This window comes from Aquamicrobium lusatiense (assembly GCF_014201615.1).
Classification (GTDB): Bacteria; Pseudomonadota; Alphaproteobacteria; order Rhizobiales; family Rhizobiaceae; genus Mesorhizobium; species Mesorhizobium lusatiense.
The window spans coordinates 1289342-1344039 of sequence record NZ_JACHEU010000001.1 but is presented as its reverse complement, the minus strand read 5'-3'; the positions used below and the strand labels follow the sequence as shown (position 1 = coordinate 1344039).

At 59.4% G+C, this 54698-nt stretch carries 62 protein-coding genes and 3 pseudogenes (1 of these 65 cut by a window edge); 43 read left to right on the top strand and 22 right to left on the bottom strand.

What is annotated here, in order from left to right:
* The 11 genes from HNR59_RS06455 to HNR59_RS06405 form a co-directional block, all read right to left on the bottom strand.
* On the bottom strand, positions 1 to 729 hold the 5' portion of the coding sequence (locus tag HNR59_RS06455) for an ABC transporter ATP-binding protein (RefSeq protein ID WP_183831392.1). Its footprint begins 87 nt before the window's first position; the window shows 729 of its 816 coding nt (coding positions 1–729); the start codon lies at positions 727 to 729; its stop codon lies off the left edge, out of view.
* 29 nt (positions 730 to 758) lie between these two features.
* Positions 759 to 2243: a high-affinity branched-chain amino acid ABC transporter permease LivM gene (livM, locus tag HNR59_RS06450; protein WP_246374519.1), complete on the bottom strand. Its 1485-nt coding sequence runs from the start codon at positions 2241 to 2243 to the stop codon at positions 759 to 761.
* A gap of 8 nt (positions 2244 to 2251) precedes the next feature.
* A complete protein-coding gene (locus HNR59_RS06445) occupies positions 2252 to 3169 on the bottom strand; it encodes an ABC transporter permease subunit (protein ID WP_183827531.1) in 918 nt (305 codons plus the stop codon).
* 21 nt (positions 3170 to 3190) lie between these two features.
* Positions 3191 to 3949: an enoyl-CoA hydratase/isomerase family protein gene (locus HNR59_RS06440; protein ID WP_183827528.1), complete on the bottom strand. Its 759-nt coding sequence runs from the start codon at positions 3947 to 3949 to the stop codon at positions 3191 to 3193.
* A 2-nt stretch (positions 3950 to 3951) separates the two neighbouring features.
* On the bottom strand, positions 3952 to 5271 hold the full coding sequence (locus HNR59_RS06435; protein ID WP_183827525.1) for a phenylacetate--CoA ligase family protein: 1320 nt from the start codon (positions 5269 to 5271) through the stop codon (positions 3952 to 3954).
* Between the two features lie 42 nt (positions 5272 to 5313).
* Positions 5314 to 5727, bottom strand: a complete 414-nt coding sequence (locus HNR59_RS06430; RefSeq protein ID WP_183827522.1) for a thioesterase family protein — start codon at positions 5725 to 5727, stop codon at positions 5314 to 5316.
* A 467-nt stretch (positions 5728 to 6194) separates the two neighbouring features.
* Positions 6195 to 7295, bottom strand: a complete 1101-nt coding sequence (locus HNR59_RS06425) for a branched-chain amino acid ABC transporter substrate-binding protein (RefSeq protein ID WP_183827519.1) — start codon at positions 7293 to 7295, stop codon at positions 6195 to 6197.
* A 58-nt stretch (positions 7296 to 7353) separates the two neighbouring features.
* Complete coding sequence (locus HNR59_RS06420) at positions 7354 to 8040, bottom strand: HAD family hydrolase (protein WP_183827515.1); 687 nt, start codon at positions 8038 to 8040, stop codon at positions 7354 to 7356.
* A gap of 95 nt (positions 8041 to 8135) precedes the next feature.
* Complete coding sequence (locus HNR59_RS06415; RefSeq protein ID WP_183827512.1) at positions 8136 to 9416, bottom strand: TRAP transporter large permease; 1281 nt, start codon at positions 9414 to 9416, stop codon at positions 8136 to 8138.
* A 4-nt stretch (positions 9417 to 9420) separates the two neighbouring features.
* The gene (locus tag HNR59_RS06410; RefSeq protein ID WP_183827510.1) at positions 9421 to 9891 is read right to left on the bottom strand and encodes a TRAP transporter small permease; all 471 of its coding nucleotides are present in this window, start codon (positions 9889 to 9891) and stop codon (positions 9421 to 9423) included.
* Positions 9892 to 9903: 12 nt separating this feature from the next.
* Positions 9904 to 10893 carry a TRAP transporter substrate-binding protein gene (locus HNR59_RS06405; protein WP_183827507.1) on the bottom strand — a complete coding sequence of 330 codons (990 nt, stop codon included), beginning with the start codon at positions 10891 to 10893 and terminating at the stop codon, positions 9904 to 9906.
* Positions 10894 to 11599: 706 nt separating this feature from the next.
* Here HNR59_RS06405 and HNR59_RS20715 point away from each other — a divergent pair.
* The 8 genes and pseudogenes from HNR59_RS20715 to HNR59_RS06370 form a co-directional block, all read left to right on the top strand.
* A pseudogene (locus tag HNR59_RS20715) lies at positions 11600 to 11770 on the top strand (LysR family transcriptional regulator); the annotation flags it as partial.
* 39 nt (positions 11771 to 11809) lie between these two features.
* Positions 11810 to 12544 carry a substrate-binding domain-containing protein gene (locus tag HNR59_RS06400; RefSeq protein WP_246374625.1) on the top strand — a complete coding sequence of 245 codons (735 nt, stop codon included), beginning with the start codon at positions 11810 to 11812 and terminating at the stop codon, positions 12542 to 12544.
* 128 nt (positions 12545 to 12672) lie between these two features.
* Positions 12673 to 13692: an ABC transporter substrate-binding protein gene (locus HNR59_RS06395; RefSeq protein ID WP_183827501.1), complete on the top strand. Its 1020-nt coding sequence runs from the start codon at positions 12673 to 12675 to the stop codon at positions 13690 to 13692.
* Positions 13689 to 14393, top strand: coding sequence for a cysteine hydrolase family protein (locus tag HNR59_RS06390; RefSeq protein ID WP_246374518.1), 705 nt, complete (start codon positions 13689 to 13691; stop codon positions 14391 to 14393). The genes HNR59_RS06395 and HNR59_RS06390 overlap by 4 nt, the downstream gene beginning before the upstream one ends.
* A 29-nt stretch (positions 14394 to 14422) precedes the next feature.
* Positions 14423 to 14815: a Rid family hydrolase gene (locus HNR59_RS06385; RefSeq protein WP_183827498.1), complete on the top strand. Its 393-nt coding sequence runs from the start codon at positions 14423 to 14425 to the stop codon at positions 14813 to 14815.
* Between the two features lie 22 nt (positions 14816 to 14837).
* A complete protein-coding gene (locus HNR59_RS06380; protein ID WP_183827495.1) occupies positions 14838 to 15614 on the top strand; it encodes an ABC transporter permease in 777 nt (258 codons plus the stop codon).
* Positions 15615 to 15621: 7 nt separating this feature from the next.
* Positions 15622 to 16422 (top strand): pyrimidine utilization protein D, encoded by an 801-nt coding sequence (gene rutD / locus HNR59_RS06375; RefSeq protein WP_183827492.1) that lies wholly within the window; start codon positions 15622 to 15624, stop codon positions 16420 to 16422.
* The gene (locus tag HNR59_RS06370; RefSeq protein WP_183827489.1) at positions 16419 to 17210 is read left to right on the top strand and encodes an ABC transporter ATP-binding protein; all 792 of its coding nucleotides are present in this window, start codon (positions 16419 to 16421) and stop codon (positions 17208 to 17210) included. Before rutD ends, HNR59_RS06370 begins: the two co-directional genes overlap by 4 nt.
* A gap of 33 nt (positions 17211 to 17243) precedes the next feature.
* Here HNR59_RS06370 and HNR59_RS06365 read toward each other — a convergent pair.
* The 8 genes and pseudogenes from HNR59_RS06365 to HNR59_RS06330 all read right to left on the bottom strand — a co-directional run.
* Positions 17244 to 17789 (bottom strand): annotated as a pseudogene (locus HNR59_RS06365) (transposase); the annotation flags it as partial.
* Positions 17790 to 18035: 246 nt separating this feature from the next.
* On the bottom strand, positions 18036 to 19997 hold the full coding sequence (locus HNR59_RS06360; protein ID WP_183827483.1) for a MacB family efflux pump subunit: 1962 nt from the start codon (positions 19995 to 19997) through the stop codon (positions 18036 to 18038).
* A gap of 2 nt (positions 19998 to 19999) precedes the next feature.
* Entirely contained in the window at positions 20000 to 21205 is a 1206-nt protein-coding gene (locus tag HNR59_RS06355) for an efflux RND transporter periplasmic adaptor subunit (protein WP_183827480.1), read from the bottom strand.
* Positions 21206 to 21266: 61 nt separating this feature from the next.
* Positions 21267 to 22763: an efflux transporter outer membrane subunit gene (locus HNR59_RS06350; protein WP_183827477.1), complete on the bottom strand. Its 1497-nt coding sequence runs from the start codon at positions 22761 to 22763 to the stop codon at positions 21267 to 21269.
* A 16-nt stretch (positions 22764 to 22779) separates the two neighbouring features.
* Positions 22780 to 25914, bottom strand: a complete 3135-nt coding sequence (locus HNR59_RS06345; RefSeq protein WP_183831386.1) for an efflux RND transporter permease subunit — start codon at positions 25912 to 25914, stop codon at positions 22780 to 22782.
* 23 nt (positions 25915 to 25937) lie between these two features.
* The gene (locus tag HNR59_RS06340) at positions 25938 to 27155 is read right to left on the bottom strand and encodes an efflux RND transporter periplasmic adaptor subunit (protein WP_183827474.1); all 1218 of its coding nucleotides are present in this window, start codon (positions 27153 to 27155) and stop codon (positions 25938 to 25940) included.
* Positions 27156 to 27577: 422 nt separating this feature from the next.
* The gene (locus HNR59_RS06335; RefSeq protein WP_183827470.1) at positions 27578 to 27874 is read right to left on the bottom strand and encodes an RcnB family protein; all 297 of its coding nucleotides are present in this window, start codon (positions 27872 to 27874) and stop codon (positions 27578 to 27580) included.
* 138 nt (positions 27875 to 28012) lie between these two features.
* Positions 28013 to 28636 (bottom strand): hypothetical protein, encoded by a 624-nt coding sequence (locus tag HNR59_RS06330; protein ID WP_183827467.1) that lies wholly within the window; start codon positions 28634 to 28636, stop codon positions 28013 to 28015.
* 327 nt (positions 28637 to 28963) lie between these two features.
* On the opposite strand from HNR59_RS06330, the gene HNR59_RS06325 reads away from it, so the two are divergent.
* The 4 genes and pseudogenes from HNR59_RS06325 (at position 28964) to HNR59_RS06310 (ending at position 32968) form a co-directional block, all read left to right on the top strand.
* Positions 28964 to 29689: a response regulator gene (locus tag HNR59_RS06325; protein WP_183827464.1), complete on the top strand. Its 726-nt coding sequence runs from the start codon at positions 28964 to 28966 to the stop codon at positions 29687 to 29689.
* Entirely contained in the window at positions 29686 to 30957 is a 1272-nt protein-coding gene (locus HNR59_RS06320; RefSeq protein WP_183827460.1) for an ATP-binding protein, read from the top strand. The genes HNR59_RS06325 and HNR59_RS06320 overlap by 4 nt, the downstream gene beginning before the upstream one ends.
* A gap of 145 nt (positions 30958 to 31102) precedes the next feature.
* Positions 31103 to 31460, top strand: a pseudogene (locus HNR59_RS06315) (transposase); the annotation flags it as partial.
* A gap of 278 nt (positions 31461 to 31738) precedes the next feature.
* The gene (locus tag HNR59_RS06310; protein WP_183827456.1) at positions 31739 to 32968 is read left to right on the top strand and encodes a tyrosine-type recombinase/integrase; all 1230 of its coding nucleotides are present in this window, start codon (positions 31739 to 31741) and stop codon (positions 32966 to 32968) included.
* Between the two features lie 87 nt (positions 32969 to 33055).
* On the opposite strand, the gene HNR59_RS06305 is transcribed toward HNR59_RS06310, so the two are convergent.
* Complete coding sequence (locus HNR59_RS06305; RefSeq protein WP_183827454.1) at positions 33056 to 33904, bottom strand: Arc family DNA-binding protein; 849 nt, start codon at positions 33902 to 33904, stop codon at positions 33056 to 33058.
* A 133-nt stretch (positions 33905 to 34037) separates the two neighbouring features.
* Here HNR59_RS06305 and HNR59_RS20885 point away from each other — a divergent pair, with 133 nt between their 5' ends.
* The 19 genes from HNR59_RS20885 to HNR59_RS06210 all read left to right on the top strand — a co-directional run bounded on the left by HNR59_RS20885 (position 34038) and on the right by HNR59_RS06210 (position 44231).
* Positions 34038 to 34253, top strand: a complete 216-nt coding sequence (locus HNR59_RS20885) for an Arc family DNA-binding protein (protein WP_343060694.1) — start codon at positions 34038 to 34040, stop codon at positions 34251 to 34253.
* A gap of 14 nt (positions 34254 to 34267) precedes the next feature.
* The gene (locus tag HNR59_RS20620; RefSeq protein ID WP_210307217.1) at positions 34268 to 34525 is read left to right on the top strand and encodes a hypothetical protein; all 258 of its coding nucleotides are present in this window, start codon (positions 34268 to 34270) and stop codon (positions 34523 to 34525) included.
* A 59-nt stretch (positions 34526 to 34584) separates the two neighbouring features.
* Positions 34585 to 34728 carry a hypothetical protein gene (locus HNR59_RS06290; protein ID WP_183827450.1) on the top strand — a complete coding sequence of 48 codons (144 nt, stop codon included), beginning with the start codon at positions 34585 to 34587 and terminating at the stop codon, positions 34726 to 34728.
* The gene (locus tag HNR59_RS06285) at positions 34728 to 35060 is read left to right on the top strand and encodes a hypothetical protein (protein WP_183827448.1); all 333 of its coding nucleotides are present in this window, start codon (positions 34728 to 34730) and stop codon (positions 35058 to 35060) included. Before HNR59_RS06290 ends, HNR59_RS06285 begins: the two co-directional genes overlap by 1 nt.
* Positions 35061 to 35314: 254 nt before the next feature.
* On the top strand, positions 35315 to 35611 hold the full coding sequence (locus HNR59_RS06280; protein WP_343060692.1) for a hypothetical protein: 297 nt from the start codon (positions 35315 to 35317) through the stop codon (positions 35609 to 35611).
* On the top strand, positions 35608 to 35757 hold the full coding sequence (locus HNR59_RS06275) for a hypothetical protein (protein ID WP_183827446.1): 150 nt from the start codon (positions 35608 to 35610) through the stop codon (positions 35755 to 35757). The genes HNR59_RS06280 and HNR59_RS06275 overlap by 4 nt, the downstream gene beginning before the upstream one ends.
* The gene (locus tag HNR59_RS06270) at positions 35754 to 36635 is read left to right on the top strand and encodes a hypothetical protein (protein WP_183827444.1); all 882 of its coding nucleotides are present in this window, start codon (positions 35754 to 35756) and stop codon (positions 36633 to 36635) included. The genes HNR59_RS06275 and HNR59_RS06270 overlap by 4 nt, the downstream gene beginning before the upstream one ends.
* Positions 36628 to 36972 (top strand): hypothetical protein, encoded by a 345-nt coding sequence (locus tag HNR59_RS06265; protein WP_183827441.1) that lies wholly within the window; start codon positions 36628 to 36630, stop codon positions 36970 to 36972. The genes HNR59_RS06270 and HNR59_RS06265 overlap by 8 nt, the downstream gene beginning before the upstream one ends.
* Positions 36897 to 38543, top strand: coding sequence for a DEAD/DEAH box helicase (locus HNR59_RS06260; RefSeq protein WP_210307216.1), 1647 nt, complete (start codon positions 36897 to 36899; stop codon positions 38541 to 38543). The genes HNR59_RS06265 and HNR59_RS06260 overlap by 76 nt, the downstream gene beginning before the upstream one ends.
* On the top strand, positions 38540 to 39454 hold the full coding sequence (locus tag HNR59_RS20960) for a toprim domain-containing protein (protein ID WP_183827435.1): 915 nt from the start codon (positions 38540 to 38542) through the stop codon (positions 39452 to 39454). Before HNR59_RS06260 ends, HNR59_RS20960 begins: the two co-directional genes overlap by 4 nt.
* Positions 39451 to 40110: a hypothetical protein gene (locus HNR59_RS06250; protein ID WP_183827432.1), complete on the top strand. Its 660-nt coding sequence runs from the start codon at positions 39451 to 39453 to the stop codon at positions 40108 to 40110. Before HNR59_RS20960 ends, HNR59_RS06250 begins: the two co-directional genes overlap by 4 nt.
* Positions 40110 to 40370: a DUF6074 family protein gene (locus HNR59_RS06245; protein ID WP_246374621.1), complete on the top strand. Its 261-nt coding sequence runs from the start codon at positions 40110 to 40112 to the stop codon at positions 40368 to 40370. The genes HNR59_RS06250 and HNR59_RS06245 overlap by 1 nt, the downstream gene beginning before the upstream one ends.
* Positions 40367 to 41209: a DUF6551 family protein gene (locus HNR59_RS06240; RefSeq protein WP_183827425.1), complete on the top strand. Its 843-nt coding sequence runs from the start codon at positions 40367 to 40369 to the stop codon at positions 41207 to 41209. The genes HNR59_RS06245 and HNR59_RS06240 overlap by 4 nt, the downstream gene beginning before the upstream one ends.
* Complete coding sequence (locus tag HNR59_RS06235; protein ID WP_183827422.1) at positions 41206 to 41445, top strand: hypothetical protein; 240 nt, start codon at positions 41206 to 41208, stop codon at positions 41443 to 41445. Before HNR59_RS06240 ends, HNR59_RS06235 begins: the two co-directional genes overlap by 4 nt.
* Positions 41442 to 41705 (top strand): sigma factor-like helix-turn-helix DNA-binding protein, encoded by a 264-nt coding sequence (locus HNR59_RS21030; RefSeq protein ID WP_183827420.1) that lies wholly within the window; start codon positions 41442 to 41444, stop codon positions 41703 to 41705. Before HNR59_RS06235 ends, HNR59_RS21030 begins: the two co-directional genes overlap by 4 nt.
* Complete coding sequence (locus HNR59_RS06225; RefSeq protein ID WP_183827417.1) at positions 41702 to 42064, top strand: hypothetical protein; 363 nt, start codon at positions 41702 to 41704, stop codon at positions 42062 to 42064. The genes HNR59_RS21030 and HNR59_RS06225 overlap by 4 nt, the downstream gene beginning before the upstream one ends.
* Positions 42061 to 42603 (top strand): transcription termination/antitermination protein NusG, encoded by a 543-nt coding sequence (nusG, locus tag HNR59_RS06220; protein ID WP_183827415.1) that lies wholly within the window; start codon positions 42061 to 42063, stop codon positions 42601 to 42603. Before HNR59_RS06225 ends, nusG begins: the two co-directional genes overlap by 4 nt.
* 420 nt (positions 42604 to 43023) lie before the next feature.
* Positions 43024 to 43758: a hypothetical protein gene (locus tag HNR59_RS06215; RefSeq protein ID WP_183827412.1), complete on the top strand. Its 735-nt coding sequence runs from the start codon at positions 43024 to 43026 to the stop codon at positions 43756 to 43758.
* Positions 43755 to 44231, top strand: a complete 477-nt coding sequence (locus HNR59_RS06210; protein ID WP_183827409.1) for a hypothetical protein — start codon at positions 43755 to 43757, stop codon at positions 44229 to 44231. The genes HNR59_RS06215 and HNR59_RS06210 overlap by 4 nt, the downstream gene beginning before the upstream one ends.
* 168 nt (positions 44232 to 44399) lie before the next feature.
* Here the strand turns inward: HNR59_RS06210 and HNR59_RS06205 are convergent, their stop codons facing one another.
* Positions 44400 to 44921, bottom strand: a complete 522-nt coding sequence (locus HNR59_RS06205) for a hypothetical protein (protein ID WP_183827406.1) — start codon at positions 44919 to 44921, stop codon at positions 44400 to 44402.
* Positions 44922 to 45000: 79 nt separating this feature from the next.
* Between HNR59_RS06205 and HNR59_RS06200 the strand changes: the two genes are divergently transcribed.
* On the top strand, positions 45001 to 45336 hold the full coding sequence (locus HNR59_RS06200) for an HNH endonuclease (protein ID WP_210307215.1): 336 nt from the start codon (positions 45001 to 45003) through the stop codon (positions 45334 to 45336).
* Here HNR59_RS06200 and HNR59_RS21025 read toward each other — a convergent pair.
* Positions 45314 to 45499 carry a DUF7662 domain-containing protein gene (locus HNR59_RS21025; RefSeq protein WP_425488657.1) on the bottom strand — a complete coding sequence of 62 codons (186 nt, stop codon included), beginning with the start codon at positions 45497 to 45499 and terminating at the stop codon, positions 45314 to 45316. The genes HNR59_RS06200 and HNR59_RS21025 overlap by 23 nt on opposite strands.
* A 181-nt stretch (positions 45500 to 45680) precedes the next feature.
* Between HNR59_RS21025 and HNR59_RS06195 the strand changes: the two genes are divergently transcribed.
* From HNR59_RS06195 to HNR59_RS06145, 11 genes are all read left to right on the top strand, one after another.
* Positions 45681 to 46160, top strand: coding sequence for a phage terminase small subunit P27 family (locus tag HNR59_RS06195; RefSeq protein ID WP_183827403.1), 480 nt, complete (start codon positions 45681 to 45683; stop codon positions 46158 to 46160).
* Positions 46129 to 47856, top strand: coding sequence for a terminase large subunit (locus HNR59_RS06190; protein WP_183827400.1), 1728 nt, complete (start codon positions 46129 to 46131; stop codon positions 47854 to 47856). Before HNR59_RS06195 ends, HNR59_RS06190 begins: the two co-directional genes overlap by 32 nt.
* A 160-nt stretch (positions 47857 to 48016) precedes the next feature.
* Positions 48017 to 49387 (top strand): phage portal protein, encoded by a 1371-nt coding sequence (locus tag HNR59_RS06185; RefSeq protein ID WP_183827398.1) that lies wholly within the window; start codon positions 48017 to 48019, stop codon positions 49385 to 49387.
* On the top strand, positions 49384 to 50274 hold the full coding sequence (locus HNR59_RS06180; protein WP_183827395.1) for a S49 family peptidase: 891 nt from the start codon (positions 49384 to 49386) through the stop codon (positions 50272 to 50274). Before HNR59_RS06185 ends, HNR59_RS06180 begins: the two co-directional genes overlap by 4 nt.
* Positions 50275 to 50369: 95 nt before the next feature.
* Positions 50370 to 51662, top strand: coding sequence for a phage major capsid protein (locus tag HNR59_RS06175; protein WP_183827391.1), 1293 nt, complete (start codon positions 50370 to 50372; stop codon positions 51660 to 51662).
* Between the two features lie 74 nt (positions 51663 to 51736).
* Entirely contained in the window at positions 51737 to 52168 is a 432-nt protein-coding gene (locus HNR59_RS06170) for a hypothetical protein (protein ID WP_183827388.1), read from the top strand.
* A 71-nt stretch (positions 52169 to 52239) separates the two neighbouring features.
* The gene (locus HNR59_RS06165; RefSeq protein WP_183827385.1) at positions 52240 to 52536 is read left to right on the top strand and encodes a hypothetical protein; all 297 of its coding nucleotides are present in this window, start codon (positions 52240 to 52242) and stop codon (positions 52534 to 52536) included.
* 3 nt (positions 52537 to 52539) lie between these two features.
* On the top strand, positions 52540 to 53151 hold the full coding sequence (locus HNR59_RS06160; RefSeq protein ID WP_183827382.1) for a hypothetical protein: 612 nt from the start codon (positions 52540 to 52542) through the stop codon (positions 53149 to 53151).
* Entirely contained in the window at positions 53148 to 53525 is a 378-nt protein-coding gene (locus tag HNR59_RS06155) for a hypothetical protein (RefSeq protein WP_183827379.1), read from the top strand. Before HNR59_RS06160 ends, HNR59_RS06155 begins: the two co-directional genes overlap by 4 nt.
* On the top strand, positions 53525 to 54226 hold the full coding sequence (locus HNR59_RS06150) for a hypothetical protein (protein WP_183827376.1): 702 nt from the start codon (positions 53525 to 53527) through the stop codon (positions 54224 to 54226). The genes HNR59_RS06155 and HNR59_RS06150 overlap by 1 nt, the downstream gene beginning before the upstream one ends.
* Positions 54226 to 54657: a phage tail terminator-like protein gene (locus HNR59_RS06145; protein WP_183827373.1), complete on the top strand. Its 432-nt coding sequence runs from the start codon at positions 54226 to 54228 to the stop codon at positions 54655 to 54657. The genes HNR59_RS06150 and HNR59_RS06145 overlap by 1 nt, the downstream gene beginning before the upstream one ends.
* Positions 54658 to 54698 lie beyond the last annotated feature (41 nt).

The following is a 54698-nucleotide window of genomic DNA, read 5'->3' as shown; positions in this document are numbered from 1 at the left end:
AACGGCCGGATCGTTTCGGACTTCCTGAGGACTGCCCTGTGCAATCTTGCGGCCGTAATCGAGGACGATCACGTGGTGCGAGATGTCCATGACCATTTTCATGTCATGCTCGATCAGCAGGATTCCGACGCCGAATTCGGTGCGCATTTCCTCCAGAAGTTTCGCAAGCTGGACCGATTCCGCGCCATTGAGGCCGGCAGCAGGTTCGTCGAGACAAAGCAATCTGGGGCCGGTACACATCGCGCGGGCTATCTCCAGGCGGCGCTGGTGGCCGTAGGGCAGCGATCCGGCTTCCTGATCGGCCCAGTCCTCAAGGTCGAGGCGCTCGATCCATGATGCCGCAACGTCGATCGCCTTTTCCTGTGCCTGCCTGTAGGCGGCTGAATTCCACAATCCGCCCACTGCCGGAAACCACGACCGGTGAAGCGACACATGCTGGGCGACAAGAAGGTTCTCCAGAACCGTCATGCGCGCAAAGAGCCGGATGTTCTGGAAGGTTCTTGCCACCCGGCCACGGGCATTGATCCTGTGGCCGGTCATGCGGGTGAGTTCAAGCGTGCCTGTGTCATCCGACAGGCTGATGCTGCCGCCGCCCGGCCGGTAGAAGCCGGTCAGGCAGTTGAAGACGGTCGTTTTGCCGGCCCCGTTCGGGCCGATCAGCGAGGTGATCTTTCTCTGCTCGGCCTCGAAACTCAAAGCATCGATGGCCGTCAGCCCGCCGAAGCGCATGGTAAGATCGGAAACTTTCAGAAGCGGGCTCACGGTGTTTCCTCCAGCGCTGACAATTTCCTGCGCATACGGTTCTTCACCTGCGCATAGCGCACGGATGGCTCCCGGCCAGCCAGCAGCCCGCCCGGTTTCCAGATCATCACCAGCACCATGGCTGCGCCAAAAACGAGCATCCGGTATTGCTCGACCTCGCGGAAAGCTTCCGGCAGGCCAATGATCAGCAGGGTGGCCAGAAACACGCCCAGCTGGCTGCCCATGCCGCCCAGCACCACGATTGCCAGAACAATGGCGGATTCGATGAAGGTGAAGCTTTCCGGGCTGACATAGCCCTGCCGCGTTGCGAAGAAGGCTCCCGCCATGCCGCCGAAGGCCGCGGAGATCATGAACGCCCAGAGCTTGATGCTGGCCCGGCTGATGCCAACCGCCTGGCAGGCGATCTCATCCTCACGCAAGGCTTCCCATGCCCGGCCGATCGGCATCCGTCGCAGCGTCTTTGCGACGTAGCTGGCCAGAACGGCCAGAGCCAGAACTATGAAATACAAAAACACGATGCGGTGCATGGTTGAGAATTCGAGGCCGAAGAGTTGGTGAAACGCCGTTTCGCCCTCGGATGGATTGCGCTCAAATCCCGCGATGCCGAAGAAGGACGGACGCGGAACGCCGGTCAGCCCATCCGGCCCGCCCGACATTTCCGACCAGTTCAGCAGCACGATGCGGATGATTTCGCCGAAGCCCAGCGTGACGATGGCGAAGTAATCGCCGCGTAGCCGCAACACCGGAAATCCAAGCAGGAAGCCGGCGAAAGCAGCAAGCAGTGCCGCCAGCGGCAGCGCCAGCCAGAAGCTCACATCCAGATGGATGGCAAGCAGCGCATAGGCATAGGCGCCCACCGCGTAAAATGCGACGAAACCCAGATCGAGGAGGCCGGCGAGCCCGACAACGATGTTCAGCCCCCATCCCAAAACCAGATAGGTCAGGATGAGGATCGCCAGATCGAGCCAGTAGCGGTCGGCGAACGGGAAGAAGGGAAAGAGCACGGCGGCGGCAAGGCCAAGCAGCACCAGACCGCGGTTCCGGGACGCGCGTCTGGCAAGGGCTCCCGCCGTCACCGGCTGGCTCGCCGGGGTGAGCAGGGTTCGCATTCTTTCGTTTGCGGCCGCAACCGAGGCGAAGCCGGCTACACTGAGCACAAGTCCGGCCACCAGAAAGGTGGCGAACTGGATTTCCCCGAAGTGCCGCGCATAGCCGATGATCGCGAACACCGACACCAGCGCGGCCAGCCCGACAAGCAGGCTGTGCGCGCCGCGCGCTGAGGGCAGCAGAAGCCGCACCACGAACACGGTGGCAACGATGGTGACGACATCCCACGGCTTGTAGTCGATCCACAGGACGCCGGTTTCATCAGACGTTGTCCGCATCCCAACTATGGCTACGGAGAGAATGAAAGCCCGGATGCTTCCGAAGAAGGCGTCACGCCACGGCAGGCCGCCTTGCTGGTTCCTGATCTCGGTCATGGCCGGCCTCACACTTTCTCGGTTTCGGGGCGGCCGATCAGCCCTGTCGGCCGGACCAGCAGGATGAGGATCAGAAGCGAGAAGGCTGCCACGTCCTTGTAGGCGAAGGACAGATAGGACGACCACAGAGCCTCCACGAGACCGAGTATGATCCCGCCCAGAAACGCGCCTTTGATCGACCCGATTCCTCCCAGAACCGCAGCGGTAAACGCCTTGATGCCGGCAACGAAGCCGACAAAGAAATCGACCACGCCGTAATAGAGGCTGACGAGAACGCCGGCGACGGCTGCGAGGGCCGCGCCCAGAACGAATGTGGTGGCAATGGTGCGATCCACCTGCACGCCGAGATAGGCTGCCATCACCTTGTCCTGAGCGCAGGCTCTCTGCGACCGGCCAAGAGGCGTCTTTGCGACCAGGAAGCCGAATGCGAGCATCACCACGGCGGCCACCCCCATGATCAGGAGCTGGCTGTTGGTAACGGTGACCATGGCGCCGGGACCCCCGTCATAGAGGACATGGCGCTCAGTGATCAGCTGCGGCACGGATTTGACCCGTGCGCCCTGCACCAGAAGAACGAAGTTCTGCAGGAAGATCGACATGCCGATCGCCGAAATCAGCGCGGCGAGGCGGGTGGAGCCGCGCAGCGGCCTATAGGCAACCTTTTCAAGCGTATAACCGTAGACCGAGGTGATCACGATCGAGGCGATCAGCGCCACTGCAATCAGCAGCGGCACGAAGGTTATGCCAAGAGAGCCCAGAACCGTCAGCACGATCACGCCGACGAATGCTCCGATCATATAAATTTCGCCATGCGCGAAATTGATCATGCCCACGATGCCGTAGACCATCGTGTAACCCACTGCGATCAGCCCATAAACGCTGCCGATCGTCAGTCCGTTCAGCACTTGCTGCGCGAAATACTCCATGGTTCCTCCTCCCTTGGCCGGCTAGTTCTTGGTGGGGAAGTTGGAGGACCGCGCTCGCGCTTCCGGCGTTTTGAAGGCCTTGATGGTGATCGTCTCCTCCAGATCCAAGGCGCGTCCGAGCCCGCCCGAAATATCCCGGGTGAGCAGGCGCTTCAGGCGCGAGACCGAAAACGGCGATTTGGCCGCCGCGACGCCGGCGACTTCGAGGGCTTTGGCCATCATGTCCTCGCGCCGGACCACCCAGTTCACCAGCCCGCGATGCAGAAGGGCCTGCGCGGTCTGCCGCTCGCCCAGAACCAGAAGCTCCATTGCCTGCTGGTAGCCGATGGCCTGCGGCAGCAGATGCGTCACCCCGCCCGTGGGGAACTGTCCCCATTCCGTTTCGGGGAAAAACGCCACCAGATCTTCAGAGGCCACGATCAGATCGCAGTTGAGCATCCACTCGAAGCCGCCGCCGACCGCGAAACCATGAACTGCTCCAACGACGAGCTTGTCGCAGAACATAAGGTCACGGGTGATGCGCTGGATCGCCTCGATATGGCGAACCGTTGCCGCATCGCTGGCCGTTTGCAGATCGAACTCCTTGAGATCGTCGCCTGCGCAGAAGGCGCGGCCTTCGCCGCTGAGCACGATGACGCGGATATCCGGATCGGCGGAGACGGCGAACAGCGCATCATGCAGATCCGACGCCAGCGTGGTGGAAATGGCATTGAGCCGATCCGGGCGGTTCAGCGTCACCGTCCCGATATGGCCCTGTTTCCTGAAATCGACGAACGACATGGTCAGATCCTTTCCACCAGCGAAGTCTTGCCGTCTGTGCGGGGCAGGCTTTCAAACGGCACCATCTCGATTGTGGCGCTGGCCCCTACGGTGTCGCGTACCCGCTTTTCCAGTTCGGCGGTGACGCTTGCCCAGTCCTCGCTCGCAAGGCCGGCGGCGGCCTCAGCTTTGATCGCAATGCGGTCATAGGGGCCGGGTCCGGCCAGCATGATCCTGAAATGACCCGAGGCCATGTCACCCGCGGCGGCGATCACCTTGTGTATGGCGGACGGAAAGACGTTCACGCCCCGCACGTTGAACATGTCATCGGTGCGGCCGCTGACGCGAAAGCGGAACGAGGTCCGTCCGCAACTGCAGGGCCCGGTGCCGGTGACGGTGATCACATCGCGGGTGCGATAGCGGATCAGCGGTTGGCATTCCTTTTCCAGATGCGTGCAGACAAGCTCGCCGCTGACGCCTTCCGCTATTTTCAGACGCTGGCCGGAGGCCGGGTCGAGCAGCTCCGCAAACACCACGTCGCTGCTGAGGAAGTGAAGGTCGGTGGTGTGCTCGCACTGGCTGCCCATGGTGCTCATCACCTCGCTCAGCCCAAAATTGGCATTGCGGACCCCGAAACCCCAGACATCCTCCATGGCCTTGCGGAAACCGAGATTATCAAGGCCCGCCTCACCGCCGAACAGCGCCAGCCTGAGGCCGAGATCGCGCGGGGTCAGGCCGTACTCGTCGCGCACGATCCGTTCCAGAAGTGCCGGATAGGACGGGGTGCAGGAAATTGCGGTGATGCCCAGATCACGGATCACCTCGATCAGCTTGCTGGCACCGCCTACGCCATAGGGAAGAACCGTGGCGCCGGTGGCCTCAAGGGTCAGGTGATCCGTGACGCCGCCTGTCCACATCTGATAGTTCAGGCAATGAACCACCCTGTCGGACGGCCGCAGCCCCGATGCCCACATGCCGCGCGCGCCCTGCTGGGCGATGATGTGCGCATCATTGGCGCTGTTGGCCAGAATGAGGGCGCGCCCCGTTGTTCCGGAGGTGCGATGAATACGCACCACGCCCTCGGGCCGGCAGGCAATGTAGTCGCCAAACGGATAGTCGTCCTCCTGAGAGGCGCGCAGCTCCTCCTTGTCGGTCAGTGGCAGGTCCTGAAGACCGTCCAGCGTCAGGCTCTCATTGAGTGCGCTGCCAAGCTTCCTGCCGTAGAAGGCTGAAGCAGAAGCCATATAGGCACGTTGCCGCTCCCATTTGCGCGCCTGCAGGGCCGCCATGTCAGTTTCGGAAAGCGTCTCGACATCGGGGTGGAAATGCGAATTGTCTGTCATGATCCCGCCGTTGATTGATTGGAAATTGTTTGCGCGTGAGGGCTAGCTGCCGGAGACAGACTGATCGGCGCGCGCAAGAATCGCCGCCTCCGAGACGATGGCGCGGGCAATGCGGCCCTTGCCGATAATGCCGGCGGAGTCTTCGGCGACCACCTCGAACCAGAACAGCGGAGAGCGGTTCTCGATAAAGGTTGCGGTTGCCGTGTAACGACCTCCCACGGCGGTCGGCGCCAGATGGCGTACGTCGATATGCGCGCCGACCGAAAGCTGCCCCTCTTCAAGAAGCGGCGTCAGCAGAAGCGCGCAGGCACGTTCGAGATCGGCGATCAGAAAGGGCGTCGCCAGAACGGCAGGGAATTTTTCGGCGGGACCATCGGCAAAACGGTCAGCGGTCATTTCCGCCGTGACAATGTTCTCAAGGCTGGCCTTCTGGCCCAGGGTTAGCTGCTCGGACATTTTGAACTCCTTTTCCTGCCCCTGCTCTGCAAACAGCGGGCCAGTTTTGAAAAGGCGGTTCACTTGAATTCAACATACTGATTTAAAATGGTATTCTCTGAATCATCTTATTGCCGCGCGGTTTTGCCATCATTTCATTACGAGTGAATTCATCCCATACGGAACATTTCGTTCCGTTCATGCGATAGTCACCCGGATGAAAAGCTGAAGAAGACGGCTGCACGGAACGAAAGCGCCCGCTTGCTGCCGGCAATGATACGCAAGATTCTGGATGAAACATTTCCGCTTAAGGTCCGCCTGGCCTCGCCGGGCATCTTGTCGTGGGCAGAGCTGGAAACAGCAATGCCCGGACCAGTCGGGGCCATATCTCAGGCTCACGCTGGTCCGGGCATCCTGCAAAGGGGATATGCGCCTTATACTGTCCGGCACACGTCTTTCAGAAGCCCGGCATTACCGGACGATGCGGTTCAGTCGACGACGGTGATGCTGCCGCCCTGCCATTTATAAAGCCGGTAGAGATTGCGATCGACATCGCCTTTTTCGTTGAACCTGAGATCTCCCACGACTGTCGGCACGGTCACGGCGCGCAATTGTTTCGCCACGGCTTCGGTATCGGTGCTTCCGGCGGCATTTGCCGCATTCGCATAGGCCTGAATTGCCGCATAGATGTAGAGCGTGAAACCGTCGCCGCTCGACCCCATCGCGGTGAGCCGTTCGAGCGCGGGAGCTGCTTCCCTGTTCTCGCGCGCATCGGGGAAGAAGGTCAGAAGCACGCCATCTGCCGCGGCTCCTGCAATCGTTGCGAATTCCTGCGCCTTGATGCCATCGCCGCTGATGAAGGTTCCGGTAAATCCGGCTTCTCTGGCCTGTCGGATCAGCAGCCCGCCTTCGCGATGATAACCGCCGAAATAGATCACGTCCGCCCCATGCGTGACGATGCGGGTGACGAGCGCCGAGTAGTCGTTTTCTCCGGCAGTGATGGAATCCTCGAAGGAGGGGGCGAGGCCGCCCTGCGCGAGATAGGTTTTCGTCTGGTCGACAAGACCTTTGCCGAAGGCTGACTTGTCATGCACCAGAGCAACCTTCCTGTCCTTCCCTTCCGCCAGAATTGCGGCGGCCGCAACCTCTCCCTGCTGGTCGTCACGCCCGACCGTGCGGAAGACGTGGGCCATGCCACGGTCGGTCAGGGCGGAGTTGACGGAAGCTCCTGAAATCATCAGCACCCCTTCCTCGTCATAGACGTCCGAGGCGGCCAGCGAGCTGCCGGAACAGAAGTGCCCGATCACGGCAGTGTAGCCTTGCTGCACATTGCGGTTTGCCACCGAAACGGCCTGTCTCGGGTCACAGGCGTCGTCGGCGAAGTCAACGACGAGCCGCTCTCCCATGATCCCGCCATTCTCGTTGACCTCCGCCGCTGCTGCCTTGCCGGCGCTCTCGACCTGAGGCCAGTAATTGGCAAACTGACCGGACATAGGGCCGACAACGACCAGCCTGGTGTCGGCCTGTGCAACAGGCGCGCAAAGACCCAGCCCCGCAGCGAGTGCTGCGGCTCTCAATAACCACGACATGTTTTCCTCCCGTTTTTTGCCGGCCGCAGCCGGCACCTTGCGTCAGGCGATGGCCGCCTCAGACTGCAAACAGTTCACCCAGCCCCTTAAGATCGCTGAACTCGAAAAGCGGACGTGGCGTGAAGGGCCCGAGCGCCTCGCCGCCGCGATTGATCCACGCGACCTTCATGCCCATCGGCATGGCCCCCTCCAGATCGGCAAACTGAGCCAGGGAGACGTGCAGAATGGACTGCGCCGGCGCCCCAAGCCGCTCGATGGCTTTGCCGAAAATGATAGCCGAAGGCTTGAAGGCTCCCGCATCCTCAGCCGTCAGATACTGGTCGAATTCGGCCCGGAACGGGTTCATCGCGAACAGGCGGTCATCCATGTTGGTGATGGGCATCAGCGGATAGCGTCGTTTCAGAGCGGCAATGACCGCCGGAACCTCAGGATGCGGCTTTGCCTGTGAAGTCATCGTCGAAATCAGCAGTTCCGCGTTTTCGGCGAATTCCGCATCGCTCAGCGAGACGCCGAGCGGCTCCAGAACATCGCGGAGCGCAAGTGCTCCCCATTGCACATAGGGTCGCCAGACGTCGGATCTGTATCTGCGGACCGTCGCGAAATCCCACTTCAGATAAAGCTCCCGCGACGACATGCCGGAAAGGCCTGTCCGTTCCATGACCCTCGCCATTCCGGTCTCGCCGCTGCTGTCGACATCCACCAGCGTCCCCCAGAAATCGAACGTTATCGCTTTGACCCAATCCATTTTTTTGCTCCCGTCCTGGCCAAGTTCAGTGTCAGACAATTCCAGTTCCCCGTTCGCTGTGGATGCGGCGCGCTGGCCTGCATCCGTGGTGTCGGTCAGTCGATAAGTGAAGCCACTCCCGACGATATCGCGGGCGTGAAGGTAACTATAAGCTGCACGATGAGGGACACGCCGATGAAAGGCAGCGTTTCCTTCACCGTTGCCAAGACATTGGCGCGCGCGATGCGGGTGCTGATGAACAGCAGAATGCCCACCGGCGGCGTCACGGCACCGATCATCAGGTTCAGGGAAATGATGATGCCGAAATGGATGGGATCGACGCCCACCGATTGCGCCAGCGGCAGCAGCACGGAAGTGAGGATGATGAGGGCGGGAAACGTGTCCAGGAACATGCCCACGATCAGAAGTATCAGGTTGATGAGCAACAGCACGAACACGGGATCGGTGGTAATGCCGAGTACGGCATCCGCCAGTATGACCGGCACCCGTTCCACGGCCAGTATCCACGCAAGCAGATTGGAAACGCCGATGATGAGCATCGTGTCGGCCATTTCCGATCCAACTCTGAAAGCGCTGGAGGAGAGTTTGGACCATGTCAGGGTCTTGTAAACCAGCGAGCCCAGCACGATCGCCAGCAGCACCGCAAGCGCACTGGCCTCGGTCGGGGTGGTGATGCCGAAGACGATCGCCCCCATGATGATGGCCGGCACGGTAAGCGCAGGCAGGGCGGAAATGCCCGTTTCGGCGATGCGCCGGATGCTCGTGGCTTCTCCCGCCGGATAGCCGCGACGGTAGGAAAGCGTAACCGCCATTGCGAAATGGGCGCAGCTCATCAGAAGTCCCGGCACGATGCCTGCCATGAACAGGCTCGCCACCGAAGTGCCCGACAGAGAGCCATACATGATGAGAACGATGCTTGGCGGAATGATCGGCCCGATGATTGCGGAGATCGCGGTCAGCGCCGCGCTGAATTCCGCAGAATATCCCGCCCTTTTCATCATCGGAATGAGCAGCGAGCCCGTTGCCGAGACATCGGCCGCGCCACTGCCCGTAATGCCTGAAAAGAACATGCTGGACAGTACGTTCACCGCGGCCAGCCCGCCCCGCAGGCGGCCGACAAGAGATTGCGCGAAGGCCACCAGCCTGTCCGTCAGGGTGGCCTGGTTCATGATCTCGCCGGCAAAGGCGAAGAGCGGGATTGCCAGCAACAGGAAGATATCGATGCCCGTGAACAGACGCTGGGCAAACAGCGAGATGGGCAGGCCCTCCATCAGAATGTAGACAACACAGGGAAGACCTATCGCAACGATCAGAGGAACGTTGCGAAACAGCAGGAGCACGAACAGTGCCCCCAGTACGATCAGGCTGAGGGACATGATTTTATCTCGGGGTGTTCGGCAGGAGGATCTTGAGGAGCACGATCAGTGCTCCTCCCACTCCGCAGGCCAGCATCGGTGAGTAGACCAGCCACATGGGCAGGCCGAGGGCGATCGATTTCTGACTGGCTGTGCGGGAAATCAGCGAGAAAGCCGACCACCCGAGCAGGCCGAAGAACAGCAGCGTTGGCGCAAAAGCAATCGCCCGCCCCAGGACACTGCGCGCACGGGAGCGTACGCCGAGTTCAATGGTGGTCAGGCTGTCCTGCTGCAGCAGATACAAGGACCCGATGAAGGTTATCAGAACAAGTATGTATCTGGAGAGCTCCTCGCTCCAGTACAGCGAGGAATTCAGGCCGTATCTGAAGACGACCTGAGCGATGAGGATGAGGGAGAGAAGCGCAACCGGAAGGGCCAGAACCAGATAGACCAGCCCTTGCGCAAGCTGTACAAATTGTTCGCGCCGCGATGTCATGGCTTTGCCCGGCTATTCAGCGATGACAGCCAGCCAAGCATCGACAGGCGCGTCTCCCAGTGTGTCGCGGATTCTGGAGATAACCGGCGGCTGTGCCTGCGCCTTCAGCGCGGCGATCTGGTCGGCCGGCGGTTCCGTGATCTCAACCCCGAGTTCCGCCAGATCCGTCCGTGCCTTCTCCACCGCGGCGTCGACAAGTCCGCGCTGAAAGGAAGTGGCCTCGGCCATCGCATCCGTGATCAGCTTTCTGTCGTCATCGGAGAGGGAGGACCACCAGCTCTCGCTGGCGACCACGGGCATCGCATCATAGATATGATTGGTCAGGGAAACGAATTTCTGAACTTCGAAAAGCTTCTCCTGCGTCACCACGTAGAGCGGATTTTCCTGCCCGTCGATAATGCCGGTCTGAAGGGAGGAATAGACCTGCCCCCAGGACATCGGCGTGGGGTTCGCGCCCATGGCGCGCCAAGCCTCCACATGCAGCGGGGCTTCCATCGTGCGCAGCTTCAGCCCCTGCACGTCAGCGGACGCGGAAATACCTTTCTTCGCGGAGCTGACCTGCCGGAAGCCCTGCTCCCAGATCGACAGGCCATGCAGGCCAATGCGGTCCAGATCCGTGAACAGGATGTCCTGTGCTCCATCGAGCGCCCGTCGTGCGGATTCGCTGTCGCTGAAGCTGAAAGGAATGTCGAGCAGCATGAATTGCGGTGCGAATGCCGACATCACGCCGTTGGAAACGGAGGTGAGATGCATAGCTCCGGTCTGCAGCGATTCCAGAAGCTCTCTTTCATCCCCGAGCTGACCGGAAGGATAGATCTCGACCTTGAGGCGACCCTGTGATTTCTCGTCCACAAGTCTGGCGAAATGGACGAATGCCTCATGCTTGGGATGCGCCTGATTATCGGAGTGGCCCACCTTGATGGTCTGAGCGGAGGCCCCCGTGACGTTAATCAGGGCCAATGCTCCCGCGACAAGCACGGGCAGGAAAAGTCTGAGCTTCATGATTGCAGTCCCCTGTTTTTGTTATGACTTCAGGGAAAGCATGTTCCATACCAATCGCGCGGATCAGGACGGAACCTGATAATGATTTGACTTATAACGTTTTTGTCCGTTTCCGTTTCAATCCCGTTATGCGCAAAACATTTTATCAGGAACATATTGTTCCGGAACATTTCGCTCCACTCCTGGTGCCATGGCCCCGCTTTAGATTCCGCCTGTGTTTATCGCGTCCCAGTCACGACACAAGGAAGGTACGGGCCCATGAAGGCTGTGAGTACTCTCTCACGGCTCAGGGCGGCTTTGCAGAAATGCCTGGGCTTGCTTCAGAACTATGCGAGCTGATGACGCCTTTTGCAGGCACCGGCCAGCAGCCGGCCCGCGCCATCCCCTCCAACAGCACCGTTTCGTCGGAGAGATCATGAGTATTTCCCGGATGTCAGGGCGAAAACGCCGGGCCGGCTACGATCATCGCTCAACGCATGGATTTTCGTCGCTCAGCCGCTGCCGGGCGATGGGCGGCAGGGCAATCCTTCCCGCATCCGCCTGAAAACCTTCGGACGGCAGGGAGTCAGACGCTTGCAGCACACGCAAGCTTGTTTGAGTTTCGACCCCAGCGCTCAAATATCAGCCGATATGGACACAGCTCTTAGGCAAATCGTAAAGCTCCGATATCCTCATAACACCACACATCTACTCGCGAGGCGGTATCATGGAGTTTGTTGCACTTCGCTATTTTCATGAAACTGCGAGATTGGGGTCTGTACGATCCGCAGCGGACACTCTGCATGTCACGCCCTCTTCCATCAGCCGGATGATCGCAAATCTCGAACAGGAATTCGGGGCCCGGCTTTTCGAGCGCATCGCGAAAGGCATGAGGTTGACGGATGCCGGGGTGGTGCTTGCTCGCCAGACACAGCGCATGTTCCGCGATCTCGAACGGGTGCGCGGTGCAATCGACGACCTGCAGGGCCTGAGAAGAGGACAGGTGACGATCTATGGACCGGAGGGGCTGGTGGCAGAATTCATGCCCAAGCTGCTGGCCGAATTCCATGCACGTTACCCTGCCATCGCGTTCAATGTCTATTTTGCATCCACGGACCGCATCGTCGAGGCGGTGATCAACGATGAAACCGACATCGGAATCACGTTCAACGGTCCCTCAAGAACCGACCTGACCACAATTGTGGACTATTCAGAGCCGTTGAAGTGTCTCGTTGCACCCGAAAATCCCTTGGCCACCCGGGAAAAGGTGACACTCCGGGAACTCATAGCATATCCGTTTGCGCTTCCTGAAACCTCGTTCGGCATGCGGCGGCTTATCGACCAGGCCCTTCACAAGGAAAGCCTGACCCCTAACCTTGCGCTCAACACGAACTCTCTCGAACTCGCCAAGCGCATGGCCATGACCGGCGCAGCCATCGCCTTCATGCCCGGCTTCATGGTGATGGATGACGTCGCTGCCGGCCGTCTGGTTTCGATTGCCGTCGATACGCCGGTCCTTTCCGAATCCCGGGTCAGCGTCTGCATCCACCGGGATCGCGAAATTTCTTTCGCGGCGCAGGAACTACTTCGCTTTTTGCAGTCCCGTTTCGGCCTTCTGTCATCATCGGCCGGCGCGCCAGGTGTTGCGTTTGGCGCAACACAGCGGAGCTGAAATAGCACTTTTAAACGCGCAGCCGGATGTTACCGTAAGCGTGGGTGATGCAAAACAACAAGTCGGCGAAAGACCGGCACGGGAACCGCATCCTCTTCGACATCGACAGATCTCAATGGGAGACTTGCATGAACAGCATGATCCTCGACCGTCGCGCGTTCGTCGCGGGGATGGCCGCCACAACAGGTGCACTGGCGTTGGGCATGCCGTCACCTAGCCGTGCGGCAACGCCGGTGACAATTTCAGAAGCGATCCATCTCGGCTTCTACATCCCCGTCTATGTCGCAATGCGAAAAGGCCTTTTCGAGAAGCATGGCATCACGCCGACCCTGACAACGGCGGGCGGCATAGCGCAGCCTGTACCGGCAATCCTCTCGCGTCAGGCGCAGTTCGCGGTAACGGGAACCGGCATGTCCGTCAACGCCACCGTAGAAGGCGCTCAGATGGTCAACATTGCAAAGATCGCCGGGCAGATTTCCGTCTGGGTCGTCGCAAAACCGGGCCTGAAATTCACTTCCGTCGAGGATTTCAAGGGCAAGACGGTCGCCACGCTCCAGTTTCCGTCCAACACCTTCACCACGCCAACCTATGCCATGAAGGCGATTGGCGGCTTCGACCCGGAAGCGGAAGGCGTGAAGATCCTGCAACTGCCATTCGGAGCGCAGCTTCAGGCCGTCGCCGACGGACGCGCGGATGTCGCGACGGTGTTTGAGTGGGATGCCAGCATCGGCGAAACCCAGTTCGGTCTGGAAACGGTCTTCTCTCTCGGCCAGGCACTGGGGCCTGCCTGCTTCGCCAGCAGCTTCGTCACGCGGGACTATCTGGAGCAGAACCCGGAGACCGTGCAGGCCTACTGCAACGCCCTCGCGGAAGCCCAGAAACTGCTGCATGAGGATGAGGCCGTATTCGGGGAAATCTCGGCAGTGGAGTTTCCCCAGCTGGACCCGGCTGTGTTCAAGGCTGCGCGCGGACGCATGTTCGGCGACGTATCGCTGGTGCCGCGCAACCCCACAATCTCGGAGCTGGAATGGAACACACTCGTAAAGCACGAGAGCGTGGCGGGCACGCTGCGCGGCGAACGTCCCTATTCCGAGATGGTCGATAACAGCTTCGCGCAGAAGGCTACAGAGGAGTTTGGCCTGAAATGACCATCCATATGCGCGCCGAGGGACATCTGAAACTGCCCGAGGCCAGGCCCGACGGCATCAGGTTCGATCCGGCGAAGTCCGCGCTCGTCGTTGTCGACATGCAGAATGCCTATGCCTCACAGGGCGGCTATCTCGACATAGCCGGGTTCGATCTTACCGGCGTAGAAGGCGTCATCGCGCGCATCTCCGGACTGGTGAGGGAGGTGCGCGAGGCTGGCATGCAGATCGTTTTTCTGCAGAACGGCTGGGACGCAGACTATAAGGAGGCCGGCGGCCCGCTGGCCGCCAACCAGTTCAAGTCGAATGCCTTGCGCGTGATGCGCGAGCGGCCCGAACTCGAAGGTCAGCTTCTGTCCAAGGGCGGCTGGGACTACGCGCTCGTCGATGCGCTCAGCCCTGCGGAGACGGATATCGTCGTTCCCAAATCGCGCTACAGCGGTTTCGTCGGAACACCGCTCGACTCCATCCTGAGAAGCCGGGGCATCCGACATCTCTTCGTGGTCGGCGTCGCGACCAATGTATGCGTCGAGACCACGATCCGTGATGCGTTCGGGCTGGAATATCATGCCGTGATGGTGACGGACTGCTGCCACCAGGCGGGTCCCCGTTATGTCCACGACGCCACGATCTTCAATGTCGAGACATTCTTCGGGTGGACGATCACCTCGGACGATCTGGGCACAGCACTCCAGCAACGCTGAAACCGCATCTTGCGCGAAGGGAACCTTCCATGTTCACCCCCATCATCCCGGCCGGAGCCTCCAAACCAATCGCCCCATATGTTCATGGCAGCAAGGTAGGCGCCGCGCTCTACGTCGCGGGCACGCTCGCTATAGACGACAATGGCGGCAGTCTGCATGCCGGCGATATCCGCGCCCAGACGCGCTACGTCATCGAGCAGGTGATCGGTGTCGTCAAGGCTGCGGGCGGATCGATCGACAACATCGTCTACAATGCCATCATCCTGAAACGCCGCGAGGACTACGCTGCGTTCAACGAGGTTTACGCCGAGTTCTTCGGCAAGAATCCACCAGCCCGCTACTGCATCATCGCGGAACTGGTGCGCGACGAATTCCTCGTCGAACTGGTGTCGACCGCTCATATCCCGTCGTCGGGAGGCTGACATGGCGCAGGTGGAGACATCGATGACGCGACCCGCAGCGCGGACCCGCAAGACAAACCCTGCACTCAGGATTCAGTTTTACCGGCTCCTGCTGCTGGCGGTCATTCTCGGGGCGTGGGAACTGGGCGTCAGGACGGGTTTTCTGGAACCTTACATCTATGGCGTTCCTTCCGGCATCGCGACGGCGTTTTACGCACAGCTCATGGACGGCTCGCTTCTGCGTCACTTCTGGGTGACGGGACAGGAAGTGGTGCTTGGCTTCGTCATCGGCAGCACGCTCGGGACGGGATGCGGGCTTCTTCTGTGGTTGTCGCCATTGTGGGCGAAAATCCTGCACCCCTACATCATCGCGCTGAACGGCGTGCCGAAGATCGCACTCGCACCGCTCATCATCGTGTGGTTCGGTCTGGGAATGGAATCGAAGATCGCCATCGCCGCGATCATCACCTTCATCGTCGCCTTCCTGCAGGCTCACAAGGGCACGCAGCAGATCGACAGCGATCTCATTCGCCTGATGCAGTCGCTGGGAGCAAAGCCCTTTCAGGTGTTCCGCACGATCGTGGTGCCCGGCAGCCTGCCGTGGATCGTTTCAGCACTGCGCCTGAATGTCGGCTTCGCGCTGATCGGCGCGGTCGTGGGCGAGTATATCTCGGCCGAGGAAGGCCTCGGCCATCACGTCTACTATTCCGGCCAGCTCTATAACCTGAACAGCGTGTGGGTCGGCATCTTCGCTCTGATGATCATGGCTCTGCTGCTTGAGGTGGTGGTGTCCTGGATCGAAAAGAAACTTCAGTGGTGAGCTTTCCATGCCTGTAGTCAAACTCGACGATTGCGAACTCTATTACGAAGAATTCGGCGAGGGTCGCCCCCTTGTGCTGGTTGCAGGGCTCGGAGGGGTCGGTGCCTACTGGAATGCGCAGCTTGCGGAATTCTCCAGACATTTCCGCGTTATCATCCACGACCACCGCGGCACAGGCCGCAGCAGCCGGTCGAAGATCGCTTACTCCATCGAACAGATGGCGGCAGACACCATCGGCCTGATGGACGCGCTGGAAATCGAAGAGGCGGATTTCGTCGGCCACTCGACCGGCGCCGCGATTGCACAGGTGCTCGCAACGACGCATCCCGAACGCCTCGGCCGCATCGTTATGGCGTCAGCCTGGACGAAAGCGGACGGGTTCTTCCGCCGTTGCTTCGAGGTTCGCCGCGAACTGCTTCGCAATGCCGGTCCGGAAGCCTATGTCAAGGCGACACCGATATTCCTGCATCCGAGCTGGTGGATCAGGGACAACATCGCCGCGATCGAAAAGGGCGAGTCCGAGGTGTACGGCTCGAATCTGGACATCGACATCATGGACAGCCGCATAGACGCGCTCCTGAATTTCGACTGGACGGACCGCCTGGGGGACATCGACAAGGACGTGCTGGTACTCGGCGTACGCGACGACCACCTGACACCTGCCTATTTCTCGAACGAGCTTGCGGCCAAGATACCGGATGCAAAGCTCATCATCATGGAAGACGGCGCCCATGCGGCGTCACAGACCAAGCCCGACGTGTTCAACCGGATCGTGCTGGACTTTCTTCTTGAAGGAGAAGCAACATGACATCATCTTCCGACGTGGTGCTGCGTGCGTCCGGTGGACGCGTGGTCTACAATGAAGGCGAGCCCAATCAGGTCGAGGCGGTCCGCAACGTCTCTCTCGAACTGCGGCGCGGCGAGGTCCTGGCGCTTGTGGGCCCCTCCGGGTGTGGCAAGACAACACTGTTCAACGCCATTGCAGGTCTCATTCCCCTTCAGGGCGGCCGCATCGAAGTCAGTGGCAAGCAGGTCGATAAAGCCACAGGGCATGTCGGATACATGCTTCAGAAGGATCTTCTGCTTCCCTGGCGCACAGTGCTCGACAATGTGACACTTGGGCTGGAGGTCCGTGGAACGCCTGCCGCAAAGGCCCGCGCCATAGCCATGGATCTCATCCATCGATATGGTCTGGCCGGGTTCGAGAACAGCAAGCCGTCAGGATTGTCGGGCGGCATGCGCCAGCGTGTCGCGCTGATGCGAACACTGGCTTTCGATCCGGAGGTCATCCTGCTCGATGAGCCGTTCTCTGCCCTCGATTTCCAGACACGCCTGTTGCTTCAGGCCGATGTGACCCGCATCATCAAGGAACAGGCCAAGAGCGTGATCCTGATCACACATGATATCGGCGAAGCCATCTCGATGGCGGATCGGATCGTGGTTCTGACGAACCGCCCTTCCACGGTCAAAGCGGTGCATGAGGTGACCTTCCGCGATGAGACCACCGATGCGGTAAACATCCGCACGCATCCCGGCTATCAGGCCATGTTTGGACAGATCTGGTCGGAACTGGAGATCCGCAGGGAGGCGGCGTAGGTTAGTCCCCCGCGGCGTACCAGTATTAAGCGGTCATATTGATTGACCGACATGTGCCCATTTGCGGGCTCCGATCGATTTGATTATGCCGGGGTGGGCGAGGAGCTTTTGCCAGACATCGCAGATCGCTTCGATGATGGCATCGTATGGTTCGAAGACACGGTTGGAAATCCAGTTCTGGCGCAGAGACTGCCAGACAGTCCTGACCGGGTTCAGTTCCGGTGCTCGAGATGGCAGGACGATCAGCGTCATGTTGCTTGAAAAATCGAGCTTCGCAGTCGTGTGCCGTCCGGCCCTGTCGGGCAGCAGCACCGCGTGGGCCTGCCGTGGGACAAGACGGCTGATCTCATCTAGATGAAGCTGCATGGTGTCGGCGAACGTCAGCGCCAGCCCGGCACTTATGCCACACGCCGGGCAGATGGTGCCGAAGAGACAGGCCGATCTGTAGCGCTGATCGGCCGGCTGATGCGGGCGGGCACTGATGTGGGCGAACCGCAGTTCCTTCAGCAATGTCCCGACGTAACGTTCATGATAGGTGATGCCGAAGCGTTCCTCGGTGACGCGCTGTGGATCGAGGCGCGCCAGCGACATCAGCCGTATGCTCAGCTTGCTATCTCCCGAACTCTTGGCCAGCAGCCCCAATTCCACGGCCGAATAAGTCCGTCAGCATCTCGATCGCTGATCCCATCGCACGAATCTCCTCTCACTCAATCGGATCATGAAACCGGGCAGACCGGAATCCCGAGAGGGTCAGAGATCAGCGCCGCTGATATAAGAGCTGGCTCTGTTTGCCTGAAGCAGGCCACGGCATATCGGCGTGCGGCGCTATCCTTTCGACAATGCCACCACGGGATCGAGTTGCGAGGCGTTGCGCGCTGGTAAGTAGCCAAAGGCTATTCCGATCAGGCTGGAGCACAGGAAGGCTGCGACGATCGATGTTGTTGAATAGACAAGACTGAAGCTGGTGCTTAACGCGCTGAAGACTGCACCAAAGCCGAGGGCAGCCAAAATGCCAAGTATTCCCCCAATCAGACAGACCAATACCGCTTCAATCAGGAATTGCTGCATGATGTCGCCCTGCCGGGCACCGACTGCCATGCGCACGCCGATCTCCGACACCCGCTCCGAAACAGAGACAAGCATGATGTTCATCACGCCGATACCGCCAACTACGAGTGATATGATGGCAATGGCGGCGATCAGGACTTGCATCGTCTCGGTGGTCGACGTGATGGTCTGACGGATGTCATCCGTGTTGATGATGAAAAAGTCTTTCGTGCCATGGCGGCGCGTCAGAAGCTCCGTGACGGCCTGCTCGGCAAGCCCCATGTCGACATCGTCAGCAACCTTCACCGTGATGCTGGCCAGAGAAGTCGAGCCAAGGAAGCGCGACTGTACTGTTGTATAGGGCGTATAGATGGTGAGATTCTGATTGCCGCCTGGCCCCAGCTGGCTGGTCTGGACAACCCCGACGACGCGCAGCGGCACCTTGCCGACAAGTACCGTCTCGCCGACAGGATCAGCCGTGGCGTCAGGAAACAGTGTCTGCCTCGTATTCTGGTCTATAACCGCTTCCTGCGCGATGCGGGTCACGGCCTCGGCGTCAAACAGCCGGCCCTGCACAAGCGTCACGCCGGTGGCGTCGAAATACTGCGCGCCGACGCCGCTGACCTGCGCGTTCGCTTCCACCGCACCAAAACGCGCGAGCCCGGACGCGGAAACCGTCGGCGTCACCGCCGCCACATAGGCCTGACCTGACAACGCGTCGGCGTCGCTGACGACGAGGGTGGTGATACGTCCGGAACGCGTATCGCCAAAGCTGGTACCAGCGAAGACCTGGAGTGTGTTGGTACCGAGACTGGAAATGTTTTCCAGCACTCGCTGTCGAGACCCCTCGCCGAGCGCCACGACCGAGACGACCGAAGCGATGCCTATGATGATGCCAAGCATAGTCAGGAACGTGCGAAGCTGATGCGCCCTCATCGCCAGCAGCGCCATTCGCAGCGCTTCACGCGACCGATTGAGAAGCCCCTGCACGACACCCGAGGCCCGGGACTTGGCCACAGGCTCCGCCATGCCGACCGATCGCCGGTCCAGATCCGACGTTTTTTCATCGGAGATGATCATGCCGTCGCTGATCTCGATGATGCGGTCGGCCCGGTTGGCGATCGACTTGTCGTGCGTAACGATGATGACGGTGCGGCCCTCGGCGTGCAGTTCGTCGAGGATGCGCAGCACTTCCTGACCGCTGTGGCTGTCAAGCGCGCCGGTGGGCTCATCCGCCAGGACAATGCGCGCATCGTTCATGAGTGCACGCGCGATCGAGACGCGCTGCTGCTGGCCTCCCGAAAGCTGGCCGGGGCGATGTGCGGTCCGGTCGCTGATGCCGAGGCGGCCGAGAAGAGTGGCGGCGCGGGTCCGGCGTTCTCCTTGGGCGGCTCCGGCATAGATCGCTGGGATCTCGACATTTCCGAGCGCACTCAACTCAGCGAGAAGGTGATAGCGCTGGAAGATGAAGCCGAAATGTTCGCGGCGCAACTCGGCGAGCTCGTCCGCGTCGAGCGCCGAGGTCTCGCGCCCCTCGAAGCGATAGCTGCCAGCTGTTGGGCGGTCGAGGCAACCGAGAATGTTCATCAGCGTGGATTTGCCGGAACCGGAGGCACCCACGATCGCGACCATTTCCCCGGCATCAATGGTCAGATCCACGTCCTTGAGGACCGCGATGGTGCCTTCACCCGAGGGATATTCCCGCCTGATGCGGTTGAGAACAATGATTGGCTCGGCCATCGTCAGAACCCCATCGGTGGGCCGCCACGTCCGCCGAAGCCCGTCGGTGCGACTTGTGAGCTTGCCTCGCCGGTAACGACGATGTCGTGCTCGGCGAGGCCATCGCGGACCTCGGCCGTCACCTTGTCATTCAGTCCGATCTTGACCTTGCGCTCGGATATCTTTCCGGCTTCAACGATCCGGACCGCATAGAGGCCATCCGCGTCCTTCACACCCAATGCCGATGCAGGGATCGTGAGAACATCCTCGGCCCGGCCCAGAACGATATTGACCTGTGCGGTCATATAGGTCCTGAGGCGGCCATCCGGATTGGGAACATCGAAGATGCCATTATAGTAGACCGCCTCGGTGGATGAGCCAGACGTCCCGGTGGAGGCGGACGCCGTGATGCTGGTGTCGTTGCGAATTGACTCCGGAGCCGGCTCGATCGACTCGAGCGTGGCACTGTAGCGGTTTTCCGGCTCGCCGACGATGGTGAACCAAACAGGCTGGCCCGGTTTGACCTTGACGATATCAGCTTCGGATATCTCGGCACGCACCTTCATAGTTTCGAGCTGACCCAGGATAACAATGGTCGGCGTGGACTGGACAGCATTGACGGTCTGGCCTTCCTGGCTGACGATCGCCAGCACTGTTCCCTCAACCGGCGCTGTTATGCGGGTATAGCCGAGATTCGCCTGCGCGGTCTCGATGGCGACCTGACCGGCAGTTATCTGGGCATCCAGCGCGGCAATTTGCGCACGCGTCTGCACAACAGCCGCGGCGGCATTGTCATAGTCTGCCTGAGAGACAGCTCTTCTTGCCAGCATCTGCTCCTGCCGGGTGAGCGTCTGTTCGTTCAGTGAGAGTGTCGACTCCCTTTCCTGTCGCTGTGCGGTCAGGTTGGCGAGCGAAGCCTCAGCGGTGCGCAGAGAGTTCTGCTGCGATACAGAATCGATTTCAGCGATGAGGTCGCCCGTTTTGACAGACTGCCCGAGTTCGACTTTTACCGCAGTGATACGGCCGGAAACCTGCGAGCCGACCGCAACCAGTCTGACAGGTTTCAGGGTACCTGTCGCAAGCACCGTTTCCTCTACATCGCCGCGCGAGACTGCAGCCGTCAGGAGGGATGGCTTCTGCTGCGTGAAAAATGTCTTCCAACCGGCGTACGCAGCAATGGCGACGCCGCTGGCCACGAGGACAGCTACAATTATTCTTCCAGCTTTCACGGATTATGCTTTCTTTACCGGCGGCTCTACCGACGATGTCGGCTGTTGCGTTCTCATTTCGTCAGTTGCGGACAGAGCCAGCGAGACGCGGCCCCTGGTTTGCATCTAAAATTTCCGGTTTCGTGCTGTCGACATACCCGTCCCAGCCCCCACCGAGTGCTTTGTTGAGCGCGATATAGTCGGTAGCGATCGACACGCGGCTCTGGATCAGGGCGTCCTCGGCCGAATAGAGGGATCGTTCCGCTTCGAGGAGCTCGAGGAAGCTCGTCGAGCCCGACTGGTACAGGGTTCTGGCCAGCGAGGCTCCATCGCGATAATGCCGGACAGAGGTCGCCAGCCTGCCGTTGCGAACCCGTTCCAGGGAGAGCGAGACGGTAGCGTTTTCGACGTCCTCCAACGCCGTAAGCACTGACGCGCGCCACGCAACGAAGTACTGGTCGCGCTGCGCTCTCGCAACGTCGGCCGCGGCCGCGAGTTGCCCGGCATTGAAGATCGGCACGCTCAGGGACGGCCCGAACGACCAGCTTATCGACGAGCTCCTGCCGAGGTCACCGAGATTAAGCCCTGTGGTTGCGATATTGCCGGTCAGACTGATCCCAGGATACCGCTCGGCCTCGGCCTGCCCGATCTTCGCAGTTGCCTGCGCATATTGACGCTCGGCAAGGCGTACATCGGGTCGGGTTAGAAGGATGTCGGCAGGAATACCTGTCGGGATCGGTAGTTTCGGACCCGGAATCGGCGCGGACTTCTTCATCCGGTCTGCCAGAGATGCAGGCGGACGTCCGGTCAGCACCGACAGGCGATGAACCGCCTGGGCATATGCGGCTTCGAGGGTCGGAATGTTCGCCTCTGTATTGGATGCCTGCCCCGAGGAGTTGGCAACGTCCACGGCCGATGCCGCCCCCGCCTCGAGGCGCGTGCGGGTAAGCGCCACCGTCTCACGCTGTGAGGTAGCGGTGCGGCGGGCAAGCGCGATACGGGCCTGATAGCCCCGCGCCTCGACATAATTTGAGGCCACATCCCCAATCAGCGACAGGAGTGTGGCGCGCAACTCCTCTTCTGCCGCATCCATGCCGTAACGTGCAGCCTCGACTGCCCGGCGTTTGCCGCCAAACAGGTCAATCTCCCAACTTGCATCAAAGCCGGATCTGTATTGGCTGTAGGTTTCGGCTGCACCCGTCGCCGACGCAGCACTGCGGTTGCGTGTCGCGGACGCCGAGCCATCGGCAGACGGGAACAGCGCGCCGACATTTTGCCGGTAGCTGGCGCGCGCCTCGCGGATTCGCGCCCTCGAGCCGGCGACATCGAGATTCCCGGCAACGGCCTCCTCGATCAGCATATCAAGTGTCTGATCGTTGAGCCTGCGCCACCATTTCGACAGTTCCGGCGGCCGCGACGATGCCGTTTTGCCAGCACTCGCCCAATGAAGTGGGAGTGCGATATCCGGCTTTTGATAGTCCGGCCCGACAACGCAGCCGCTGTTAACGAGCGCCGTCAGGACGACCACCAACAATGCTTTCCCGCGCCTGCTGCACGCACTCGCTGCTCTTATACGCATCACGAAAACCGTACCCTCATGTCTCGGAAGTTTGCGGCAGGGTCTTACCCTGACGGCCGCCTTTCAATCTTGCATTCACCCTTGCAACAGTCGCAAAGAGCAACGGTACAAAGAAGATTCCGAGAATGGTGGCAGCAATCATGCCCCCCATCACGCCTATACCGATCGCGTTCTGCGCTGCCGATCCCGCCCCGCTCGCAGTCGCCAGTGGCGTTACACCAAGAACGAAGGCAAGCGAGGTCATAACGATTGGGCGCAAACGCAACCGTGCGGCCTCGACCACGGCTTCGATGGCGCTGTGACCCCGTTCCATCAGATCTTTGGCAAATTCCACGATCAGGATTGCGTTCTTGGCGGTAAGACCTATCGTAGTGAGCAGACCAACCTTGAAATAAACGTCGTTCGACTGGTCGAACATCCAGGCCGCCAACAGAGCGCCGAACACGCCGACCGGAACCGCCATGATCACCGAAAGCGGGATCGACCAGCTTTCGTAAAGTGCGGCGAGGCAGAGAAAGACGACCAGCAGCGAGACGGCATAGAGCATCGCGGCCTGTGAACCCGCCAGCCGTTCCTGATAGGACAGACCCGACCACGAGGCCGAATAACCGCCGGGCAGTTCCGCCACCAGCCTTTCAGCCTCGGTCATCGCCTCGCCGGAGCTCGATCCTGGTCCGGCCTGTCCACTGAGGGAGATGGCCGCCGTACCGTTGAAGCGCGCCAACGAGGGCGACCCCTGCACCCATTGGGTTGTGGCGAATGCCGAGAATGGCACCATCTCGCCGCTGTTGTTCTTCACATACCAGCGGTTCAGGTCTTCAGGCTGCATCCTGAAGGGTGCATCCGCCTGCACATAGACAGGCTTGATCTCACCGTTATGGACAAAGTCGTTGACATTGGTTCCGGAGAAGACAGTGTTTATCAGGCTGTCAATCGCTGAAAGGTCGATGCCCATCGCCCCGGCCTTTTCCTGATCGATCTCGATCTTGAGCTGGGCTTCAAGTGTACGCGTGTTGCCGCGAATGTTAGCAATCACCGAGTTGCCGGCAGCATTGTCGGCCAGCGTGTTGCTGGCAGCAATCAACGCGGAACGACCCTCGTTGCCTGTATCTTCCAGATACATCGAAAATCCGCTGCTCTGGCCCAGACCCTGGATCGCCGGCGGGGACAGAACGAAGACCTGCGCGTCGCGGATCTGCCGGAAATGGGCCGACGCGCGTTGGGCCACGGCGGTAGCCGAGAGAGCCGGATCGGTCCGCTGGTCGAAATCCTTGAGACGGATGAAGCCCATGGCTGCATTCTCGCCGCTGCCCCCAAAGCTGAAGCCGAGGCTCATGAACGTGCTCTGGACCGCATCTTTCTCATAAGTCAGGTAGTAGTCCTCGACCATATCGATGACAGCCTGCGTGCGCGCGGCATTGGCGCCGTCTGGCAACGTGATCTGGGTCATCAGCACACCCTGGTCCTCTTCCGGAAGGAAGGAGGATGGAAGCTGCGTAAAGAGGCCCCATGCTGCCGCCAGAAGAACGCCGAATACCGCGAACATACGCAACGGACGTACGACGAGCCCTGCGACGGCGCCGACATAACCACCGGTGATGCGCGTGAAACCACGTTCGAACCATCCGAGCCATCGGGCCAGGAGTCCGTCATGCGCGGGCTTGAGCATCAACGCGCACAGGGCCGGCGTCAGGATAATCGCAACCAGCACCGACAGGATCATCGCGCTGGCAATCGTCACCGAGAATTGCCGGTAGATGACACCAACGGAGCCGGAGAAGAACGCCATAGGGATGAAGACGGCGGTCAACACCAGCCCGATGCCGACGAGCGCGCCGGTGATCTCGCCCATGGATTTCTCGGTCGCCTCGCGCGCGGAAAGCTTCTCGTCGCGCATGATGCGCTCGACATTCTCGACCACGACGATGGCGTCGTCGACCAGAAGACCGATGGCCAGCACCATGGCGAACATGGTGAGCATGTTGATGGAATAGCCGAGCGCCGCCAGCACTCCGAACGTGCCCAGAAGCACGACCGGGACGGCAATCATCGGAATAAGCGTTGCGCGCAGGTTCTGCAGGAAAAGCAGCAGTACGAGGAAGACAAGTATGATCGCCTCGATCAGAGTTTCCACCACCTTCTCGATCGACAGTTCGACGAAAGGCGTAGTCTCGTAAGAATAGGCGATCTCAACTCCCTCCGGCAGCGCTCCGGCGAGGCTGTCAAGCTCGGCATGAACGAGTTGTGCTGTGGAGATCGCGTTGGCGCCCGAGGCAAGCTGCACACCGAAGCCCGCAGCCGGCAAACCGTTGAAGGTGGAGCTCTGGCCATAGGTCTCAAGGCCGATTTCGATACGGGCTACATCGGCGAGACGCACCACTGAGCCGTCTTCGTCGGTCTTCAGGATGATCCGTTCGAACTCTTCCGCCGACGTCATCTGCGTTCGCGCGACAATGCTGGCCTTCAATTGCTGCCCCTTGACGGCCGGCGCAGCACCGATCGAACCCGCAGCGACCTGCACGTTCTGGGCCCCGATCGCCGCCGTCACGTCACCCGGCACAAGCTGATACTTCTGCATGGCTGACGGATCGAGCCAGATACGCATGGCGTAGCCCGAACCGAAGGACTGGATCGACCCCACGCCGTCCAACCTCTCAATGCGCTCCTCGATCCGGCTCGACATGATGTCGGACAATTCAGACGAGGTATAGCGGCCGTCCCGCGAGACGATATTGCCGATCATCAGGATGCCCGACGGGGAACGGCTGACGCGAACACCCCGGTCACGCACTGCATCGGGAAGCTGGGACTCGACGGTTGAAATCTTGTTCTGAACCTCGACCTGCGCAAGCTCGGGATCGGTGCCGTTGGCAAAAGTGAGAGACAGTGAGGCGGAGCCGGTGCTGGATGTCGACTCCATGTAGAGCAGGCCATCAAGACCCGTCATGGCGCCCTCGATCTTCCGGGTGACCGAGTTCTCAACGGCATCGGCGGTCGCACCGGTATATGTGGCTGATACGCGGATGGTGACGGGCGCGATCTCCGGATATTGCGAGATCGATAGTGAGTTGATTCCCATAAGTCCGCCGAGGACGGCGCCAATGGCCAGAACGATCGCAAACACCGGACGCGCGATGAAGAAACTGGCGATCGCATTGCGCGGTGAAGAAATGTTCATCGCGGCATCTCCTGCGTGTCTGATGCCGCCTGATTCAGGCTCTGAGGAACGACGCCATCATCATCAACGGACACTTCCACCGCTTCGATCTCGGTTCCGTCCGATATGTTCTGAAATCCGTCAACGACCAGCCGGTCACCATTCTTCACGCCGTCGGTGACGATCCAGTCATTACCGAGCGCTCCACGCGTTGAAATCTTTCGTATCTCCGCCTTGTTGGCTGCCGAGGCCAGATAGATCGTGGCGTCCCCAGTCTCGTTGCGCGACACCGCGCGTTGCGGCACGAGGAACGCATCCGGTATCGAGCCGAAATCGACTTTGGCGCGGACGAACATGCCGGGAATCAGGACCCGGTCGGGGTTCTCGAATGACGCGCGGACCATGAAAGTACCTGTCGTCTGGCTGACAACCATGTCGGCCAGAGAAAGCGTTCCTGTCCGCTCGTATTCCCGTCCATTCTCAAGCGTCAGTGATATCGGAGCGGGTGAGCCTGACTCGCGACCGAGCCGCCCAGCAGCGATTTCGTCGCGAACACGCAACAGATTGACACTCGAATCGACCAGATCCACATAGACAGGGTCCATCTGCCTTATCGTTACCAGGGCGTCGGTCTGGTTCTCGTTGACAAGTGCACCGACACTTACATTCGATATGCCGACGCCGCCGCCGATGGGGGCACGGATCATGGTGTTGTCGAGGTTGATGCGGGCCGTCTGGAGGGATGCCTTGGCGGATTCCTCATCTGCCTGAGCTTGTAAGAGCGTCGAGCGGGCGTCGTCGAGAGTTTGCGCGCTGACGGCATTGGTCGCTGCCAGTTTCTCGTTCCTCTCGAACGTTGCCCTCGCTCCGGCTGTGGCAGCTTCAGCCTTCTTAAGCGAAGCTTCGGCAGCCGCGTAGGCCGCCCTGAACTTCGTATCGTCGAGTTCGTAAAGAACATCGCCTGCTTTGACGTCATGGCCCTCGCGGAAGGCGATTCTACGCACAAGCCCGTCGACCTGCGGGCGCACCTCCGCCGTGGCAGACGCCACCACTCGCCCGGGCAACTCAGCGCTGCGCGGAACCGGCTGACTTTGCAGCGTGACCACGCCGACTTCCACCGGCCCCATTGATCCGCCCGGAGGCCCCATTCCGGCATTTCCGGCCGACTCATTGCTGCAGCTCGCCACGGTCAGCGAGAGAAACATCAGCGCGCCTGCTCTCATAATTCCGTTCATCTGATACTCTCTACAGTTATTCGTTCGCCGCCAGCGGGCGGCGGCTCGCTTTCGCCAGAAGACGAACCAGCCGCGGCGACAAGCGCTATCGCAAAGGCAAGCGTTGCCAGTCGCAAGAAAACCGACGTCATAAATCGTCGAAGTTCAAGCTCGCGGATCAATGTCTGGCATCTCCCCAAATCTGAGCCCAATGCCATTCCCGAAATAGAATTTTGCGTTGCTTCGGCTCATAAAGATGCACCTGAATGACGGGCCTGGGGGTCTCAGTCTCGTCGTGTCACAATGGAGCACGCAAGAATACGTCGCGGCAGCATGACCTTCATTAGGGCTATCATGACTGAGAATGACATCAACAAATACTGCATTTCGAACATCATCGAGCCTTCCCGGAGCATCCCCACCATGCTCGCGCATCCTGACGATCAGTTTCTGGGCGCGCTAGCCATCGACGCGATGAGGCCGGTTACCGTAGAGACGAGGATGAAATTGTTACCGTCACGGACCCAGCGATGGTTTTTCGGCGGCGCTTTGAGCTTGTATTGCTTGTGGTTGGAGACGACGACACCGCGTCCCGTATATCTTGCGCCCTTCTTCCATTGCTGCTTCCGGACCTGCTGCTCCGTTTTCTTCGACGGTACCTTGCTTTGGGCTTCGGCTGCACCGACCACCGGAGCGAGGGCGACCAGGACGGACATCGTAATTGCAGCAAGTCTCTTCATTTCTGTAACCTCTTATTCGGTGTTGTGTCGCGGTCGGAGGCACAAGGAGCGATCTTTGCACCTCCGACCGGCAGCCATTGCAGGCTGCATCGTCCGTCAGCCTTTTTAGCGGGGGCGGGGAGGATGACGGACAATCAGCTACTCCCCGGAAAACGGGGGAAGCGGCGGCGGCACCGGCATGTCGATGTGCCGGCGACGATCGAAATCAGGATGGCTCCGGCCAGGAGCCATCAGCGTCGGTAACCCTGGAGATGGAAGCAGGGAGCGCTCGGCCTTACGCAGCCTCGACAGTTGCTCGGGAGCAAGCGTGGCACGCAGGGCAGACAGTGCTCCCTTCAGGACCACGGCCTTCTCGCCGCGTTCGATTACCCCGCCTACAACCCGCTCAGTGAGCAGAGGCTCATCCACAGGCGCCGGTCGGGCATCGACAGACGGTGGCGAACCATCTCCACGCGCGTGTGGTGGGCCGCCGCGTGGTCGTTCCGGCCTTCGGGCAACTTCGGGCAAATCGGCAAATTCAATCAAAGCAGAGGCATAGGCGCGCCAGACATCAAGCTGCCCGCTGGTGATGCCGACATAGGTCTCCGCCACTGCAAGCCTCGCAGCAAGATGAAGCCCGGGCATCGGCTGACCGAACCGGGAGAAGCCGGATGCCGCGAACTCATCTGGCGTTCCTGCGTCAGCGCGATAGTGATCGGGTGTAGCCTGCGCGATATCGTCAGGAGTATTCCGGCTCACATCATTCTGGGCCAGAATATACACGACCGGCTGCCCGTCATGCACCGGATTGGAGGAAAGCGCACCCGAGAAGGCTGGAGCCGTCACCAATAGCATGACGCTGGCTGACAGGGGCCAAGCGGTTGAGAAGCATTTCATGCAATCTTCCTTTCATGCAATTTTCCACCAGCATGGAAGTACAGATCGAGCATGTCCGGCATAGGTCTGAATATTTCCGGATGTTGCTACAAGGCAGATTTTTGTAACAAAACGTTTCCATTCAGCTCGCAGCAAAGAACTGTTGCAAAAATATCCAGATGAGCCGATCCAATCGGGGTATAGAAGCGAAAAGAAAGGAGCCGGCAGGATCACATGAGCGGCCAGATTCATATCTTGATTGTAGATGATGACCCAGAAATAAGATCGCTGCTGGCACGTTATCTTGGCAGCCAGGGGTTTCGGGTGTCAGCTGCCTCCAACCGCGCCGAATGTGAAGCTCAGCTTTCCACGAGCGGGCCTGACCTGGTCGTGCTCGACGTTTTGCTGCCGGACGGCTCCGGGCTCGACATCTGCCGGAGTATGCAGGAACGTCGTCCTCGCACACCGGTGATCTTGCTCACCGCGCTCAAGGAAGACGTCGACCGCATCATCGGGCTGGAGATCGGCGCCGATGATTACCTCGGCAAACCGTTTAACCCACGCGAACTCGTAGCTCGCATCAAAGCGGTGCTACGTCGGGGCGGTCATGACGAGCAGGCAGTTTCAGAGACAAAAACCTACAGCTTCGGAGAGTACGAGGTTGACCCACAACTGCGCAGTGTCGTGCGCCAGGACGGTATTGCGGCGGAATTGACCGGGGCGGAGTTTGATCTTCTCAATGTGTTCCTCGAACGGCCCGGCCGCCTGTTGTCTCGCGATCAGTTACTGGACCTGACACAGGGGCGCAGCCGTGACCCGCTTGATCGCTCAATCGATGTTCTCATGAGCCGGCTAAGGCGAAAACTGGGCGAAAACGACTCCACTCCAATCTTCAAGACCGTACGAAACGGCGGATACCAGCTTACCGTAAACGTAAAGGTTCAAACCGCCCCACGATGAAATCGCTGCGCAATCGTCTTGTCCTGCTTCTGATCATCGCCATCGTGACGGTGGTTGGCCTCGCGACCTTCGCAGCGAGCCGCGCCTTGCAGCCTCCATTACCCGCGGTGACGATCGAACCGGTGGCGCGCCAGCTTCACTTGCTGGCTGCGCTCGCTGAGAGGGACAGGCAGGATGCCCTTAGCATAGGCATCAGGCTGCAGGATCAACCGGCTGGGGGCATCGAAATCGAGAGAATGTCTCAGTTTCTCAACAAAGCAATGGAGAAGACAGGGGCGGCCAGGGCTGTCACAGTTACTCAGGCTTCCAGTACATCGCCACTCATCGCCTCAGTTCAACTGGACAGCGGCGCCTGGCTTATCTCAGAAGTTCCCGGTTTCGGCCCCCCCCAGAGCGGTGGGTGGGTGCTGGCAGGCTGGAGCATCCTGATCGTTCTCGGCAGTACCGCGGTTTCGATATTTGCTGCTTCCAAGATCATCAGGCCACTGCAGATACTGGAAGATGCTATCAACCGCATCGGACCGGACGGAGTAATTCCTCCAATTCCCGAAACCGGATCTGGTGAAGTGCGGGCGACCGCCCATGCGCTCAATTCCTTGTCGGGTCGCCTGAAATCGGCGATCGAAAGCCGTATGCGGCTCGTGGCCGCCGCCGGCCACGACCTGCGCACACCGATGACACGCATGCGACTGAGAGCCGAGTTCGTCGCTGACGACGCGGAACGCGAGAAATGGTTAGCCGATCTTCAGGAGCTTGATGCGATCGCAGACAGCGCCATTCGGCTGGTAAAAGAGGAAGTCGGCAGCGACAATCGCGAGACTGTCCGTCTCGGTTCGCTTGTTCAGGAGATTGTCGATGAACTCATTCCTCTGGGATACAAAGTGACGCCGCCTTCCCTGGCCTCCCTCCCGGTTGCTGCGGGCCCTATTGCCTTGAAACGAGCGCTGCGCAATCTCATTATAAACGCCGCGACGCATGGTGGGGGTGCCTCGATCCAGCTTGAAGTCGAGGGCGACGACGCGGTCATCAAAATCCGCGACAGAGGTCCGGGGATCCCAGAAGAGCTGCTCGACCAGGTGTTCGAGCCGTTCTTTCGCGTCGATGCCGCACGCCGCAAAATTATGCCTGGAGCCGGCCTTGGCCTCGCTATCAGCAAGGAAATCATTGAGCGGTTTCGGGGAACGATCACAATCGCCAACTCCACCAAACCCAAAGGCCTGGTTCAGACCGTCAAATTGCCTCTCGCCCGAAGCGAGGAGCGAATTTGAGTCGCTATACGGCCCATTCGGGTGAGGAAAGACGCGAAGAAAAAGCCACCCAGAACACAACAGAGCCATCTGCCGGCTTCTGAAGTCGTCGTCGCATATGTCGCGAATGATAGCGTCCCGCAAGCCGAATTGCCGACGCTCATACCGCCCGATCCGCATGTTTGTCACGGCAGAGCCGGTCAGCGATTACACCGGGCTGCCGCTTTGCTGAGCAGCCTGCCGTAGGCAGACTGGATGCTGGTGGATCGAAGCTATGATGCCGACTGGTTCAGAGATGCGTTGAAAGAAAAGGGGATAAAAGCCTGTATCTCCGGTCGAAAAGGTCGAAAGAAAGCCGTCAGGCATGACAAATGCCGCTACAAGCGCCGTACCGCATCAACACCATATTCGGCAGTCTCAAGGACTGGGGGCGCGGTGCTAGCCGATACGACAGGTGCCCGGTCGTCTTCCTCCCAGCGTTAGCGCTCGCTGCGACCGTTCTCTTTTGGCTCCAAAGTTCATGAGTCTGGAGCTCAGGGCGTGTGCCCCGTGACTATAGCGTATCATGTAGGGAAATCGGCGGTTTTGGCGCACCCGACAGGATTCGAACCTGTGACCTTCGCCTTCGGAGGGATCAAGTGCATGATTTTCCCCGATTTCTGTAAGTTTACTGATGTTTCCTAACTAGCTGAATCTACGACGCTATTTGTTTACTGTCAATTCCGTGAGTTTCCGAGACACTTCCCATGTTTCCGTTTTTGTGGTGACACTATGGTGACACAAAAGCGGAAGGCAAGGGTCGATGGCAAAGCTGACAAAGGGTTATCTGGACGGTCTGGAAGCGCGGACGACGCCCTATTTCGTCTGGTGCTCGGAACTGCCTGGCTTCGGTGCACGCGTGTTCCCGAACGGTCGGAAGACGTTCTATGTTGACTACTATAATTCTGACGGCCAACGGAAAAGAATGTCCATCGGCCCCTTCGGCAAGCTGACGGTTGACGAGGCTCGGAAGCTCGCCCGGATCAATCTTGGAAATGCCCTTGCTGGTGAGGATCCGGCGACCGAGCGCAAGACCCGGCGCGGATCGATTACATTGTCTGAGCTTTGCGACAGGTACGTTGAAGCGGCGGACAAAGGGCTGATCATCGGGCGCAGCGGCCAGCCGAAAAAGCCTTCGACGCTCTACAGCGACAAGGGCAGGATCGATCAGCACATAAAGCCGTTGTTGGGCCGAAAGCTGGTGATCGATCTCAAAACCTCCGACATCGCAAAATTCATCCGCGACGTGACGGTCGGCAAGACGGCGAAGGTCGAGAAAAGCGACAAGCTGCGGGGTCGGATCATCGTCGAGGGCGGCGCGGGAACGGCCAGCCGCACTACCGGCCTGCTCGGCGGCATTCTGTCCTTTGCGGTATCCGAAGGGATCATCGATCGAAATCCGGTCCATGGCGTCAAACGACCCACCGACAAGAAGAAGCGGCGACGGCTGACTGCGGACGAATACAAGGCGATCGGCAAGGCGCTAACCGATGCATCGCAGGCGTGGCAGGCGGTGGCGTTCGCCAAGCTGCTGCTGCTGACCGGATGCCGGCGCGGCGAAATCGAAAAGCTGAAATGGTCGGAGGTCGATCTTGACGGCAGTGCACTGCACTTGGGCGACACGAAGACCGGGGCGTCAGTCAGGCCGATTGGAAGCCCGGTCGTTGACTTGCTCAAGAGCCTTCCCTGCAAGGACAAGGCCGCTTACGTTCTGCCCGGCGCGCACAATGAGGATCAACCCTACGGCGGGTTCCCTGCCGCTCTGAAGCGCCTGCTTGCGGCGGTCAAGCTGGAAGACGTTTCGGCCCATACGTTCCGGCATTCCTTCGCCTCGGTGGCGGCTGATCTCGACTACTCAGACGCCACCATAGGTGCACTGCTCGGCCATGCGGGAACGACGATCACCTCGCGCTACACCCACAGGCTGGATTCGGTGCTGATTGCCGTAGCGGATAAGGTTGCCGAGGAAGTCAGCCGCCAGATGGGGCTTTAACGTCCACCAATGGTGGATGTGCAATCACGTCAACCCAAATTTGGATCGGCTGATTTTGACGCCCTCAGATTTGAGGAGATCAACTTCTTAAGCTAACCGCTCAAAGATGACATCAAGCTCATCATCAGGTGCAAGTCCGCTCAACATCTGGCGCAGATGGGAAATCGCGTCTGGCGGTAGCGATATCGCTGGAGCCATCTTGTCTCGAAGCTCCTTAATTCTTTTCTCGTCCTCTTCTTTCATGTTGGCTGAGGTCATCAATCGGGCGTAATTTTCTTTCTCCTCATCTGTAAGCAACTCGTATGCCGCCCAAACAGCCCCACCATCGCTAATATGATAATTATGCGGAATTACATTTACTAGACCGCATTCCGCATCGATCACCGCGACAGCAAAGTAGTTGTCTCTTTCGCTCATTCTGTCCGCAATGTGCTTAGGCACTTCTCCAGATTTAAACCGCGCCCACGAGTCTTCATCGACCGTGTGCCATGTGCCTGACCCCCATTGAAAATAGAAAAACTTCAAATCCCGAAGGAAAGCAGACGTGTTGGGGTAGGCCTCCTCAAGTGTAGCTATTACCTCGGCATCTATAGTCCGATAGCTTCCATTTGCGGCCCTGCGGATGCGGTCCAACAAATCGGGAGGAACAACCACAAACGGTTTCACGTTGCCACTTTCGTCAAAGAGGCGATCCCCGATCTCGTTGAATTGGGCTTTGATCACGCGCAGCGCCGATACTTCAGCGGTCAACCGCTCGTTCTCTTCGAGGGCATCGTAGAGACGCGCGTCCATTTCCTCAAATTCAGCCAAGCGCGCAATGATCTCAGCGTTGAGAGATCGCTTGTGTTCCGTGGCCAGCCCTTTGAGCTTCTCCCGCATCCCGTCAGGGAATCGAACAACGTACTTGTCCTGAGGTTGGGCGGGTCCCTTTGCCATATTTTTAAGACCTTTTCAGCGGGTTTTCAAAGATAAGGCTAAAAGCCATCATTTTGCCCCTTGACGCAAGCGTGGCTATTAGCCATGGTTAATGAGTGGCTAATAGCCATCATCAAGAGAGGAAGGAGAAATCGTGAAGCAAGTTTCTGCCAGCGGCGGCCCCGACAAATACACCCTTCGCCTGCCAGACGGCATGCGAACCCGCATTCGTGAGCGTGCCGTGGCAAATAAGCGCTCCATGAACTCGGAAATTATCCACGTTCTTGACTGCGCCATTCGGAGCGAGAACGAAAAAGGCCCGGCAGAGGCGGCCACCTCTCCGAGCCATATCACCCACCAACCCGGTTAAAGATAGGAAAGATGATGACAAATCATAGCACCAGTGCGCCCGATGAGGCAAGCGCCGCCGAAGAACCCCGCACCTTTCTCGATGCCCTTGATCTTCTGGATAAGGCCATCTTCTTGAACCAACTGGTCTTCATGGCTGGGCACAGCCTTAATGGGCACGTTCAAAAAAGCGCCATCGCAACCGGCTGCGACGTCATAAACGACATTCTGCGGGATGCGCGGTCGGTTTTCAAAGAACTCCGTGACGACCAAGTGCGGAGGGCTTCGGTATGAGGCGGCCGGCGTGGAAAGTTGATGATTTCAACAGCGATCTGCATCGAATCAAAGACCTGATGTCTGTGATCTGCGAACTTCGGTTTGAGCTGCCGGTCGGTGAAGACGACGCCCGCATAGACAATCTTCTGTGGATTGCGCGCGAGATGGTCGAGGGTCTGGTTGCCCATGATGACGGCAAGGAAAGCCGGGGGGTGGCATAATGGACCGTCGCAAGTTCCTGTCATCCCTTCCTGCAATGGGAACAGTTGCAATCTGCCCGGCGATGGCTGAGCCGGCTGAAACCCCGATGGAGCGCGCCTACCGCCTTGAGCGCGAACTTATGGAGACCGTCGCCGGCATTTTGGGCGAGGATACTTCTGGTTGGCGATGCATAATTCGGGACTCTGACGGCGGTACCGGGACCATCAAGGCGGTTCTTCGGTTTGCCCATCTGCCTCGTAAAGAACGGGATGAAGCCAACCGCGCGTACACCGTTAAAGCGTTGAGCGAGGCTTTGTGCGAGATGAAAGCGCCGCGTCTATGCACATCCTAAAGTTTGCACAAGTTTTCCCCGCTTTACCCAGAACGGATGCAGAACAAAAACCTTTTGGGGAAAGCGGTTCTGCGAGTATATGTAGAATCCGAAACCGCCTTACCTTAGGCGTTTGAATACATCCTGCGATTTGCAGGAGCGGCGACGGGGTGTCCGCCAAGACTCAAGCCCCGTCGCCTTCATCGATCAGCAAAGCGGACTGTACATCCGCCTAGCTGTTCTGGCCCCAACGGCACCCAATGGGAGATGCCGCCGTGACTGATGAACAAATGACGCCTATCGGCGGGGAACGCAATCCCCTCCGTGGCGAGAACATCGCGACGTTTGATCGTCCGCGCCTTCGTCGCAAGGACGTTCCTTCCTATCTGGCACATCGACATGGCATTGACATCGCCGTGTCCACGCTCTGCAAGCTCGCCACCATCGGCGGCGGACCTGCCATGCAGTACGCAGGCCGCATTCCGCTCTACCATGTCGACGACCTCGACGCGTGGGCGGCGGCACGCCTCTCCAAGCCCGTCACATCGACGGCGGAAAGGGGGATTGAATGATCTTCCCTCCCCTCACCTCTATCCGCACCCATGACGGCACTGTCCTCGCCCGTGATCCTGCAACCGGCATCGTCGCTTCCGGCCGCACACTCGACGAGGCGGTCGCTGAATTGCGGCGGCTGCTTTCCATGAAGGAGGCAGCGTGATCCGCATGGCACAGAAATCTCCTGCAACGCAGCTCACCAAAGCTGAAGCTTCCGCGCTGACCGAACGGATTCGCGGCCACATCGACGCGGCATGGGCGGACATCACCAAGGCCTATGAAGGCAAGGCATGGAAGGCCCTCGGCTATTCGTCATGGGGCGATTACGTCAAAGCCGAATTCGATATGGGCCGGAGTCGGGCCTATCAATTGATTGACCAAGGTCGCGTCATCCGAGCGCTATCGGACGCAGTGGGCGAAAAAGTGTCCACATTTGTGGACATTTCCGAAGCCACAGCCCGCGAAATAAAGGCCGATTTGCCGGCTGTCACGGCGGAAATACGTGAGCGCGTCGAGCAGGGCGAAGCTCCAGAAACCGCCGTTGCCGAAGCCGTAGCGGCAGCTCGCGCCGAAAAGGAGCGCCAACGCGAAGAACGCAAGGCGCAGCAGGCCGAGTTCGACCGGCAGCGAGAGCAGCATGTTTCCGCCCTGCCCGATGCCATCAAGCAGCGCGAACAGGCCAAGGCCGACGCGATTGCCGCGCGCAAGACGCAGCCTGCCGATGACGGCCTGTCCCTCGAAGACCGGATATTCGAACTAGAGGAAGCGCTTCGCGTCCTTGAAGCCGAGAATGCCGAGCTGAAAGCCGAGAACAAGCTGTATGGCGAAATGAAGGTGCAGTTCGAGCTGGGCGGCTTTGCCAAGGTCATTGCCGACAAGGACGAGGAAATCCGGGTTCTCGAAACCCGCCTCTACAGCGAAAGCCAAGAGAAAATCAAAAATCTCAACACCCTCACTTGGGCGATGAAAAAGCTCAGCGAGTTGGGCTGGTCCCGCAACGTCGCCATCGACATCGAGACGGGAGAAATCGTCGATGGCTGATGTTGGAAAGATCGTCGAACGGATCAGGGCGCACGGCGCGAACATCGCCATAGATGCGGGAAAGCTGATCATCATCAACCGTGAAAAGCTGCCGGATGGGGCTTTTGAATTCATCCGTCAGCACGGCAGGGAAATCGCTCAGTTCATCGAGAAGGAGGGCGAGTTCGACGAACGCGCGGCCATCATCGAGTTTGATGGCGGCTTCTCGCGCAAGGAGGCCGATGACATTGCGCGGCTTCTTCTGTCGTCACCTCCCAAGGATTGCAACCCCGCCGACTGGACATGGTTCGTCGGCAAGGCGTCCGAGATCATCGATGCTGGAAGGAGGGCAGCGTGAAAGAGCTTATCCTTCGCCCTCACCAGATGCACGTCGAAGGGCAGCTTCGTGAGCAACTGCGAAGCGGCGCGTCGTGGATCGTGCTCGTCGCTCCGACCGCCTTCGGGAAGACAGAGACCGCAATACACCTGATCCGACTTTCTATGCAGAAGGGCAAGCGCGTCTGGTTCCTTGTGGACCGCGTGACGCTCGCAAGGCAGACCAGCGACCGCTTCCACGAATACGGCATCGACCATGGCGTCGTGCAGGGAGCCAACGCCGAGAACGACCGGTATGCGCCGGAGAAGAACGTCCAGATCATGACGATCCAGACTTTCGAGCGCCGGGAGTTCGGTGAAGAGCCTGACCTGATCTTCTATGACGAGTGCCACAGCCAGTATCAGAAGACGCTGGAGCGCCTGAAGCAGTACACCCGAACCAAGATCATCGGCCTCACGGCGACCCCGTTCACTGCGGGAATGGCGGAATATTGGGGCGGTCTGGTCAACGGCGCGACCGTAAACCGACTTCTGAAGGATGGCTTTCTGGCGCCGTTGAAGATCAAGGCTTGCGTGTCTCCAGATATGACCGGGGCCAAGAAAAAATTCACTGGCGAGTATGAGGACGAGGAAGCAGCATCACGCGGCATCACCATCATTGGCGATGTGGTGCAGACATGGGTTCAACAGACGGCGAAATTCTTCGGCGGGCCGGCAAAGACAATCGTGTTCTCGCCATCCGTCCGTCACGGCGAAGAACTGTGCCGCCAGTTTGCCGAGGCCGGCTTCAACTTCCAGCAGATCAGCTACCTCGACAGTTCCGATGGAACCAGAGACGCCAAGATCGAAGAATTCCGGAAGCCCAACAGTTCCATTCACGGGCTCGTCTCATGCGCGGTTCTGACGAAAGGGTTCGATGTTCCTGATGTGCTGGTCGGCATCTCCTGCCGGCCGTATCGGAAATCGTTCTCGAACCACATTCAGGAAATGGGCCGCGTCATGCGGACTTCGCCGGGCAAGGATTTTGGCTTGTGGCTCGACCACTCCGGCAACTGCATTGCTTTTGCCGAGGAAACCGCGTGGCTCTATGAGAACGGTGTCGACAGCCTGTCCGATGCGCAGCGGCGTGACAGCGAATTGCGCGAACCGGTCGAGCGGATAAAGAGGCAGCACTTCTGCGGCGACTGCGGGATGCAGATGGAGCCGGCCTCCATCGTTTGCCAGTCATGCGGCTGGGAGCGGCCGAAGCGTGGTGAAATCCAGACCGTTGAAGGTCAGCTAATCGACTTCGAAGTCAGCATGAAGGCGGCGTTTCAGCCGCGGCAGGGCCTTCGTGCAGCGTGCCTTAAAAATCCGAGAGGCGTCTGGAACGCGGCGCTCAGCTACTGCCTTTCACATACGCGAAAGGGTGACGCGGCGGCTCGCAAATGGGCCTACGGCGTCTGGCGTGGGATCTACCCGGACTCACAACTGCCCTATGGGCTTTACTACGCTTCTGTCGATCAGGTGTCGCTTCGTGAAGACGAATGGGGCCTCATCGAACGTGAGGTGAAGCGCTTCCGCGAACATAGCAAGCGGAGGTCGGCGGCGTGACGATACACGAAGCAATCGAACAAGCCTGCCATGAAGCCGGGATCTATATCCCCAAGCGCATCACCTATGGCCGCTGGCTGAATACCGATACCACCGCTGGCAAAAGCGGAAAGGGTGACGGGCGGCTGATCGTCAACGAGCATTCGGTTACTGCCTGGAACTGGCAGACCAGCCAGAAGGTGACGATCAACCTGCGCGACGGCATGACGGCCAGAGAACAGAAAGCCGTGGCGCGAGACATCGCCAAGGCGAAGCAGAAGGCCGAGAGGGACGCTGCGCGCGCTGCCGATATGGCTCAGGCCCTTATCGCGTCATCGACGCTCGGCGGGCATCCCTACCTCGTCCTGAAAGGATTCCGCGACGAACGAGCGATGACCGTATCGGCCGCGACCGTGCGCGATATCGTGGGCGACTACATTGTTCCTGCCGGCGCCACTTGTGCTGTCCTGATCCCTGCCCGCCGCTCCGGCAAAGTCACCAGTGCGCAACTGATCTGGGAAGACGGGACCAAGAAGTTCATGTTCGGCGGTGAGATCGGCGGCGCTTCGCACCGCATCGCATCTGGGGTCTACACATGGCTCTGTGAAGGCTATGCGACCGGCCTGTCGATCAGGGCGGCGCTCAAGGGCCTCGGCGTGCAGGCCACCGTCCTGTGCTGTTTCTCGGCATCGAATATCGTTGCTGTGGCGAGGCAGGTAAAAGGCCGAGCGTTCATCGCCGCCGATAACGACAAGCCCCTGCCTCAGTTCGGCGGGATCGGAACCGGTGAGCACTTCGCCCAGCAAACCGGCCTGCCCTACGGCATGCCGCCGACGCTGCGGACAGACTTCAACGATCTGCATCAGGAGGCGGGCATCTTTGCCGTGCAGCGCATCCTCACATCAGTGATGGCGAGGAGACGCGCGGCATGACGGCGGCAAGACAGATTAAGAGTAGCAACGTGCTGACAGGCAAGCGCAAGAGCCATCAACAGCGACGAGCTGTGCCCTTGCAATGGCCAAAGGAAAAGAAGGAAAAGCTGGCGCTGTTCGACGCATGGCACGATGTGGCGATGCAGATCGTACATCTGGAGAACGACGATTTCCGCCTTCTGGCCGCAGTGCGCAAGGTGCTGATGTTCTCCAGCGGAGAGATTATTGCGAGCAACCGCGAAATTGCATGGCGTGCCGGCCACTGCTCCGACAAGACGATTACGCGGTGCATAAAGCGATACGCCGATCTCGGAATTCTTATCGTGGCATCCGGCTGGCGGCGTGATGGCGACAATCTTTTCAAGACCCGCACGATCCGTCTGGCCCTGCCCGAGACGCTGGACGACCGTGTCGAGGTGGTCGATTTGAGGCCCTTTGGGCTGGACACCCGTGGTCCCGGTCTAAAGGACACCCGTGGTCCCGACCCCTATGGACACCCGTGGTCCCGACCGGCCAGCGAGTTAAAGGACACCCGTGGTCCCGGTCTAAAGGACACCCGTGGTCCCATCTCTCGTGATACTCGTAAAGAAGAGGGCCGTAGAGAAATTGGAGCAAACGGAACCGTCGAACTTTTTTCTGAAACGGAGGAAGGTTGATGGGCTCGATTGTTCTCTTCCCGCCTGCAAGGAACCTGCGCCGGGTTCGGGCGGTCGCCATTGAGGCGCTTGATCTGGACGGCCATCGGTCCTCGCGGTTCATCCGACAGGCGTGCCGCACGCTGTTCCTCGAACTCACCGTCGCTTTCGGCCTCCCGCCTCGTATCGCGCGCATCGAAGTCCAAGCGTTCCAAGACGCCGTTCAGGCCGAAATGATCCGACAGACATACTGCATTCACGAAACGGGAGGGTCAGCATGACCGAACTCCGCGCCATAGAACCGATCAGCATCACCGATCTGGATACGGCAGCGCCCGACACCGGCGAACCGATCTGCGAACGTGTCGACCCCAAGACCCTGTTCGTCGATCCGGCCTACCAGCGCAGCGTCGGTGAACGAGGCCTGCGCCAGATCCGGCGGATTATCGAAGCTTTCGACTGGACCAAGTACAAGCCGCCGATCTGCGCCTATGCCGACCATGACGGCCAAACCGTGCTGAAGGTCATCGACGGCCAGCACACGGCCATCGCAGCGGCCAGCCATCCGCACATCGACATGATCCCGGTCATGATCGTCGAGGCGGCCGACACCACCGTGCAGGCTGCGGCATTCGTCGGTCAGAATACTCAGCGTCTCGGCGTCACACCGTTGCAGGTGTTCTTCGCGGAGGTCACGGCCGGCGATGTCGACGCCCTCGACGTTCTGAAAACCTGCGAGCGTGCCGGCGTCATCATCATGCGTACCCCGCCAAGCCGATCCGACTTCAAGCATCGCGAGACGATTTCGATCTCGGCAATCAAAGCGCTGGTCGACAAACGCGGCGTCATGAAGGCCCGCATGGTTCTGGAGGTTCTGGCGAAGGCCAAGCTGGCCCCGATCACCGCCGATCACATCAAGGCCGCCGAGTATCTCATGACAGAACCGGAGTTCTGCGACCAGTTCGAGCCGGAAGACCTGACACGCGAAATCGAGATGGCCGGCAAGGCTGCCGAACATGAGGCCAAGGTGTTCAGCGTAGCTCAGAAGGTGCCGGTGTGGCGGGCGCTGGCCGTCCAGTGGTTCAGGAAGACCCGTAAGAAGCGGAGGGTTGCGGCGTGATCATCCCTGCTGATTTCCACAAGCCCACGGTCAAGCGCGGCTTCGTCATCGTCAAGCCGGACGGTCGCCTGTGGGATGAATATTTCTATCCGAACGAGGAAAACGCCGCCCACATGGCTGCGATAAATCCCTGCCTTCGTGTCTGTCGAGCACGCAGGGTTGTCAGTTGGGCCAATCAGACCACGACGACGCTCAAGGGCCGATGCGAGGTCATTATCGACCGGGGTGAGCCATGAGCAGTGCCCGCGTCAGCGACATGCTTCGTCGGCACGAAAGCGGCGAAACACTTCAGGAGATCGGAAGCGCCTACGGGCTTTCGCGTGAACGCGTTCGCCAGATCCTCAAACGAGCGGGGGCGGAGATGCGCGGTAGCGGCAACGGACGAAGGCCCGGCATCGCAAATCTTTCTACCACTGACTTTCGGGAGAAGTCGGCCCCTATCAGACGGCCAATGCGCAAAGGTCTCATCCCCTACGCAGGAAAGGAGCGCGCATGAGCGCCTTCGAACGCATAGCCCGCGAGGCATACGACCGCAAGAATCCGTGGCGTCCGATTAGCCAGGCAAAGCCCGGCCCGGACATCTGCGAGCTGCGCACAAATGATATGGTTGGCCTGACTGATCTCGGCCGTGCCCGCTTCATCCTGCACGAAGATGGCGAATGGTATCGGATCGAACCGCCCGAGCGCATGTGGAAAGACAGGCTTGTCGAGTACCGGCCGATTGGAACCCAGCTAAGTCCGAATAGGATTCGCTCTGTCGTTCATCGGGCAAAGCAGGGGAAATACGAATATCGCGGCGGTGTCCTCTATCGAAAACCCAAGGCGTATAAGCTCTATTGGAGGGCAGACGATTGATCAAGATCGCGAAGAACGACAATGCGCGCAAGTGGTACATCGTTGCTTGCCGCCCGAACTCAGAACGACAGGCAGGAGCCGAAATCCTCGCCTTGGGGCAGACGGTGTTCGTGCCGTGCTTTCGAAGGGAGTACCATCACAGGCGCAAGCGCAAGTGGATGAAGCAGAGCTATCCGCTCCTGCCGGGGTATCTGTTTGTGCTGGCCTCGGAACACTGGTCGCGGGTTCTGGACTGCGAGCATGTGCAGCGCGTGCTTCGCAGCCAGCACTACGGCGAGGCGTCTGTTCCGATTGCTGCGAGCGATGACGATGTGCAGGCGATCCGCTCCGCGCAGGATGCCGGCCAGTTCGACGATTTGCGCATCGACCGTCACGGCATCAAGCCCGGTGATCTGGTCAAGGTGGGCGAAGGTGCATTCACTGGCACGCAGGGAACTGTGGAGGCTGTGAGCGACGAAAACATTGTCCTGTTGATAGCTGCCATGGGCCGGGAGCTTCGGACCAAGGTGCCTCTTGATAAAATCCGCCAAGCAGGATAGTTTCGGCTCCGTAATGAACTTGGTGATTTGCTCGTCATGAGCGGGGCCTTAGCGCCACCTGCCGGAGCAGCGTCGGAATTCACCGCCGACACTAGGGGGAAATGCGCCCTTTTCCTCACTTCGCTGAATCCTGAGAAGCGGCAGCGTTTAGCCGCTGGCTCAACATCTGGAACAAACGTCGCACTGGACTCTCTCTGATTTCCCCGCTTTGATCATGACGGGGAATAAGGGAGGATATTTTTGTATAAGGTTGCTCATTACAGGCGTGCGCTTTGGGCGGCGGATGGTGGCTCAACACTAGAGAAGATTCTGAATCTCTGTCTTGGCAACTGTCCGGACGTTTCCTCTACCAAGTTCGAATACAAGTCCGATACTGACGTTCAAATATCGGAGCGAAGCCTCTCTGCAGGAGGCACAGCATTGTACTTCACCCTGTATTCTGAGGGACGCAAGGCTGCGACGGTGGCTAATGGTGGTCCTGGTGTCGGTCGCCATAAAGCGCCGACGGGTCAAGAATTCTTGAGAACAGGAATTCACTTGGTCGTAGAAGGAAACCATGTGGGTTACCTCGCTGATGGCCATACCAACGATGGTCAGATAACAGGGCTTTTCCAGCGCTTCATCGAGCATGCGAAAAGGCCAAAAAGCGAAACACAATTCCATCTTCATCCGAGGGCCGATAGGCAGCAGATAGAGAAGTTGCTCAAAGCTGGTGTAAAATCCATCGACCTAGGGATATCGGCTTTTGAGACGACCGTGAATGACATCAACCACGAGGTGACGAAAGGTTCGTTGTCCGCCGCCATCGGATCCATCTTGGCGCCCTTAGCTCAACTGGGTGCAAAAGGGCGTTCTCCTGAAGAGATGCTGGCAGCAAGTGAAATTCAAACGAGCATTCATCTCGGCTATGATGGTCGTTCTGCTGGACATCTAGTTCCGTTCTTGCTCGCAAAAATTGCCGATGGGATCACCGACACCGAAGATGAATTCAAGATCGTGACCAGAGATGATAACGTGATCACACGTACGAAGCTGGTTATACGTAGGGAGGTTAGTGTCGAAGGCGATGAGATCGCGATTGACACAGCAAGCGCATTCTCAGCCATCCGCAGCGCTATGAAGGAGTGGCGAAGTGCCGGGATATTTGAGCAATGATTACCATTGCACGGGCGTACATCTTAGCAAGCGCGGCCTTGGGAGCATGGGCCGCCGTAAAAGTTGGACCATTACTTGTCGGATCGCCGGCCGCGCTTGCTGGAATTACTTCCGTCTTTTCCATTCTAGCGGGTGTATTGGTCGCGGTCATTTCGATCATAGGCGATCCGTCAATGCTTCTGACAGGAAATTGGCGCTTGGGACATGAGCATGCCAAAGACATTCAAGTCAGGATTGGAAACTATGCTCACTTGGTGTTCGTGTATGTCATCAACCTCATCTTGGTATTAGCTTGTACAGTCATCCAAGAAAATAAAATCGCTTGTCACGATTGGCCTTTTTCCATTTTAGCTGGTGTGACCGTGTTCGCATTGCTGATGTCCCTGCCACTGCCTTACAGCTTAATGTCTATCCAAAAGGAAAGAATGGAAGAGGAAATTAAAAGGCGGAAAACAACGCCCACATCACAGTAGGGACAGCCGCTCACGCCCTGTCAATATCCGTGGGACACCAACGATGTAAGTCACGCCTTACATTTGCCGAGCTGATCGATAAGACTGATAGCGAGTTTTATCGCAAAAAGCGTAGCAGGCGAGTGGCAGCCATCTCGTGATACAGATGCATCCGTTAGGCAGGGCGAACTATTCGCACTTCGCGCGAAGCGTGGCCGTGTGATTGCTGTAACCTTCGGTCTCAAGATCGATGTAATCGATTTGGCATCCACCCGAATGAACGTAGGATTCACCACGGCGTATCGCCGGCGATTTCTCGTCGCCCGCAACGATGACGATCTTTTCAGGGCTGCTTACAAAGCGAAAGGACAGCATGTCTCCGCTGGGAAGATCGATCACCTCTCCATCGCGAAGCTTGAAGGGTTGGTCTGGAATGGTGGCAACGGGAGGCGCTAGTGTGGCCTGCGTGGCAAGTGTAACAGCTTCGCTATATTTGCCGTCCTGCAACGCCGTCTCGGCTGGGTTCGTGTTGAACCCGGCTTCTGAAAGAGCCATCACGACTTCTGCAGCAATTTCCTTCTTTCCTTCAAGGTAGGCATCTTGCCGTTGTGTCGGCAGTACGAACTGCCAAACGCTTATGGCGCCGGCAGCGACACCAACCAAACCTACAAGCACGTCGAAATAAGCTCTTGCCTTGCTGCGCACAGTCAAGCCCCCGTCCCTTCTCCAGATCAAATCAAACCCCGCGCCTAGTAATCAAACGTAGCTTGTGGTGGCAAGAGGATCGTCGATGCCCAGCCGTCCACCAGTCCACCGTCCTCCCGGCATAGGCGACCGACAGCAGCAGCGCCGCCTCTACGACCAGACACGCGACAAGCAGGAATGGCGCGGCTGGTACAAGACAGCACGCTGGCAGCGGAGGCGAGAGGCGCAGCTTCGCGACGAACCGCTATGCGTCATGTGTCAGAAGGCAGGCAGGCTGACACCAGCGACCGTGGCCGATCACGTCGAGCGACACAACGGCGGTTATGACCTGTTCTGGTACGGCCCGCTGCAATCGTTGTGTGCGCCGTGCCATTCCAGTGTGAAGCAGAGGGAAGAGATCAGGAGCCACGCCGAAAGGTGACGGTTTCGCGAACAAGGTCGACTTCTGCCTTAAAGCCAGCCGCCTGCCATGACTTGCACTGGCTATGTGTCGTGGTCCGTATGTCCTCATTTGACCACCACTCAGCATAGGTCCGGGACGAAGGCGGCAGGTGAGCCAGTTCATCGAGTTCGTCAAAGCTCATAGTCACGATATCAGCGCGGTGATTGGTCAGGTGGTCTCGCCAAGGGTCATACTTCGACATCAGATTTGCCTCCCGCCTATCTCACCAGTGAAGGGGATGGGGGATCGGAAGTCCAGAGCCTTTGGGGCCTAGACCGGTTCGGGGTCAAATTTTTCCGCCGTCAAAATGAAAGTATTTTTCTATGGCCGGACGCAAACGGACTCCTGACCATCTGAAAGTCGTCGCCGGGACGGACAGACCGGATCGGATGAACCCAGATGCGCCCAAGCCCGCAGCATCCATGCCTGAGGCTCCAGACTGGCTTTCGGCACGCGGCGCAGAGATTTTCGACCAGCTTGTGGCTATCGTCGGCGCCATGGGCATCGGCTCATCCTCGGACGCCGCGATGCTGGCGCTGGCGTCCTCGCGGCTTGAAGAAGTCGAGATCTGCACGGCAATGATCGAAGACGGCGGGCGAACCTTTGTCAGCAACGTCACCTATGACGACCAAGGCCGCGTAGCCAGTCAGCAGATCAAGGGCCATCCGGCGGTTGCCCAGCGAAGTGAGGCTATGCGCCATGCTCAATCACTGCTTTCCGAGTTTGGGCTGTCCCCGGCGGCGCGCTCCAAGGTTTCTGTAAACACCCCAGATGAGCAAAACCCGTTCGCCGCGCTCGGCTGACCATCCCCATGTCGCGGCCGGCAATAAATACGCGAAGGATGTCGTCAGCGGGAAAATACCGGTCTGCAAATGGGTGTTCCTAGCTTGCAAACGGCATCTGGACGATCTTGAGGCGAGTAAAGGTCATAACTTCCCTTATCGGTTCGATTCCAAGGCGGCAGAGAAGTGGTGCAAGTTCCTTGAACTGCTGCCTCACACAAAAGGTGAGTGGGCGCGAAAAGGCCTGAAGCTCAAGCTTGAGCCGTGGCAGTGCTTTAAAACGGTCTGCCTTTTCGGTTGGCTGCGGAAACAGGACGGGCTGCGTCGGTTTCGAAAAGCGCTGATTCTTGAGCCTCGCAAGAATGCCAAGTCCACATGGGCGGCGGGTGTCGGTCTCGGCATGATGTCGATCGATGGTGATCATGGCGCCGAGGTTTACTCCGGCGCCACCACTGAAAAGCAGGCATGGGAGGTCTTCAAGCCTGCCCGGCTCATGGCAATGAAGACGCCAGCCTTCGTTCAGCACTATGGCGTCACGGTCGGAGCGAAGAATATCCATCGCCTTGGTGACGGATCAAAGTTCGAGCCCCTGATTGGTGATCCCGGAGATGGTGCTTCTCCATCCTGCGCCATCGTTGATGAATATCATGAACACGCCACCGACCGCATGGTCGACACGATGGAAACAGGCATGGGCGCCCGTGAGCAGCCGCTCCTGCTCATCATCACAACAGCCGGAGATAACCTTTCGGGACCTTGTTACGCTGCCGTGCAGGAAGCGGAAAAAGTACTTGAAGGAATTATTGAGAACGATGAGCTGTTCGCGCTCATCTACACTGTAGACGCAGACGACGACTGGAGTTCCGATCTCGCCCTGAGAAAAGCAAATCCGAACTATGACGTGAGCGTCAAGGGTGAGTTTCTGCGTGCTAGGCAGCGGGACGCGAAACAGAACCCGCGCAAAATCGGAGTATTCAAGACCAAGCACCTCAATATGTGGGTGCAGGCTCGCAATGCCTATTTCGACATTCAAAAGTGGAAAGAAAGCGCGACCCCTGCCCTGAGGCTGGAGGATTTCCGAGGCCAACCCTGCAAAATCGGCCTTGATCTGGCGTCTGTCATCGACATTGCGGCGATGGAAATCACTTTCGAGCATGAGGGCGGATATGCGCGCTTCGGCAGATATTACCTGCCTGAGGCCACGATCGAACTGCCTGAAAACGAACACTATCGCGGATGGCGGGACGCTCCTGAACGGTGGATCACGCAAACCGATGGCGACATGATCGACTATGTGACGATCCGTGATGACATCCTTGGATTGCAGGATGAGGAAGGCCTCGGACTTATCATCGACGAGATCGCCTTTGATCCGCATCAGGCGCACATGATGATGGCCGAACTTCGCGAGGAAGGTATTCCCTGCATAGAGGTGCGACCACTGGTCCTGAACTTCTCGCCCGCAATGAAACAGATGGATGGCCTGATCCGGTCGCGGAAGATCGCTCATAACGGTGATCCCGTTTTCACATGGATGCTGTCCAATGTCGTCGCGAAAGCGGACGCCAAGGACAACGTTTATCCCCGCAAGGACCGCGAGCAGAACAAGATCGACGGCCCTGTCGCTCACATGATGTGTCAGGCTCGATGGATGAGCGCCGAGGCAGAGGGACCGTCCGTCTACGAGACGCGCGGCATTCTGGAGATCGAAGTTTGAACGAAGAACGGAACAGCCGAAGGGTTGACTGGCGTGATGCTGTCGGCTTGCTCGGCGTCGCCCTCATTGCTGGCGGCGTGGCGATGATCCATGTGCCGGCGGCTCTCATTGTGTGTGGGGGGCTGCTGCTCGTGGGTGCGATCCTTTTGGCGAGGCATGCATGAGCCTGTTTGCCAGCATGTTTGGATCGACCTACCGCGAGGCCGGAAGCTTTTCCTCGCCCGGTGGCTGGCTGCTGCGAGCCATTGGCGGCGGTAAGACGAACGCCGGAGTGACCGTCAGCGAGTACGGGTCGCTGCGCCTCACGCCTGTCTATGCCTGCGTCAATCGCATCAGCAATCCGATCGCGTGGTTTCCGCTGCGCATGTATCGCTCACGGCCGGCTGGCGGGAAAGAGGTGGTGAGCCCCGGTAATGGAAAGGGACAGCATCCCTTTGCGCAGCGCCTCGGCGTTCGGCCCAATGACCTCATGTCGTCGAGGACGGTGCGTAAGACCTCGCAGGCTCATGCGCTTCTATGGGGTAACGGATATCTGGAGATAGAGCGCGACGGTCGGGGTCGTGGCGTAGGGCTCTATCCCCTTCTGCCAGATCGCACCGGCCCTGTGCGCCGCAATGGCGATCACTGGTTTGAGACGACGATCGACGGCACGCGCCACCAGCTCGATTCCGACGATGTGATCCACATAATGGATCAAAGCCAGGACGGATATGTCGGCATGTCCCAGATCGCCCTGCACCGTGAGGCGGTGGCGCTCGGACTTGCAACAGAGACATTCGGCGGCAAGTTCTTTGCCAACGATGCCAAGTCCGGCGGTTTCCTGCTTCATCCGGGAAAGCTGTCGCCCGGTGCGAAGCAGAACATCCGCAGCCCGAATGGCGAGGTGAAGCGCAATTCCGAGAACCCGGCAGCGTCCCTCGATGACCAAAGCGGCCTTAATAACGCCCATCGGGTCAAGGTCCTCGAAGAGGGCATGAAGTTCATCCAGACCACCATCCCGCCGGAGGATGCGCAGTTCCTCGGCACTCGCGAGTTTCAGATTGCCGAGATCGCCCGCATCTTCGACGTGCCGCTGATCCTTCTCCAGAGCCACGAGAAGACGACTTCATGGGGTTCCGGCATCGAGCAGCTGATGATTGGTTTCATCCGCCAGACGGTTGGGCCGTGGGTAGATGCATGGGAGCAGGAACTGAACTGGAAGCTGTTCACTGAAGAGGAAAAGGAGCAGGGCTACTATGTGAAGTTCAACATGAACGCCCTCCTGCGCGGCGACATGAAAGCCCGGGCTGAGTTCTACAACAAGGTGTTCATGGTTGGCGGTTTCTCTCCGAACCGCATTCTTCAGCTTGAGGATGAAGACCCGATCGGCCCGGAAGGCGATGAGCACTTCGTGCCGGCCAACATGGTGCCGCTCAAGCGCGCAACCGATCCAAATTATCAGCCAAACGGATCCGCCACGCCGGCGGCAGAACGCGAGCCCGATCCTAATGAGGATGAGGCAGAAGAACGCGCGGAAAGGGACGGCCAATGAAGTATGCTCATATCCTTCTGGCGGTTGCGTCCGAGTGTTGGGCCATCGATCCCGACAAGCTCGACCAGATTGTTGCGTTCCTCGCCTTGCAGGCATCAGGCGAAAAGCTCTCCGCAGAAGAGGTCGAGGCGCGCATTACGCGTCAGGCCGAGCGTGATGTGCAGCGACAGGAGGGCGCCGTGGCGATCCTTCCTCTGCGCGGCGTCATCGCCAACCGCATGAACATGATGTCGGAAATCTCTGGCGGCACCAGTTCGGAAAGCTTCGGCAAGATGTTGGACATGGCCGTCGCCGACAGTGGCGTGAAGGCCATTATCATGGATGTGGAGAGCCCCGGCGGTGTGGTCACCGGAACAGACGAGCTTTCATCGCGAATATTTGCGGCTCGGGGCAGGAAGCCGATCATTGCCCATGTAAATGGCTATGCCGCCAGCGCTGCCTACTGGATCGCATCTGCTGCCGATGAAATCGTGCTCACCTCATCCGCACAGGTTGGCTCGATCGGCGTCATTGGCGTCCATGATGATGTCAGCGCCGCACTCGAAAAGATGGGCGTGAAGAAAACCATTATCTCGTCTGGAAAATACAAGGCTGAGGGCAACCAGTTCGGGCCGCTCAGCGACGAAGCGCGCGAGAACCGCCAGCAACAGGCGGATTCCTATTATGACGACTTCATCCGCGCGGTTGCCCGAAACCGTGGCGTAACGCTGTCTGCCGTGCGTGATGGATTCGGACAGGGCCGCATGGTCCGCGCAGAGGCAGCTGTCGCTCAGGGGATGGCAGACCGGATCGCCACTCTCGACGAAACCATAGCCCGGTTCACGGGCCAGACGGCGCCGCGTCGCAAGCTGGCTGCCGAGCGCGAAAAGCGGGCGCTCACTCTCTAACCACCTTCCCGTCATCTGGCGGAACAGATCGCGCTCCGGGGGCCGGCTCGGGCGATGCGAAGTCGTATCCGGCGTTCAGCAAACAGGAGAACCCCATGCTGAAGCAACTCCGTGAGAAGCGCGCAAAGCTCGTTGCCGAGATGCGCGGTATCATCGAAACGGCCGAGGGCGAGGATCGTGACCTCACCGCGGAAGAGCAGGAAACGTTCGATGCGGCCAAGGCGTCGAAGGATGATCTCGACAAGCGCATCGAGCGGCTGGAGAACGTCGAGGCTTCAGAGGCTGCACTTGACGCGATCGTTCCCGCTGCCTCCCGCCGCGCAGGCATCCAGCGTCCCGGTGGCGATCCGGCACCTCGCGAATTTGAGAGCATCGGTGAGTTCCTGAGCGCGGTGCGCTTCAATCAGAACGATCAGCGCCTGAGCTTCGTCGAGGGTGTTGGCGCCGAAACCGATGAAAACGGCCTGCGCTCCGAAATGCGCATGGATAATGACACGCAGGGCGGCTTCATGGTGCCGACCCAGTTCCGTTCCACCATTATGAGCGTGTCACCTCAGGACGCGCTGGTGCGACCGCGTGCCAGCGTTATTCCGGCAGGATCGCCGCCTGATGCCGGTATTACCATGCCAGCACTCGACCAGAGTGGCGATAATCCCGGCAATGTCTTCGGCGGCATGACCTTCGCATGGATCGAGGAAGGCGGCGAGAAGCCCGAAACTGATGCTGAGCTGCGCGGTATTTCGCTTGTGCCGCACGAAATCGCAGGCTTCGTGACGGTCACCGACAAGCTGCTGCGCAACTGGCAGGCTTCCGCATCATTCCTTGAGAATCTGATGCGCGGCGGTGTCTCGGCGGCTGAGGACTATGCGTTCCTGCGCGGCACTGGCAAGGGGCAGCCGCTGGGAGCGCTCAATGCGCCCGTTCTCAAGGGCGTCAATCGCGTGACGGCCAATCAGGTTACCTACACCGATCTGGTGAATATGGTTGCCGTCCTGCTCATGCGCGGTGGCTCGCCGGTCTGGTCGATCCCGCAGGGTGCCCTGCCGCAGATCGCCAAGCTGAAGGATGAGAACGGAAACTACATCTGGATTGCCAACGCCCGCGACGGCTTTGCCGGAACGTTGCTTGGCTATCCGGTGCGGTGGAACAACCGTGCGCCCGCCCTCGGCAGCAAGGGCGATATCCTGCTTGCCGACTGGAGCTACTACCTGATCAAGGATGGCTCCGGGCCGTTCGTCGCCGCCTCCGAGCATGTCAAGTTCACCTCCAACAAAACGGTCATCAAGATCTTCTGGAACGTCGATGGCGCTCCGTGGATGCATGCACCGTTCAAGGAAGAGAACGGCTACGAAGTCTCGCCGTTCGTCGCGCTCGACGTCCCGGGCTGATCGGCTGCACGCAACGGGCCGGCTCCGGCCGGCTCGCCCCGTTCATTTCAACTCACACATGAAAGGAGATCGCCATGCGCGACCTCGTGAACAGCCTGGCGGCCGTGGTCGCCATTCCCGCCGCAGTCTATGATGCCGACAACACCGCTGTTGGCGTGGATCTGCTCGGATTCGAATCCGCGGTCGTCGCGATCCATGTGGGCGTCGGCGGCATCACCTTCACCAGTGCGAACAAGGTCGAGTTCAAGCTTACCCATTCCGATGACGACATCACCTACACCGCCGTCACCGATGCGGATGTCCAGGGTGTCGATGGCGTCGGTGCTGACGGTATCGTCAAGAGCCTTGTCGCGGCACATGCCGCAGCCGACATCACCAAGGTCGGATATGTCGGCGGCAAGCGCTACCTGAAGCTGACCGCCGACTTCAGCGGCACCCATGGCACGGGCACGCCCATTGCGGCCGAAGTCATCAAGGGGCACTCCCGGTACTGGCCGGCTGTCTGATCCTGCGTTTCGTTGACGCCCGGCTGATTGAAGGCCGGGCATTCTCCCAATCCGAAATCTGGAGCAATCCCATGAGCAAAGCACTTACCGTGCTTGCCGCATGCATCGACATCCGCAACGGCAAGCGTCTCGCAAAGGGCGACCTGTTCGACCCGGCTCCCAATCCCGAACAGGCCCGCCGCCTGATCACGGCTGCTTGCCTGCCCCCTGAAGCGCTCGATGCGGCAGTTGCCGCCGAAACAGCATCGGAAAAGGCCGCTGATGAGGCGGCGAAGCAGCATCGCGCTGAGGAAGAAGCAGCCGCCAAGGCGAAAGCCGAGGCCGACAAGAAGGCCGCTGATGAGGCGGCGAAGAAAGACGGCAAATAAGTCATGCTGCGCGTCGTCGTTCCGCCGCAGCCCATAGTGACGCCCGCCGATATTGCGGGCGTTGCGGTGGGCGACGCCGCTGAAGCGGCACTTATTGCCGCTGTGACGGAAGAGATCGATGGTCCGTCAGGATGGCTTGGCCGCGCCCTCGGGGTGCAGACCATCGAATGGACGGACTGGATCGGGTGTCGTCGAACAACGTTGCCGTGCCGGCCAATCATAAAGATCGAGAACGTTACCGCGATCGACTGCGATGGTGGGGAACAGGTCGTTGACCCATCCACTTATCGGCAGGAAGGTGATTGCATTGTCGTCGCTCACGGCGCTGGATGGGTGACCAGCAATCGGCACCGCATCCGCTACAAGGCCGGTTACAACGGCACCAGTGGTGCGGCGGCTGGTGAGCAACAGACCGGCGCTGTGCCAGAGCGCGCCCGGCAGGCCATTATCCTGTCTGTCCAGCACCTGCGATCATTGCAGGTCGAAAGTCTCTATCTGAAGGTCGATGAGGTCGAGGGCGTTGGGCGCAAAGAGTTCACGCTCTCGGAGGTGGCCTCGAAGGTTATCGAGCGAACCTGCGAGCGGCTGCTCTCAACACTGCGGGTGTATTCATGACGCCGGAGGCCGCTATTGCCTCGCTCGATAGGCAGCTGGCCGAGCATGGCGAGGACTGCACCCTGCGCCGCAAAGATGGCAATCCGCCGACTGACAAAGATGTGACGGTTCGGGCCTCTGTGCGCGGCCTTCGTGGCGACGAGATCGTCGGGACCGCAACGCAGGCCTTTTCGAAGGCGGTGATTTCCATGACGCAAATTCTCGCCGCAGGATGGCCCGCCGGTCATGTTGTTGCGCCCGGCGCTGTCGATCCTCGTATTCCGCGTCCGAACGACTTTCTCGTCGTGAAGGGCAAGGTTCGGCAGATCATGTTCGCGGATCCGATTGCCATCAATGGTGTCGTGGTTCGCGTCAATCTGACGGTGGCCGGCTGATGGCTTCGGGCTTCGACTTCTTCGAGCGCGACCTGCGCGTTGCGACCGCCGGAATGGAGCCGGAGGAGATCGATCAGGCCGTGGCAGCCTTTGCCCGTCAGGAACTGCGACGGGTCATTGCCGAAGGGGTCGCATCGCCGGTCTATGAGCGCTACGTCAACGGCGTTCATGGTGCGCCGGAGGTGGCCTTTCGGGCCCCGGGCCAGATTCTTTATGAATTCACGAACTGGCCACTGGTCATCCGTTTTGCGCTCGACGAACTGCAGAAGCGCTCACCGCGCAGGTCCGGCCGCTTCGCGTCATCCTTCATCGTTATCAGCTCGGGACGCATTGTGACCGATTACCGGGCTATTGCTGCCGGTGCCGAGGTCATCATCGCCAACTTCCAGCCCTATACCCGCAAGGCGGAAACCGGTCTTCTGAAAAAGCCGAAGCGCTATGTGTTTGATGGCACGAAGCGAATGCTGAATGCGCGCTTCAACGGCGTATTCCGCGCCGAAACCCGGTTTCTCAACATCGGATCGGGCGTCCATCCGGAAATCCCGTACATCCTGAAGGGCAATGTCAGGATCCGTGCCGCAGCCCAGAACGACCGCTCCAGCACATTCCGTGCTGGTCGTGCAACGCTTGCCAGCCGCAAGGATACCGCAACCGGCCAGCCGCTCACCTATCCCGCAATCGTCATCAACAGCGCCACCTGATGTCCAGTCCTTCTGCATTTGCCGCCTTCAAGGGCGTTCTCGACACATATGCCGCCGGCACTGGTGCGCTGCCTGTGCGATACGAAAATGATTTCGTCCAGAACCTGCTCGACGAAAACACGCCGGCATGGGTCTATGTCGAGATCTACGGCGACAGCTACAATCAGGACACCATGGGCGCTCCCGGTGCGAACGTCTGGGAAGAAACAGGGGCGGTTTATCTGCATGTGATGGTGCCGAGCGGCACCGGATCGGCGGATGCTCGCGCCCATGCAAACACGCTGCTCAATCTCTTCCGCGAAAAGCCGGTGAACAACATCTTCATGCCGGAAATGTCCATCGGCGCCGGTGATCCGGGTCGGGATTTTCCCAATTACTTCGCGATCACGGCCACCATCGCGTGGACGCGGCGCGACATCACCTCGGCCTGAACGCGGCACTGCCGTCCATTCCACAAACTGAAGGAGAAGCG

What these genes read in the sequence shown, in the direction of transcription:
- livM (WP_246374519.1), bottom strand. Translation starts at nt 2,243, where the DNA reads ATGACCGAGATCAGGAACCAGCAAGGCGGCCTGCCGTGGCGTGACGCC.
- HNR59_RS06445 (WP_183827531.1), bottom strand. Translation starts at nt 3,169, where the DNA reads ATGGAGTATTTCGCGCAGCAAGTGCTGAACGGACTGACGATCGGCAGC.
- HNR59_RS06440 (WP_183827528.1), bottom strand. Translation starts at nt 3,949, where the DNA reads ATGTCGTTCGTCGATTTCAGGAAACAGGGCCATATCGGGACGGTGACG.
- HNR59_RS06435 (WP_183827525.1), bottom strand. Translation starts at nt 5,271, where the DNA reads ATGACAGACAATTCGCATTTCCACCCCGATGTCGAGACGCTTTCCGAA.
- HNR59_RS06430 (WP_183827522.1), bottom strand. Translation starts at nt 5,727, where the DNA reads ATGTCCGAGCAGCTAACCCTGGGCCAGAAGGCCAGCCTTGAGAACATT.
- HNR59_RS06425 (WP_183827519.1), bottom strand. Translation starts at nt 7,295, where the DNA reads ATGTCGTGGTTATTGAGAGCCGCAGCACTCGCTGCGGGGCTGGGTCTT.
- HNR59_RS06420 (WP_183827515.1), bottom strand. Translation starts at nt 8,040, where the DNA reads ATGGATTGGGTCAAAGCGATAACGTTCGATTTCTGGGGGACGCTGGTG.
- HNR59_RS06415 (WP_183827512.1), bottom strand. Translation starts at nt 9,416, where the DNA reads ATGTCCCTCAGCCTGATCGTACTGGGGGCACTGTTCGTGCTCCTGCTG.
- HNR59_RS06410 (WP_183827510.1), bottom strand. Translation starts at nt 9,891, where the DNA reads ATGACATCGCGGCGCGAACAATTTGTACAGCTTGCGCAAGGGCTGGTC.
- HNR59_RS06405 (WP_183827507.1), bottom strand. Translation starts at nt 10,893, where the DNA reads ATGAAGCTCAGACTTTTCCTGCCCGTGCTTGTCGCGGGAGCATTGGCC.
- HNR59_RS06400 (WP_246374625.1), top strand. Translation starts at nt 11,810, where the DNA reads ATGTTCCGCGATCTCGAACGGGTGCGCGGTGCAATCGACGACCTGCAG.
- HNR59_RS06395 (WP_183827501.1), top strand. Translation starts at nt 12,673, where the DNA reads ATGAACAGCATGATCCTCGACCGTCGCGCGTTCGTCGCGGGGATGGCC.
- HNR59_RS06390 (WP_246374518.1), top strand. Translation starts at nt 13,689, where the DNA reads ATGACCATCCATATGCGCGCCGAGGGACATCTGAAACTGCCCGAGGCC.
- HNR59_RS06385 (WP_183827498.1), top strand. Translation starts at nt 14,423, where the DNA reads ATGTTCACCCCCATCATCCCGGCCGGAGCCTCCAAACCAATCGCCCCA.
- HNR59_RS06380 (WP_183827495.1), top strand. Translation starts at nt 14,838, where the DNA reads ATGACGCGACCCGCAGCGCGGACCCGCAAGACAAACCCTGCACTCAGG.
- rutD (WP_183827492.1), top strand. Translation starts at nt 15,622, where the DNA reads ATGCCTGTAGTCAAACTCGACGATTGCGAACTCTATTACGAAGAATTC.
- HNR59_RS06370 (WP_183827489.1), top strand. Translation starts at nt 16,419, where the DNA reads ATGACATCATCTTCCGACGTGGTGCTGCGTGCGTCCGGTGGACGCGTG.
- HNR59_RS06360 (WP_183827483.1), bottom strand. Translation starts at nt 19,997, where the DNA reads ATGGCCGAGCCAATCATTGTTCTCAACCGCATCAGGCGGGAATATCCC.
- HNR59_RS06350 (WP_183827477.1), bottom strand. Translation starts at nt 22,763, where the DNA reads ATGCGTATAAGAGCAGCGAGTGCGTGCAGCAGGCGCGGGAAAGCATTG.
- HNR59_RS06340 (WP_183827474.1), bottom strand. Translation starts at nt 27,155, where the DNA reads ATGAACGGAATTATGAGAGCAGGCGCGCTGATGTTTCTCTCGCTGACC.
- HNR59_RS06335 (WP_183827470.1), bottom strand. Translation starts at nt 27,874, where the DNA reads ATGAAGAGACTTGCTGCAATTACGATGTCCGTCCTGGTCGCCCTCGCT.
- HNR59_RS06325 (WP_183827464.1), top strand. Translation starts at nt 28,964, where the DNA reads ATGAGCGGCCAGATTCATATCTTGATTGTAGATGATGACCCAGAAATA.
- HNR59_RS06320 (WP_183827460.1), top strand. Translation starts at nt 29,686, where the DNA reads ATGAAATCGCTGCGCAATCGTCTTGTCCTGCTTCTGATCATCGCCATC.
- HNR59_RS06310 (WP_183827456.1), top strand. Translation starts at nt 31,739, where the DNA reads ATGGCAAAGCTGACAAAGGGTTATCTGGACGGTCTGGAAGCGCGGACG.
- HNR59_RS06305 (WP_183827454.1), bottom strand. Translation starts at nt 33,904, where the DNA reads ATGGCAAAGGGACCCGCCCAACCTCAGGACAAGTACGTTGTTCGATTC.
- HNR59_RS20620 (WP_210307217.1), top strand. Translation starts at nt 34,268, where the DNA reads ATGACAAATCATAGCACCAGTGCGCCCGATGAGGCAAGCGCCGCCGAA.
- HNR59_RS06290 (WP_183827450.1), top strand. Translation starts at nt 34,585, where the DNA reads ATGTCTGTGATCTGCGAACTTCGGTTTGAGCTGCCGGTCGGTGAAGAC.
- HNR59_RS06285 (WP_183827448.1), top strand. Translation starts at nt 34,728, where the DNA reads ATGGACCGTCGCAAGTTCCTGTCATCCCTTCCTGCAATGGGAACAGTT.
- HNR59_RS06275 (WP_183827446.1), top strand. Translation starts at nt 35,608, where the DNA reads ATGATCTTCCCTCCCCTCACCTCTATCCGCACCCATGACGGCACTGTC.
- HNR59_RS06265 (WP_183827441.1), top strand. Translation starts at nt 36,628, where the DNA reads ATGGCTGATGTTGGAAAGATCGTCGAACGGATCAGGGCGCACGGCGCG.
- HNR59_RS06250 (WP_183827432.1), top strand. Translation starts at nt 39,451, where the DNA reads ATGACGGCGGCAAGACAGATTAAGAGTAGCAACGTGCTGACAGGCAAG.
- HNR59_RS06245 (WP_246374621.1), top strand. Translation starts at nt 40,110, where the DNA reads ATGGGCTCGATTGTTCTCTTCCCGCCTGCAAGGAACCTGCGCCGGGTT.
- HNR59_RS06240 (WP_183827425.1), top strand. Translation starts at nt 40,367, where the DNA reads ATGACCGAACTCCGCGCCATAGAACCGATCAGCATCACCGATCTGGAT.
- HNR59_RS21030 (WP_183827420.1), top strand. Translation starts at nt 41,442, where the DNA reads ATGAGCAGTGCCCGCGTCAGCGACATGCTTCGTCGGCACGAAAGCGGC.
- HNR59_RS06225 (WP_183827417.1), top strand. Translation starts at nt 41,702, where the DNA reads ATGAGCGCCTTCGAACGCATAGCCCGCGAGGCATACGACCGCAAGAAT.
- HNR59_RS06210 (WP_183827409.1), top strand. Translation starts at nt 43,755, where the DNA reads ATGATTACCATTGCACGGGCGTACATCTTAGCAAGCGCGGCCTTGGGA.
- HNR59_RS06200 (WP_210307215.1), top strand. Translation starts at nt 45,001, where the DNA reads ATGCCCAGCCGTCCACCAGTCCACCGTCCTCCCGGCATAGGCGACCGA.
- HNR59_RS21025 (WP_425488657.1), bottom strand. Translation starts at nt 45,499, where the DNA reads ATGAGCTTTGACGAACTCGATGAACTGGCTCACCTGCCGCCTTCGTCC.
- HNR59_RS06195 (WP_183827403.1), top strand. Translation starts at nt 45,681, where the DNA reads ATGGCCGGACGCAAACGGACTCCTGACCATCTGAAAGTCGTCGCCGGG.
- HNR59_RS06190 (WP_183827400.1), top strand. Translation starts at nt 46,129, where the DNA reads ATGAGCAAAACCCGTTCGCCGCGCTCGGCTGACCATCCCCATGTCGCG.
- HNR59_RS06185 (WP_183827398.1), top strand. Translation starts at nt 48,017, where the DNA reads ATGAGCCTGTTTGCCAGCATGTTTGGATCGACCTACCGCGAGGCCGGA.
- HNR59_RS06180 (WP_183827395.1), top strand. Translation starts at nt 49,384, where the DNA reads ATGAAGTATGCTCATATCCTTCTGGCGGTTGCGTCCGAGTGTTGGGCC.
- HNR59_RS06175 (WP_183827391.1), top strand. Translation starts at nt 50,370, where the DNA reads ATGCTGAAGCAACTCCGTGAGAAGCGCGCAAAGCTCGTTGCCGAGATG.
- HNR59_RS06170 (WP_183827388.1), top strand. Translation starts at nt 51,737, where the DNA reads ATGCGCGACCTCGTGAACAGCCTGGCGGCCGTGGTCGCCATTCCCGCC.
- HNR59_RS06165 (WP_183827385.1), top strand. Translation starts at nt 52,240, where the DNA reads ATGAGCAAAGCACTTACCGTGCTTGCCGCATGCATCGACATCCGCAAC.
- HNR59_RS06160 (WP_183827382.1), top strand. Translation starts at nt 52,540, where the DNA reads ATGCTGCGCGTCGTCGTTCCGCCGCAGCCCATAGTGACGCCCGCCGAT.
- HNR59_RS06155 (WP_183827379.1), top strand. Translation starts at nt 53,148, where the DNA reads ATGACGCCGGAGGCCGCTATTGCCTCGCTCGATAGGCAGCTGGCCGAG.
- HNR59_RS06150 (WP_183827376.1), top strand. Translation starts at nt 53,525, where the DNA reads ATGGCTTCGGGCTTCGACTTCTTCGAGCGCGACCTGCGCGTTGCGACC.
- HNR59_RS06145 (WP_183827373.1), top strand. Translation starts at nt 54,226, where the DNA reads ATGTCCAGTCCTTCTGCATTTGCCGCCTTCAAGGGCGTTCTCGACACA.